The 55902-nt window shown below is 63.1% G+C and carries 55 protein-coding genes and 1 riboswitch; of the genes, 38 read left to right on the plus strand and 17 right to left on the minus strand.

What is annotated here, in order from left to right; genetic code table 11:
* Nucleotides 1-6 precede the first annotated feature (6 nt).
* Nucleotides 7-756 (plus strand): GNAT family N-acetyltransferase, encoded by a 750-nt coding sequence (locus ACH6CV_RS02995; protein WP_456356791.1) that lies wholly within the window; start codon nt 7-9, stop codon nt 754-756.
* 498 nt (nt 757-1254) lie between these two features.
* Here ACH6CV_RS02995 and ACH6CV_RS03000 read toward each other — a convergent pair whose 3' ends face one another.
* Nucleotides 1255-1782, minus strand: a complete 528-nt coding sequence (locus tag ACH6CV_RS03000) for a hypothetical protein (protein WP_456356681.1) — start codon at nt 1780-1782, stop codon at nt 1255-1257.
* Nucleotides 1783-2304: 522 nt separating this feature from the next.
* On the opposite strand from ACH6CV_RS03000, the gene ACH6CV_RS03005 reads away from it, so the two are divergent.
* Nucleotides 2305-2676 (plus strand): DUF488 domain-containing protein, encoded by a 372-nt coding sequence (locus tag ACH6CV_RS03005; protein WP_456356682.1) that lies wholly within the window; start codon nt 2305-2307, stop codon nt 2674-2676.
* Here the strand turns inward: ACH6CV_RS03005 and ACH6CV_RS03010 are convergent.
* A complete protein-coding gene (locus ACH6CV_RS03010; RefSeq protein ID WP_456356683.1) occupies nt 2660-3562 on the minus strand; it encodes a ComEC/Rec2 family competence protein in 903 nt (300 codons plus the stop codon). The two genes, ACH6CV_RS03005 and ACH6CV_RS03010, sit on opposite strands and share 17 nt — an antisense overlap.
* 141 nt (nt 3563-3703) lie before the next feature.
* On the opposite strand from ACH6CV_RS03010, the gene ACH6CV_RS03015 reads away from it, so the two are divergent.
* The 3 genes from ACH6CV_RS03015 (at nt 3704) to ACH6CV_RS03025 (ending at nt 6756) form a co-directional block, all read left to right on the plus strand.
* Complete coding sequence (locus ACH6CV_RS03015; protein WP_456356684.1) at nt 3704-4699, plus strand: protease inhibitor I42 family protein; 996 nt, start codon at nt 3704-3706, stop codon at nt 4697-4699.
* 57 nt (nt 4700-4756) lie between these two features.
* Entirely contained in the window at nt 4757-5182 is a 426-nt protein-coding gene (locus tag ACH6CV_RS03020) for a protease inhibitor I42 family protein (RefSeq protein WP_456356685.1), read from the plus strand.
* A 377-nt stretch (nt 5183-5559) separates the two neighbouring features.
* Nucleotides 5560-6756 carry a GGDEF domain-containing protein gene (locus ACH6CV_RS03025; RefSeq protein WP_456356686.1) on the plus strand — a complete coding sequence of 399 codons (1197 nt, stop codon included), beginning with the start codon at nt 5560-5562 and terminating at the stop codon, nt 6754-6756.
* Nucleotides 6757-6877: 121 nt separating this feature from the next.
* On the opposite strand, the gene ACH6CV_RS03030 is transcribed toward ACH6CV_RS03025, so the two are convergent.
* Both ACH6CV_RS03030 and ACH6CV_RS03035 read right to left on the minus strand, forming a co-directional pair.
* Nucleotides 6878-7216, minus strand: coding sequence for a hypothetical protein (locus tag ACH6CV_RS03030; RefSeq protein WP_456356687.1), 339 nt, complete (start codon nt 7214-7216; stop codon nt 6878-6880).
* A 390-nt stretch (nt 7217-7606) separates the two neighbouring features.
* On the minus strand, nt 7607-8086 hold the full coding sequence (locus tag ACH6CV_RS03035; RefSeq protein ID WP_456356688.1) for an SLOG family protein: 480 nt from the start codon (nt 8084-8086) through the stop codon (nt 7607-7609).
* Between the two features lie 107 nt (nt 8087-8193).
* Between ACH6CV_RS03035 and ACH6CV_RS03040 the strand changes: the two genes are divergently transcribed.
* On the plus strand, nt 8194-8439 hold the full coding sequence (locus tag ACH6CV_RS03040; RefSeq protein WP_456356689.1) for a helix-turn-helix domain-containing protein: 246 nt from the start codon (nt 8194-8196) through the stop codon (nt 8437-8439).
* Nucleotides 8440-8586: 147 nt separating this feature from the next.
* Here the strand turns inward: ACH6CV_RS03040 and guaA are convergent, their stop codons facing one another.
* Nucleotides 8587-9882, minus strand: coding sequence for a glutamine-hydrolyzing GMP synthase (gene guaA, locus ACH6CV_RS03045; RefSeq protein ID WP_456356690.1), 1296 nt, complete (start codon nt 9880-9882; stop codon nt 8587-8589).
* A gap of 188 nt (nt 9883-10070) precedes the next feature.
* Between guaA and ACH6CV_RS03050 the strand changes: the two genes are divergently transcribed.
* The 14 genes from ACH6CV_RS03050 (at nt 10071) to ACH6CV_RS03115 (ending at nt 24054) form a co-directional block, all read left to right on the plus strand.
* Nucleotides 10071-10625 carry a stage V sporulation T C-terminal domain-containing protein gene (locus ACH6CV_RS03050; protein WP_456356691.1) on the plus strand — a complete coding sequence of 185 codons (555 nt, stop codon included), beginning with the start codon at nt 10071-10073 and terminating at the stop codon, nt 10623-10625.
* Nucleotides 10626-10678: 53 nt separating this feature from the next.
* Entirely contained in the window at nt 10679-11965 is a 1287-nt protein-coding gene (locus ACH6CV_RS03055) for a MazG nucleotide pyrophosphohydrolase domain-containing protein (protein ID WP_456356692.1), read from the plus strand.
* Between the two features lie 99 nt (nt 11966-12064).
* Nucleotides 12065-12334, plus strand: coding sequence for an HU family DNA-binding protein (locus tag ACH6CV_RS03060; protein WP_456356792.1), 270 nt, complete (start codon nt 12065-12067; stop codon nt 12332-12334).
* Between the two features lie 92 nt (nt 12335-12426).
* Nucleotides 12427-12735, plus strand: coding sequence for an RNA-binding S4 domain-containing protein (locus tag ACH6CV_RS03065; protein ID WP_456356693.1), 309 nt, complete (start codon nt 12427-12429; stop codon nt 12733-12735).
* A complete protein-coding gene (gene ispD, locus ACH6CV_RS03070) occupies nt 12732-13898 on the plus strand; it encodes a 2-C-methyl-D-erythritol 4-phosphate cytidylyltransferase (protein ID WP_456356694.1) in 1167 nt (388 codons plus the stop codon). Before ACH6CV_RS03065 ends, ispD begins: the two co-directional genes overlap by 4 nt.
* 14 nt (nt 13899-13912) lie before the next feature.
* On the plus strand, nt 13913-15160 hold the full coding sequence (locus ACH6CV_RS03075; RefSeq protein ID WP_456356695.1) for an adenosylhomocysteinase: 1248 nt from the start codon (nt 13913-13915) through the stop codon (nt 15158-15160).
* Between the two features lie 14 nt (nt 15161-15174).
* A complete protein-coding gene (locus tag ACH6CV_RS03080; RefSeq protein WP_456356696.1) occupies nt 15175-16440 on the plus strand; it encodes an amidohydrolase in 1266 nt (421 codons plus the stop codon).
* 61 nt (nt 16441-16501) lie between these two features.
* Entirely contained in the window at nt 16502-17596 is a 1095-nt protein-coding gene (locus ACH6CV_RS03085; RefSeq protein WP_456356697.1) for a YARHG domain-containing protein, read from the plus strand.
* Nucleotides 17597-17981: 385 nt separating this feature from the next.
* On the plus strand, nt 17982-18950 hold the full coding sequence (locus ACH6CV_RS03090) for an ABC transporter substrate-binding protein (protein WP_456356698.1): 969 nt from the start codon (nt 17982-17984) through the stop codon (nt 18948-18950).
* Between the two features lie 126 nt (nt 18951-19076).
* The gene (locus ACH6CV_RS03095; protein ID WP_456356699.1) at nt 19077-19976 is read left to right on the plus strand and encodes an ABC transporter permease; all 900 of its coding nucleotides are present in this window, start codon (nt 19077-19079) and stop codon (nt 19974-19976) included.
* 10 nt (nt 19977-19986) lie between these two features.
* Nucleotides 19987-20760, plus strand: coding sequence for an ABC transporter ATP-binding protein (locus ACH6CV_RS03100; protein WP_456356793.1), 774 nt, complete (start codon nt 19987-19989; stop codon nt 20758-20760).
* A gap of 121 nt (nt 20761-20881) precedes the next feature.
* Nucleotides 20882-21037: riboswitch (adenosylcobalamin (AdoCbl) riboswitch) on the plus strand.
* A gap of 129 nt (nt 21038-21166) precedes the next feature.
* Nucleotides 21167-22096 (plus strand): ABC transporter substrate-binding protein, encoded by a 930-nt coding sequence (locus ACH6CV_RS03105; RefSeq protein WP_456356700.1) that lies wholly within the window; start codon nt 21167-21169, stop codon nt 22094-22096.
* The gene (locus tag ACH6CV_RS03110; protein WP_456356701.1) at nt 22080-23081 is read left to right on the plus strand and encodes a FecCD family ABC transporter permease; all 1002 of its coding nucleotides are present in this window, start codon (nt 22080-22082) and stop codon (nt 23079-23081) included. The genes ACH6CV_RS03105 and ACH6CV_RS03110 overlap by 17 nt, the downstream gene beginning before the upstream one ends.
* Nucleotides 23082-23301: 220 nt before the next feature.
* The gene (locus ACH6CV_RS03115; RefSeq protein WP_456356702.1) at nt 23302-24054 is read left to right on the plus strand and encodes an ABC transporter ATP-binding protein; all 753 of its coding nucleotides are present in this window, start codon (nt 23302-23304) and stop codon (nt 24052-24054) included.
* Here ACH6CV_RS03115 and ACH6CV_RS03120 read toward each other — a convergent pair.
* The gene (locus ACH6CV_RS03120; protein WP_456356703.1) at nt 24051-25118 is read right to left on the minus strand and encodes an undecaprenyldiphospho-muramoylpentapeptide beta-N-acetylglucosaminyltransferase; all 1068 of its coding nucleotides are present in this window, start codon (nt 25116-25118) and stop codon (nt 24051-24053) included. The genes ACH6CV_RS03115 and ACH6CV_RS03120 overlap by 4 nt on opposite strands.
* A 257-nt stretch (nt 25119-25375) precedes the next feature.
* On the opposite strand from ACH6CV_RS03120, the gene ACH6CV_RS03125 reads away from it, so the two are divergent.
* The 3 genes from ACH6CV_RS03125 to ACH6CV_RS03135 are packed head-to-tail and all read left to right on the plus strand — an operon-like array spanning nt 25376 to nt 29091.
* Nucleotides 25376-26284, plus strand: coding sequence for a sugar ABC transporter substrate-binding protein (locus ACH6CV_RS03125; protein ID WP_456356704.1), 909 nt, complete (start codon nt 25376-25378; stop codon nt 26282-26284).
* An 11-nt stretch (nt 26285-26295) separates the two neighbouring features.
* Nucleotides 26296-27807 (plus strand): sugar ABC transporter ATP-binding protein, encoded by a 1512-nt coding sequence (locus ACH6CV_RS03130; RefSeq protein WP_456356705.1) that lies wholly within the window; start codon nt 26296-26298, stop codon nt 27805-27807.
* A 3-nt stretch (nt 27808-27810) separates the two neighbouring features.
* Nucleotides 27811-29091, plus strand: a complete 1281-nt coding sequence (locus ACH6CV_RS03135; RefSeq protein WP_456356706.1) for an ABC transporter permease — start codon at nt 27811-27813, stop codon at nt 29089-29091.
* A 297-nt stretch (nt 29092-29388) separates the two neighbouring features.
* Here the strand turns inward: ACH6CV_RS03135 and ACH6CV_RS03140 are convergent, their stop codons facing one another.
* From ACH6CV_RS03140 to ACH6CV_RS03155, 4 genes are all read right to left on the minus strand, one after another.
* Nucleotides 29389-29553: a hypothetical protein gene (locus ACH6CV_RS03140; protein WP_456356707.1), complete on the minus strand. Its 165-nt coding sequence runs from the start codon at nt 29551-29553 to the stop codon at nt 29389-29391.
* Nucleotides 29550-30539 carry a dTDP-glucose 4,6-dehydratase gene (gene rfbB / locus ACH6CV_RS03145; RefSeq protein WP_456356708.1) on the minus strand — a complete coding sequence of 330 codons (990 nt, stop codon included), beginning with the start codon at nt 30537-30539 and terminating at the stop codon, nt 29550-29552. The genes ACH6CV_RS03140 and rfbB overlap by 4 nt, the downstream gene beginning before the upstream one ends.
* Nucleotides 30536-32314 (minus strand): helicase-related protein, encoded by a 1779-nt coding sequence (locus tag ACH6CV_RS03150; protein ID WP_456356709.1) that lies wholly within the window; start codon nt 32312-32314, stop codon nt 30536-30538. Before ACH6CV_RS03150 ends, rfbB begins: the two co-directional genes overlap by 4 nt.
* 562 nt (nt 32315-32876) lie before the next feature.
* A complete protein-coding gene (locus ACH6CV_RS03155) occupies nt 32877-33134 on the minus strand; it encodes a GlsB/YeaQ/YmgE family stress response membrane protein (RefSeq protein ID WP_456356710.1) in 258 nt (85 codons plus the stop codon).
* 124 nt (nt 33135-33258) lie between these two features.
* On the opposite strand from ACH6CV_RS03155, the gene ACH6CV_RS03160 reads away from it, so the two are divergent.
* The 4 genes from ACH6CV_RS03160 (at nt 33259) to ACH6CV_RS03175 (ending at nt 36391) form a co-directional block, all read left to right on the plus strand.
* Nucleotides 33259-34284, plus strand: coding sequence for an anion permease (locus ACH6CV_RS03160; protein WP_456356794.1), 1026 nt, complete (start codon nt 33259-33261; stop codon nt 34282-34284).
* A gap of 90 nt (nt 34285-34374) precedes the next feature.
* Nucleotides 34375-34986 (plus strand): DUF47 domain-containing protein, encoded by a 612-nt coding sequence (locus tag ACH6CV_RS03165; RefSeq protein WP_456356711.1) that lies wholly within the window; start codon nt 34375-34377, stop codon nt 34984-34986.
* A gap of 24 nt (nt 34987-35010) precedes the next feature.
* On the plus strand, nt 35011-35685 hold the full coding sequence (locus tag ACH6CV_RS03170) for a YczE/YyaS/YitT family protein (RefSeq protein ID WP_456356712.1): 675 nt from the start codon (nt 35011-35013) through the stop codon (nt 35683-35685).
* A gap of 70 nt (nt 35686-35755) precedes the next feature.
* Nucleotides 35756-36391 carry a hypothetical protein gene (locus ACH6CV_RS03175; protein WP_456356713.1) on the plus strand — a complete coding sequence of 212 codons (636 nt, stop codon included), beginning with the start codon at nt 35756-35758 and terminating at the stop codon, nt 36389-36391.
* 86 nt (nt 36392-36477) lie between these two features.
* On the opposite strand, the gene ACH6CV_RS03180 is transcribed toward ACH6CV_RS03175, so the two are convergent.
* The 5 genes from ACH6CV_RS03180 to ACH6CV_RS03200 all read right to left on the minus strand — a co-directional run bounded on the left by ACH6CV_RS03180 (nt 36478) and on the right by ACH6CV_RS03200 (nt 41842).
* Entirely contained in the window at nt 36478-37293 is an 816-nt protein-coding gene (locus ACH6CV_RS03180; protein WP_456356714.1) for a carbohydrate ABC transporter permease, read from the minus strand.
* Entirely contained in the window at nt 37290-38210 is a 921-nt protein-coding gene (locus ACH6CV_RS03185) for a carbohydrate ABC transporter permease (RefSeq protein WP_456356715.1), read from the minus strand. The genes ACH6CV_RS03180 and ACH6CV_RS03185 overlap by 4 nt, the downstream gene beginning before the upstream one ends.
* A gap of 134 nt (nt 38211-38344) precedes the next feature.
* On the minus strand, nt 38345-39613 hold the full coding sequence (locus tag ACH6CV_RS03190) for an ABC transporter substrate-binding protein (RefSeq protein ID WP_456356716.1): 1269 nt from the start codon (nt 39611-39613) through the stop codon (nt 38345-38347).
* A 119-nt stretch (nt 39614-39732) separates the two neighbouring features.
* Entirely contained in the window at nt 39733-40740 is a 1008-nt protein-coding gene (locus ACH6CV_RS03195) for a LacI family DNA-binding transcriptional regulator (RefSeq protein WP_456356717.1), read from the minus strand.
* A 7-nt stretch (nt 40741-40747) separates the two neighbouring features.
* Complete coding sequence (locus tag ACH6CV_RS03200) at nt 40748-41842, minus strand: glycoside hydrolase family 172 protein (RefSeq protein ID WP_456356718.1); 1095 nt, start codon at nt 41840-41842, stop codon at nt 40748-40750.
* Between the two features lie 163 nt (nt 41843-42005).
* On the opposite strand from ACH6CV_RS03200, the gene ACH6CV_RS03205 reads away from it, so the two are divergent.
* The 9 genes from ACH6CV_RS03205 (at nt 42006) to lonB (ending at nt 51544) form a co-directional block, all read left to right on the plus strand.
* Nucleotides 42006-42920, plus strand: coding sequence for a ribonuclease Z (locus tag ACH6CV_RS03205; protein ID WP_456356719.1), 915 nt, complete (start codon nt 42006-42008; stop codon nt 42918-42920).
* A gap of 21 nt (nt 42921-42941) precedes the next feature.
* Complete coding sequence (locus ACH6CV_RS03210; protein WP_456356720.1) at nt 42942-43784, plus strand: 4-(cytidine 5'-diphospho)-2-C-methyl-D-erythritol kinase; 843 nt, start codon at nt 42942-42944, stop codon at nt 43782-43784.
* A gap of 68 nt (nt 43785-43852) precedes the next feature.
* The gene (locus ACH6CV_RS03215; RefSeq protein ID WP_456356721.1) at nt 43853-44341 is read left to right on the plus strand and encodes a stage II sporulation protein R; all 489 of its coding nucleotides are present in this window, start codon (nt 43853-43855) and stop codon (nt 44339-44341) included.
* A complete protein-coding gene (gene sleB, locus ACH6CV_RS03220; protein ID WP_456356722.1) occupies nt 44338-45024 on the plus strand; it encodes a spore cortex-lytic enzyme in 687 nt (228 codons plus the stop codon). Before ACH6CV_RS03215 ends, sleB begins: the two co-directional genes overlap by 4 nt.
* Nucleotides 45025-45036: 12 nt before the next feature.
* Nucleotides 45037-46368, plus strand: coding sequence for a PepSY1/2 domain-containing protein (locus tag ACH6CV_RS03225; RefSeq protein ID WP_456356723.1), 1332 nt, complete (start codon nt 45037-45039; stop codon nt 46366-46368).
* Nucleotides 46369-46499: 131 nt separating this feature from the next.
* Nucleotides 46500-47786 (plus strand): trigger factor, encoded by a 1287-nt coding sequence (tig, locus tag ACH6CV_RS03230; RefSeq protein ID WP_456356724.1) that lies wholly within the window; start codon nt 46500-46502, stop codon nt 47784-47786.
* Nucleotides 47787-47862: 76 nt separating this feature from the next.
* The gene (clpP, locus tag ACH6CV_RS03235) at nt 47863-48447 is read left to right on the plus strand and encodes an ATP-dependent Clp endopeptidase proteolytic subunit ClpP (RefSeq protein ID WP_456356725.1); all 585 of its coding nucleotides are present in this window, start codon (nt 47863-47865) and stop codon (nt 48445-48447) included.
* Nucleotides 48448-48481: 34 nt separating this feature from the next.
* Entirely contained in the window at nt 48482-49783 is a 1302-nt protein-coding gene (gene clpX / locus ACH6CV_RS03240; RefSeq protein ID WP_456356726.1) for an ATP-dependent Clp protease ATP-binding subunit ClpX, read from the plus strand.
* Nucleotides 49784-49825: 42 nt separating this feature from the next.
* A complete protein-coding gene (gene lonB, locus ACH6CV_RS03245) occupies nt 49826-51544 on the plus strand; it encodes an ATP-dependent protease LonB (RefSeq protein WP_456356727.1) in 1719 nt (572 codons plus the stop codon).
* Between the two features lie 10 nt (nt 51545-51554).
* On the opposite strand, the gene ACH6CV_RS03250 is transcribed toward lonB, so the two are convergent.
* The gene (locus tag ACH6CV_RS03250) at nt 51555-52067 is read right to left on the minus strand and encodes a DsbA family protein (RefSeq protein ID WP_456356728.1); all 513 of its coding nucleotides are present in this window, start codon (nt 52065-52067) and stop codon (nt 51555-51557) included.
* Between the two features lie 213 nt (nt 52068-52280).
* Between ACH6CV_RS03250 and ACH6CV_RS03255 the strand changes: the two genes are divergently transcribed.
* Together ACH6CV_RS03255 and ACH6CV_RS03260 are read left to right on the plus strand one after the other, a co-directional pair.
* A complete protein-coding gene (locus ACH6CV_RS03255) occupies nt 52281-53648 on the plus strand; it encodes a GntP family permease (protein ID WP_456356729.1) in 1368 nt (455 codons plus the stop codon).
* A gap of 12 nt (nt 53649-53660) precedes the next feature.
* Nucleotides 53661-54896 carry a glycerate kinase type-2 family protein gene (locus tag ACH6CV_RS03260; RefSeq protein WP_456356730.1) on the plus strand — a complete coding sequence of 412 codons (1236 nt, stop codon included), beginning with the start codon at nt 53661-53663 and terminating at the stop codon, nt 54894-54896.
* 50 nt (nt 54897-54946) lie between these two features.
* Here ACH6CV_RS03260 and ACH6CV_RS03265 read toward each other — a convergent pair whose 3' ends face one another.
* A complete protein-coding gene (locus tag ACH6CV_RS03265; RefSeq protein WP_456356731.1) occupies nt 54947-55774 on the minus strand; it encodes a DUF368 domain-containing protein in 828 nt (275 codons plus the stop codon).
* Nucleotides 55775-55902: the final 128 nt, after the last annotated feature.

Raw genomic sequence — 55902 nt, forward strand, 5'->3', positions numbered from 1 at the left:
GTACACATGAATACTGATTTTGTAAACTTGACAGCGGAGAACCTTGCGGATGAGCATTTATGCTGCATTATCCGCAGTAAAAAGTCCCATCAAGGTATCGATGCAAAGCGACAATGGCTATCAGAACGACTAAAGGAAGGTCATGTCTTTAGAAAGTTAAATGAAAAGGCTACAGTTTTTATTGAATATGCTCCTCTAGAAACAGCTTGGGTTCCCATAACTGGTGACAACTATTATTATGTATATTGCTTATGGGTCTCTGGTAGTCATAAAGGAAAAGGCTATGGGAGATTGCTGATGGAGTATTGTTTGACGGATGCCAAAGAAAGGGGGAAATCCGGCATTTGTATGCTCGGAGCAAAAAAACAAAAGTCTTGGCTTTCTGACCAATCATTTGCAAAGAAGTTCGGCTTTGATGTTGTTGATACTACCGATAATGGATATGAATTGCTTGCACTCTCTTTTGACGGAACAACGCCAAAGTTCGCACAAAGTGTCAAAAACCAGAAAATCGAAAGCAAAGAGCTAACAATTTATTATGATATGCAATGCCCCTATATCTGTCAAAACATTGAGATGATAAAACAGTATTGCGAAATGAATGAAGTTCCTGTATCCATAATTCAAGTGGATACGCTACAAAAGTCCAAGGAATTGCCTTGCGTTTTCAATAACTGGGGTGTGTTTTATAAAGGGAATTTTGAGACGGTGAATTTGTTGGATGTGGCCTACTTAAAAAGAATACTTAAAAAGTGAAATGCAATTTCAATTCGTTTTGTGATGTTATAAAACATATGAGGAGACTTGATTAGAACCGCTTATGGCTTACCGATAAAGAAGACTACTCTGATTATGTATATTGTGACGCCAAGGGGACACCGGCTTCCAAGGGTATCATTAACTGTCTACTCAAGGCACGCCGAGACGATGGTATTGATGTCGAGGGTTTAAGAATGAGGACGAGTAAAGCTTGAAATATAGGCTTTGGGGGGTAGGATAGTAAAAATCTGATGTGTTAGTATCATGAAGGTATCGCTTCGCGGCAACAGCTATTTTGAGTGTGACAGAGCGATTTAGATGTCGATACTCGGATTGAGGTCAGGTTGGATGATCGCTGCGGTAGTGATTTATCGGGGACAAGCGAAGAATTTTAGAATAGCGGATCCGTCGACTGGACGGATCCGCTCAACCCTGATGCTTGAGATATGACGATCTCTCGGAAGCGCTTGTTGCCCCATTGTTTCAAGACATCTCTTATTTGCCGCTTACGCCGGAAACACCTGCCACTCCAGTCAGAATGATATATACGGATATTTTCTCGGAGTGGAGGGGGTTGGACTTCATGGCGTCTTTACTAAGCATGATGGAGTAACCCACATCATTCAGTTTCGCGGTAATCATATAGCCGTCCTGAGTTTCCATTGTGCTTAGATTTCCTGCGTCCTTTAGGGCGCCTTCATAAAAGTCGCACAAAGTGTCGATGTTATTGCTACTTACATAGGACACTTCCAGGCCTTTGTTTGAGGGATTCTCCCTTACGTCGAGTATCTCGGCATCCGCCGCCAGAGGCAGAATATCTTTGGGATAGGAATCAGGGAGAGTCTTGGAATTAGCGGGAGGGGTGATTTGCCGTGTGCTTGATTCACCAATCACTTCACTTTGCTTGGCAGGTTCCGCGACCGATCCACCGCCCGCTTCGTTTGCAGCCGGTTTTTTTCCACCGCATCCAGTAAGGGCCAATACCGATGCAATCATGATAATCCCCAATAACACCTTGTTCATATGATCTCTCCTTACGGCTTATGATACGAAATCCAATTTCCAGCGGCTTTTCATCTATCTGCGTATAACAAAACCCGGCTGTAGGGTAGGCTATTCGCGATATTTTTTCACAACGAAAAGGGTTTGACGAAATGTTGTGCAGTCAGGTTTACTGTATAAAGCCAACCGCACCCGTCTCGAAAATTTAATTATATCTATTATATAATAAATAGAGACATATTGCAAGTGCAAATTGGAATTTGTGCATTTCGGGCGTGTTCCCCCGTACGGATATTCCTTTAGACTTGTTTCATTATTAATTTGCCGGTTTATAATACTTGAAAAGACATCAATTTGGAACGACTCGTTCCATGCGGAGGCGGTCGTGCTGATTTCCCGAGAAGTGCCTGGGGATCGAAAGTATCTCGTGTTATAACCACAAAACCGCATACGGGGCCGCGTTGGAGTTTCTGTTGAGCGAAGCGTGCTGATGGTCAAGCGTCGGTTCCATCGGTGACTGGCCTAAGTGAGGTGAGCATTGATATGGCGCTGCAAATCAAACGGATTTATGACGATTTTCAGGAAGGCGACGGGACGCGTTTGCTGGTGGACCGCCTGTGGCCGCGGGGTATTTCCAGGGACAAGGCGCACCTGGACGGATGGGTGAAGGAACTCGCCCCCAGCCCCCGGCTTCGGATATGGTTTGGGCATCGGGCGGAAAACTTCGAGCAATTCGCCATGCTGTATCGGGCTGAACTGGATGCGAATGCCGAGGCACAAGCGGCCGCCCGGCGCATCATGCGACGAAGCAATGAAAACATGGTTACCTTGCTGTATGGGGCAAAAGACCCCCAAGTTAACCATGCGATCATCTTAAAAGAGTATCTGGAATCTAAAGTCACTTCCGGGCCGTGATACTCTCCGCCGACACCCACTTCTTGCCCGTATCCGACAGCACGAAATCGCCGCTGCCGTCGTTGCTGGCGGCGTAGAATTTTGCTCCAATTTTTTGGAGGCGCGCCTGGTAGGTGGCCGACGGCAATGTGCTGTGGCAGAAGGCGACGATCTTCGGGGCGATCTTTTTAAGCAGGGATTCCGGCTGTGCGCCGTTGTGGTGGGGATTCTTGAGCACCTCGGCGCGGATCGATCCCTTCTTCTTTTTTTCAATCGCGCAGAGGATCCCCGCGCTCGTATCGCCCGTGAGCAAGGCCAGGCGGCGCTTCTTGCGGTTGATCCGCAGGACCAGCGAGTTGTAGTTCTCGGCCACCGCGCCCGGCTCGCACTTTCTGATTTTGAGCGGGCCGAGGCAGGAAACCGTAAGGTCGCTCAGGCGGAACGACTGGCCGGGACGCAGCACGGTATATTGGGCGCTTTCGACCGCCAGGCGCTCCTCACCCTCGGCGGCGTACTTGACGATCGCCTCCCTGACGCCGTCGTGGGGGATGAACACCTCGTCCGGGCGCATCTGATAAATGATCGGCGCGGCGCCGCCGATGTGGTTCATATGGGCATGGGTGCCGATGTAGTACTTGAGTTTCGCGATGCCCATGCGCTTCATGTACTTGATGCTGTCGAGGCCGTTCTTGCGCCAGCCGGCGTCGACGAACATCGCCTCGCCGTTTGCCACGATTAGTATGGCGTCCACGCGGCCCTGGTTCAGAAAGTGCATCTGAAACGCCGGTGCCGCCTTGGGGATGGACATACCGGGTTGATCGATGCCCTCGCCGTAGGTCGTAAGGCCCATCGCAAGGGCCAGGATCAACCAGGCCGCCGCGAACCGCACCCATCGCCGCACGCGCATTGCCATTTCCTCCTTTGTGGATGTCATCTATATTACATAATATCGTAATCAAACTGAAAAATCAAGCCATATTTTACCGGAACACAGCTGCTTGTTGCCGCGTCCAATGTGTGGATCAGGGAAAGAATGGGAGGATTCATCATGAGGAGACTGCTGTCGCTGACCCTTACGCTGCTGATCGTCCTGACATCCTGCGCGGTTGCGTATGCGGAGCAGGAGCAAACAAACACCCCTTGGTACGAGCTCGACGAAAACGAAGAAGTGCTCACCGTTCGCCTGCCGGCCAATCCTTCGACCGGTTATACCTGGAAGGTTACGCTTTCGCCCCGAAACACCTTGAAAATGAAGGATAATTTCGTGCCGGGCAAGCCGGCTGAGCCGGGCAAGGGCGGCACCTGGGTGGCCACCTTCGAGGGCATGTGGAAGGCCGGCGATGTGCTGCTGACCCTGAACTCCACGCGCAACGGGACCATTCCCGCCGAGACGCGCAAACTGCACGTGTTCGTCTCCGAGAACAACGCGCTGTTTGTCCGCGAGCAGAAGGTGCGGCTGTCGCTCAAGCCGAGCGGCAGGATCGACCCGATGCGCCCGGAAAGCACGCTGACCCTGAAGCCGACGATGCAGGTGCTGGACCACAAGCTGACCGTTTCGGCGACTGAGAAGAACAACAAGAAGGGCGATCAGACGGCGAATTTCGCCATCGAGGTGACCGACAGCGGCGCGTTCAAGCTGCGCCGCGCGCCGTCCGGGGTGCTGAACCCCAACTACGTCTACACCGCCAGGGTGACGGGGACGGTCAATGGAAAGCCGATGACCGCGCGGCATACGTTTAAGGTGAAACCGGGCAAGGTGGGCGTTGCGCTGACCCCGAAATCCGTGACGCTGTCCGCCGACGATCCGCTGAGCCAGGGCGTATTCGCCATCAAGCTCAAGGACAGCGACAAGTTGGGCGCGATCGACAATGTGACCACGGCTTCAAAGAAGTTTGCGCTCAAGCCGCTGAACGACGGCAACTGGGCCATCGGATTCAAGGACGGCGCCGTCGCCACGAAGGGCGAAAACGTCAAGCTGGACATCTACCTCAAGGGCTACGACAGGCCCGCCGCCACGGTCAAGCTCAAGGTAAGGGTCAAGTAGAGCGGCCGGCCGCCCGATCCGGTTGGCTTGACTGAAATATTGCGGAGGGTGAATTCCATGAAAAAGCCATTGTCGATGATCCTCGCGCTGCTGCTCGTCCTGGCGTTTGGCGCTGCCGCGTACGCGGAGGAAGCGGCCCCCTGGTACGAGCTCGACGAAGCCGATGAGGTGCTCACCGTTCGTCTGCCCGCCAACCCCACGACCGGCTACGAATGGACGTTTGAGATTTCCGACTCTGAAGCGCTCGAGCTCGTGACACAGGAGTACGTGCAGGACGAAGCCGGGCAAGAGATGGTGGGCGTGGGCGGCACCTGGGTGGCCAGCTTTCACGGCACGTTCGCGAAGGCCGGTCATGTGGACCTGACCCTTAAGTACAAGCGCAGCTTTGAACAGGAAGCCGCCGAAACGCGCCTCGTTAAGCTGTGGGTTATGGAGAACAACCAGTTGGAGGTCGTGTCCGCCGAAGTCGTCGATCCCTCGTAACGCGTCACCTATATGCCGTGCTGAGTGATCTGAAAAGTGAACCCTGCCGTCACGGCGGGGTTTGCTGTTTTATGAATGGGCAAACGATGGCGGGATGCGAACGACGTTTCGTGAGAAGGGGCCTGACGGAGCGTGGAGGAGGATGGACATAGCGGCGAAGGCGCGGCATGGAATGAGCGCGGGGCGGCGCTGCCGACGGTGTTGTCGGCTTGGCTGGCGCATCGCTTCAACGCGCCGACCCGGCCATCATCCGCCTGACCGGCGAGGCGCCGTACAGCGCCAAGCGGGGGGACAACCGCGTGGGAATTGCTTCATGGCGCGTGCTGTGGGTATATACACAGCGGATAGCGTTTCGCGCGGAAGGGGGCCGGCCACCGATGGATTTTTGCGTGGATATCGGCACGGCAATCTTGGGCCTGGTCCTGGGGCATCTGTTTTCGGGCATCTTGGGCGTCGTCTACATGACGAGACGCCGCCGGGACGTGCCGGTCGGCGCGTTTCTGCTTTCGCGGCTGTTCGAGATGCTGGCGTGGGTGCTGATCGGCCTGCGCGGCAGCATCCCCGACATTCTCTCCATATCGGTGGGCAATTCTTGTCTGATCGTCGGCTCGGCGCTGAAGATCGTGGGCTTCCTCAAGCTCGGGCACGGGTACAAACCGTGGATGCAGTGGTCGTATCTCGCGGCCACCCCGGTGCTGATCGGCGCGTTCAATCTGACGGCTGCCTGGTGGCCGTTCGAAAATATCCGGATCGCGGCGATGTCGGTGCTGCTGACGCTCGCTTGGCTGCCGCCACTGTACCGCATGCTCGGCGACAGGCAGGCCTCGGCGCTGCAAAGGGTGGTCGCGATCACCTACGCAGCCGCGCTGATGCTGCTGATTGTGCGCGGCTATGCCGGGTTGACGTTCGGCGACGAGATGACTTTGCTGTCGCGCAATCCCTATAACGCGCTGCTCTTCGGCGGGCTGTACATGATTATGCTGGTGGGCAACCTGGGCTTCATCCTGATGTCAAAGGAGGCGTCGGACGACCGGTTGATGTACGCGGCCACCTACGATGAGCTTACCGGCATCCTCAATCGTCGGACCTTCGCGGCGCGCGCCAAGGAGGCCATTGCGCTGTGCGCCCGAAAGCGCGAGCCGCTCGCCTTCATCATCATGGACATCGACCGTTTCAAACGGATCAACGACGCGCATGGCCACCTCACGGGCGACCGGGTGCTCAGGTCGTTCGCCGACGCCATGGCGGCGCAGCTGCGCCCGTACGATTTGTTTGGCCGGATCGGCGGCGAGGAGTTCGCCGTGCTGCTGCCGGACGTAGACGAGGCCCGCGCGCTCGAGGTCGCGCAGCGGATGCGCGCGGCGGCGGCCGCCGACCTGGTCGACGAAACGGTGAGCTACACGGTCAGCATCGGGCTGACCGCGCAGATACCGGACGAGCATACCTCGCTCGACGCGCTGTACAAGCAAGGCGACGCCGCGCTCTACCGCGCGAAGGAGGCCGGCCGCAATCGCGTCGAGGCAGCCAAGGCGGGGGCGGAGGCGGCGATTGGCGGATTGCAGGGGCGACCTTGATTTTTCGTTCCGGTGTGCCTGCAAAAACCGCGGGACTAGCAGCGCTAATTCAAGTGTTTTTGCAGGCGCACCGGGGCGGAAAAGCATCCGTCTCCGCCCGTGTGCTTTAATCGGCGCTTACCTAGATGCTGACGACCTGATACCCATCCGCGAGATAGCGCTTCATGCCCGCGTGGCCCGACATGTCGTCGAGCATCGGAAGCCCCGCGGCCGCGTTCTGCTCGTAGACGCCCATCACCTTGGAGCAGGCGAGGCAGACGCCCGCGATCAGGTTGGCGGCCTTGGCCCGCAAATACAGCGGATGCTGTTCCGCCTCGAACGCGCCGACCAGCTTGACGGACGCGCCCTCGAAGATGATCTTCACTTCGTCGCCAGCGGCGGACAGGTCGAGCGCGTTGAGCAGAATGTGCGTAAAGCACATCTTTTCGCCGGTCATGCCGTAGAACAGGACTTTACGCATATCGATCACTCCTTCTTTCTTTCGATGCAAGCGCGGTTTGGGCAATTTTGTACAGGGGATTCCAGATGCCCGAATTTCTATATTTGTACTATACCTTATTCCGTCACGTCAAGCAAGCACATCTTTTCAAGGTCGACTGCGTCTGACCTTACCGCTGGGTCTTGGGTTTAGATGTGGGTAAACCTGATAATATGCACTTAGAAAATCAATTGTCTGAGTATCCTATTCTAGGTAAGCGCTGATCAAATCCCACGCGCGGTGGCGGTTGCATTTTCGCCAGCTCGGGCCCGCAGAATCCTCGACGTAGCGCTGCTACGCCTTCGGATTTTGCAAGCCCAATCCGGCAAAAATTCCCCTCGCCACCGCACGCGTGCTTTAATCAGCGCTTACCTAGTCAGCCACACTGATAATGCTTAACCCACTTTGTTTCGCATACCCTACCGTTTGATCTGTACCTCCCGAAGAATGAGGCAGCGCGCAAATGCAATACACAGACCGATCAACCATATACCGTTTTTGCTTTTTTATGCAGTCATCGGTGTACTCATTCGAAACATATACAATCTCATCGGCTTCGGCCAGAAGATTGCGATATAATTGCCGTTGCGCGCCTGTCCAAAACGCATCCTGATCTTTATAGGGCAGGGCAAATATTAGCCGTACTTTATGTCCCATTTCCTTCTTGACAATGATTAGCGAGGCACTCATTTGGTCAAAACCCAACGCCCCACCAGAGATAAAATCTGTCACCCCTTGGGCAATCAGATGATCGACTTCCGTGTTTAGATTCGTCACGATTCTTTCGACTCTGTCCTGTGGCAGGCCTCGATGCCCGGTGAAGCAACAGGTATGTTCTTTCATCATGCCCATCTTCATCATCTTTATATTTGGTTTCCCCAAATAAATCTATTATATTTGGTATTGCCAAATATATCAAGCCCTCTGCCCCTTATAATTTTGGCCAGGGGTGATGAATATTGAAACAGAGAAAGCTGCCACTTGGCGATAGAAATATGGTTGGTGCGCGCGTTACGCAAGCTCGGCACAATCTGGGTATGAAGCAGGTCGAGCTGCTTACAAAGCTACAAACTGCGGGCATTGATATGAGCATTCCGGCCCTTTCTCTTTTGGAAGGTCAGAAGCGTCCCGTATCGGATTTAGAGCTCAACGCATTGGCGGATATCCTGAAGGTTTCAATCGATTGGCTTATGGGCAGGGAGTAGAGGAGGCTTTTCTGCTATATAACCGTTATAGGAACATAAAGAACCCGAAAACCGTCAAATGTAAGGCCACTGAAAAGCCCCCGATTTTTATGATCGGGGGTTTTTCAGTGGCCTTGATCCCACTGGCTTTCGGGCTTTTATACTATATCATTCCCACTCGATCGTCGCCGGCGGTTTGGGCGAGAGGTCGTAGAGCACGCGGCCCGCGCCGGGGACTTCCTGCAGGATGCGGTCGGCGATGTGCGCGAGCACGGCAAAAGGCAGCGGTTCGACGGCGGCGGTCATCGCGTCCACGGTGTTGACGGCGCGCAGGATGACCGGGTATTCCTCGGCGCGCGCGTGGCCGCGTACGCCAACGGCCTTGAAGTCGGGCACCGCGGTGAAGTACTGCCACACATGGCCGGCAAGGCCCTGTTTATCAAATTCCTCGCGCAGGATGGCGTCGCTTTCGCGGACGATCTCGAGCCGCTCGCGCGTGATCGCCCCCAGGCACCTGACGCCCAGCCCGGGGCCGGGGAACGGCTGGCGGTAGACCATGTCGTGCGGCAGGCCCAGCGCCTCGCCGCAGGCGCGCACCTCGTCCTTGAACAGCATTTTGAGCGGCTCCACCAGCTCGAACTGAAGATCGTCGGGCAGGCCGCCCACGTTGTGGTGCGCCTTGACGCCCTTGACCGTCTTGGTGCCGCTCTCGATGATGTCGGGGTAGATCGTGCCCTGCGCCAGCAGCTCGATGCCCTCGAGCTTGCGCGCCTCCTCCTCGAACACGCGGATGAACTCCTCGCCGATGATCTTGCGCTTGCGCTCGGGGTCAGAAACGCCGCAGAGCCTGTCGAGGAAGCGATCCGACGCGTCCACATAGACGAGGTTCGCGCCCAGCTGCTCCCTGAATACGCGGATCACCTGCTCGGGCTCACCCTTGCGCAGCAGGCCGTGGTTGACGTGCACACAGGTGAGGTTTTGCCCGATCGCGCGCAGCAGCAGCGCCGCCACCACCGACGAGTCCACCCCGCCCGAGAGCGCCAGCAGCACCTTGCGGCCGCCCGCCTGCGCGCGAATCTGCGCGACCTGGTCGTCGATGAAGTGCTGCGCGTTCCAGTTGCGCACTGCCCCGCAGCGGTCGATAAAGGTATTCAGCGCCTCCTTGAGGTCGGTCGGCCAGGCGTTCAGATCGCTCGCGCGATTTGGACTTTCGTGACCCACGACCAGCACCGGAAGGCCCCGTTCGTAGAGCGCCGGATCGACGTCGATTTCCTCCATGCCCTCAATCCGGTTGGGGCCGCCGTTTACGATGACGCCCCTGAGCCCCGGCAGCGCGCGCAGCTGCTCGATCGGGATGTCGTGCGGATGGATTTCCGTATAGACGCCCAGTTCCCGGACCAGCCGCGCGATGCGCGCGTTCTCGCCGCTGCCGAGGTCCAAGATCGCGATCATATCCTGTTTCAACGCAGGCCACCTCACTTGCATGTACTATGGAAATCATGATACGCTTAGGCTCGAAGACTGTCAAGAAAGTGCGGATTAAAGTTCGGCAGGCGCGTACTCCACAGGACACCGAACGCATAAAACGCTTGCTCCATCAAATACTAGTGCTGCATGATTTTGATGCAAACGACGATGGAAGGGTGTTGGACATGAGAGCTACCGGCATTGTGCGCAGGATCGACGAATTGGGCCGTGTGGTCATCCCGAAGGAGATTCGGCGTACGCTTCGAATAAGGGAGGGCGACCCGCTCGAGATCTTCACAGACCACGACGGCGAAGTGGTGCTCAAAAAGTATTCCCCGATCGGCGAGATCGCGACGATCGCCAAGGACTACACCGACTCGCTTTACCGGTCGCTTGGGCTCATCAGCTGCATCTGCGACCGCGACATGGTGGTGTCGGCCTCGGGCTCGCCCAAGCGCGAGTTGTGGGAGAAGCCGCTGAGCATCGAGATGGAAAGCGCGATGCAAAACCGCCAGCAGCTCAAGCTCAGCGTGGCCCAGGGCGCGAAGATCATCCCGGTGACCACCGAAGAAGGCGCTGACCAGTATACCGCCCAGGTGATCGTGCCGATCCTGTCCGACGGCGAGGTGATCGGGGCGCTGGTGCTGCTCAGCCGCGAGCAGGGCTACGTCATGGACGAGGCGTCGGTCAAGGTGGCCGAGACGACGGCCAATATTGTAGGCCGGCAGATGGAGCAATAACTTGCCAGGCCCCGCCCGGCATGGTATAATATACCGGTTGGGAGGGGCGTTTGATGTCGATTACGGTGGTGGGGCTGGGCCTTGAGCGCGGGCAACTGACGGCGGAAGCACAGGATTTGCTGCGCTCGGGTACGCGCGTTATGCTGCGCACCGCACACTGCGACGCAGCCCGCTGGATGCGGGAGCAGGGCCTCGCGTTCGAGGCGCTCGACGCGCTCTATGACGAGGCCGAGGATTTCGACCGGCTGAACGATAGACTGGCCGCGCGCGTGACGGAGCTGGCCGGGGATGGGGAGCTGATCTACGGCGTGCTCGATCTGCGCGACGAGAGCGTAAAGCGGCTGGCCGCGCGGGCTGTGCGCTATGTGCCCGGCGTGCCGGTGGACGCGACGCTTGCCGATTCGGCGCTCGGTCCGACGCTTCAGCTCGCGGCCTGCGACTGCGAGGACGTCCAATTCGAAGCGGGGCTTAATGTGTTGGCGCGCGAGATCGCTTCGCGCGAGCTGGCGTCTCAGCTCAAGCTCCGGCTGATGGAGCGATTCCCCGAGCGGCATCCGGTACTGCTGGCGCTTGGCGGCGGCGAAATTCTGACCACGACGCTCGACGAGCTGGACAGGCTCCCGGATTACGACCATCGGACCTGCGCCTTCCTTTCCGCCGAGCGCGACCTGAAAAAACTCACGCGATACGGCTTCAACGAGCTCAATCGGGTGGTGCGCATTCTGCGCGGCCCGGACGGCTGCCCGTGGGACAGGGCGCAGACCCACGCGACCATCCGCATGAATGCGGTGGAGGAGGCATGGGAGGTGGTGGACGCCATTGAGGCGGACGATACCGACGCGCTGTACGACGAGCTGGGCGACCTGGTGTTGCAGGCGGCGCTGCACGCCGAGATCGCGCGCCAGCACGGCGAGTTCGCGATCGACGACGTGACGAGCGCCATCACGGGCAAGCTGATCCACCGCCACCGCCACGTGTTCGGAGAAGCCGATGCCGCAACCCCCGAGGCCGGCCTCAGGCTGTGGGATCAGATCAAGCGCGAGGACCGCAAGCTCAAAGGCAAGGCCGAGGCCATGCGCGCGGTGACGCGCGCGCTGCCCCAGCTGATGCGCGCCGAGAAGCTGCTCAGGCACATGGACGAGCCGCCCGCGGACGAGCAGGCGGCGCTCCGGGCGCGGGTGGACGGGTTGGGTGGTGCGGATGATGCGGAGCTTGCAATCGGCGAACTGCTGCTCTCGGCGGTGCGGCTGGCGCGGTCGCGGGGCGTCAAGGCGGAGCTGGCGCTGGGCCGCGCGCTCGAGGCGCTGATCGCACGCGCGGCGCGCGAGGATTCTTTGTAAAATGTGAAGGACATGCAGGAATTGTCAATATCTGGCTAGAATATAATTTCGGTTACGCTCAAGCGGTAAACAATCACATTATGGAGGTGTCTGATAATGATGAACAAAGCGACCTTTGTGGCTACCGTGGCGGAGAAGGCAGGACTCACCCAGAAGCAGGCGGATGCGGCGCTGACTGCGGTGCTCGATCTGATCGTCGAGGAACTCGCGAAGGGTGAGAAGGTCCAGCTGACCGGCTTCGGTACCTTTGAGGTGCGCGAGCGCGCCGCCCGCGAGGGCCGCAATCCCGCCACGGGCGCGACCATCGAGATCGCCGCGACCAAGACCCCGGCCTTCAAGGCGGGCAAAAAGTTCAAGGACGCGCTGTAAGGCCCTCATCGCCTGGCGGAGGTGGGGGTTGGGGTTGTGGCGTCCGCGTTTGGCGCTGCAGCCCTTATTTTCGTTGTATCCGAGGAGGAAGCATGGCGAAGAAGTCAGACACACCGAAGACAGCAACGGCCGCACCGGCCGCGCAGGGCGCGGGCTCGATGCGGCTGGATAAGTACCTCAAGGTGTCGCGCATCATCAAGCGCCGGAGCCTTGCCAACGAGGCGTGCGACACCGGGCATGTGATGTTGGGCGGCAAGCCGGCCAAGGCGGGCGCCGAGGTCAAGGTGGGCGACATCGTGTCGGTGCGCTACGGCGACCGGCTGACCCAGTACCAGGTGGTGACGCTTTCCGAGCATGTGCTCAAGGCCGACGCCGCGGGCATGTACCGCGTGATCCCATGACCCGCTGCTGGGCGGTGGTGGTGGCCGCCGGCCGCGGCGAACGATCGGGCCTCGAAGGGAACAAGGTGTTTTTTCCGGTCGCCGGGCGGTCGGTGCTCAGCCGCAGCCTTGACGCGCTCGCGGCCTGCGGCCGGATCGAGGGCATCGTGCTGGTGCTGGCCGGGCGCGATTTTGCGGCCTACGAGGCGCTGGTTCGGCGCGAGGGCGCGCACCCGCTCGTTGTGCGCGCAGTCGAGGGTGGGGACACCCGCCAGCAGTCGGCGTACAACGGGCTGCTGGCCGTGCCTGAAGACGTTAAGCTCGTCGCCATCCACGACGCGGCGCGCGCGATGACGCCGCCGGACGTGGTGCTTCAGGCGATCGGATCGGCCGAGCGTTACGGCAGCGGCGTGGCCGCGACGGCCGTGACCGACACCGTGAAGCGGGTGGACGGGGCGGGCCGGGCGGTCGAGACGCTGAACCGCGAGTCGCTGCGCACGGTGCAGACGCCGCAGGTCTTTTGGCGTTCACTGGTCCTGTCCGCGCACGAGCGCGCGCGCGCCGAGGGCTTCGAGGCCACCGACGACGCGGCGCTCGTCGAGCGTTACCATGGAGCCGTGCACCTGGCGGTCTCCGACGAGGGGCGCAAGAATGTGAAATTGACCACGCCCGCGGACTTCGAGGAGGTTGAGCACTTGATTTTGCCCAATCTACGCGTGGGCCAGGGCTTCGACGCGCATCGGCTTGTGCCCGGGCGGGCGCTGGTGCTGGGCGGCGTGACGATCGAACACGAGGCGGGCCTTGACGGCCACTCGGATGCCGACGCGGCCGCGCACGCGCTGATGGACGCGCTGCTGGGCGCGGCGGGACTCGGCGATATCGGCCGGCATTTTCCCGACGGCGACGAGGCATACCTGGGCATTTCCTCGATGGCGCTGCTTGCGGAAGTGGCGGGTAAGCTGGATCGCGCGGGCTTCCGCGCGGTCAACTGCGACGTGACCATCGTCGCCCAGCGGCCCAAACTCGCGCCGTACATGGATCAAATGAAGCGCAACTTCGCGCGCGCGCTCGGCATGGCGGAAGGCGCGGTCAACGTCAAGGCCACCTCCACCGAGCGCATGGGCTACGAGGGCAGGGAAGAGGGCATATCGGCCAGCGCGATAGCGCTGATCGCCGCGACTTAACGGAGGTGCTTGAGATGAAATCGGTCGTACGGGATGCTTCGCTCGCGCCGGAAGGGGCGCGCAAGATCGAATGGGCGCGCGAGCACATGCCGATCCTCTCCGAGATCGAGCGGCAGTTTGAACGCGAGCGGCCCTTTGAGGGGCTGGATCTCGCGATGTCGATCCACCTCGAGGCCAAGACCGCGCGCGCGGCGCTGCTGTTCAAGGCGGGCGGCGCGCGGGTGTTCGCCACCGGCTGCAATCCGCTGTCCACGCAGGACGACGTGGCCGCGGCGCTGTCGACGATGGGCGTGACGGTCAACGCCTGGCACGGCGCGACGGCCGAGGAATACCACCGCCACCTGATCGACACGCTGCGCTGCGCGCCGCATGTGATCGTGGACGACGGCGGCGACCTGACGCAAATCCTGTGCGACGAGCGTCCCGAATTGGCGCGCAACCTGATCGGCGGCGGCGAGGAGACCACCACGGGCGTGATGCGCCTCAGGGCGCGCGCGGCCGCGGGGGCGCTGCCCTTTCCGATGATTTCGGTCAACGACGCGCAGATGAAATACCTGTTTGACAACCGCTACGGTACCGGGCAGTCGGTCACCGACGGCATCCTGCGCACCACCAACCTGGTGGTGGCCGGCAAGCGCGTGGTGGTGGCCGGCTACGGCTGGTGCGGCAAGGGCGTGGCGCTGCGCATGAAGGGCATGGGCGCGCGGGTGGCCGTGTGCGAGATCGATCCGGTGCGCGCGGTCGAGGCCGCGATGGACGGGCACGACGTGATGACCATGGACGAGGCGGCGGCGGTCGGCGATGTGTTCATCACGGTGACCGGCTGCAAGGACGTAATCACACTCGAGCACATGCTTCGGATGAAGCCGGGCGCGGTGATGTGCAACGCGGGCCATTTCGACGTGGAGGTCGATGTCAAGGGCCTGCGTCAGATGGCCAGGCGTACGTGGACGGCGCGGCACAACATCGAGGGCTTCGAGCTTACGGACGGGCGCGCGCTGTACCTGCTGGCCGAGGGGCGGCTGGTCAACCTGGCGGCCGGCGACGGGCATCCGGCCGAAATCATGGACATCAGCTTCGCGCTGCAGGCGCTGTCGGCGGAATACCTGGTCAAGAGCCGCGGGACGCTTGAACCCGGCGTGCATGAGGTGCCCTCGACGGTCGATCTTAAGGTGGCGCGCATGAAGCTTTCGGCCCTGGGTCTTACGATCGATCGGCTGAGCGAGGAACAGGCGGCCTACATCCGAGCCGCGAACGGTTGAAGGGAGGCCACGAGATGATCCGGATCGACAATGTGGCGCTCTATACCGGCGAGCGCGTTTTCCCGGACGGCTGCGTGCTGGTGGACGGCGATAAAATCGCCTACGCGGGCGAGCGTGCGCTCTGCCCGGACGCCGCGACGGAGCGGCGCATCGACGGCAAGGGCGGCATCCTGATGCCGGGCTTCTACAACGCGCACTGCCACGCGGCGATGGTGCTGATGCGGGGCGTGGGCAGCGATCGCGTGCTCATGGACTGGCTGCATCAAATCTTCCCGATCGAGGACAAGCTGACCGGCGACCTGGTCTATCACGGCGCGATGCTCGCGATCGCCGAGATGATCCGGCGGGGCGTGGTGGCGTTTGCCGACATGTACTTCTTCATGGATCGGGTGGCCGAGGCGGCGCTTGGGGTCGGTATGCGCGCCAACATCGTGCGCGGCTGCACCGATCGCGCGGGCGTCGAGGATAACGCGAACAACCTGTACCGCCGGTTCAATGACGCGGGCGGCGGGCTGATAAAGGTGTTCGTCGGGCTGCACGCCGAGTACACCACGAGCCCCGATACCGCCCGATTCGCGATCGAGACCGCGCGCAAGCTGGGAACCGGCTTCCACGTGCACCTGAGCGAGACCAGGGGCGAGGTCGAGGGCTGCATCGAGCGGCACGGTATGACGCCGCCCGAATACTTCGATTCGCTGGGCGCGTTCGACGCTCATGCGATCGCGGCGCACTGCGTGCACCTGAGGGACTTGGATGTTGAACTGCTCGCGCGCAAAAATGTGTACGCGGTGCACAACCCGGCGAGCAACCTGAAGCTCGCCAGCGGCATCGCGCCGATCGCCCGGTACCTGCAATCGGGCATGACCGTGGCGCTCGGCACCGACGGCGCGTCGAGCAACAACTGCCTGGACATGCTCTCCGACATGCGGCTGGCGTCCATTTTGCAGAAGGGTGCGTTCGGCGACCCGACGCTGCTGCCGGCGGGCCAGGCGCTGACCATGGCGACCCGCACGGGCGCGCGGGCGCTGGGCTTTGACGACTGCGGACTGCTCCGCGAGGGGTATCAGGCCGACATGGTGCTGGTAAGCGCCGAGGACGCCAACATGCTGCCCTGCCCGGACGTGCCGGCCGCGCTGGTCTACGGCGCGCAGGGGATGAACGTCCGCATGACCATGGTCAAGGGGCGCGTGCTCTATCAGGACGGCGCATACACGACACTCGACATCGGTCGGGTGCGCGCGCAGGCGCTCGAAGCGGCGCGCGCGCTGGGGGTCATTTAAGGGAACCAAATATGCCCAATGCCCGTCATATAGGAAAGCAAGTTGGAGGGGGATGTCGTCTATGAAGCGTGCCGCAGCCGCACTGGCGGCCCTGATTTGCGCCCTGGCCCTGTGCGTGCCCGCGCTGGCCGAGGTCAGCGCCAGCACCCGGATCTACGATTCCTCAAGCGGATACCTGAACAACATCGACCTGGCCATCGCCATGCTCGACGGCACCGAGGTGTGGCCGGACGACACCTTTTCTTTCAACGACGCGGTGGGGCCGCGCGCGGCGGCCGATGGCTATCAGAAGGCCGGGGACGGGCGCGGCGCGAAGGTCTACGGCGGCGGCGTCGATCAGGTGGCGGCCACGCTGTACCTGGCGATCGAGGAGCGCGGCGACGTGGACTACATTGAGCGCAAGGTGTACGGCTCGAAGTTCACGGGCGAGTACGTGGATTCGGGCAACGAGGCGATTGTGACCGACTACGACCACGACGTGGACTTTTCCTTCCTGAACATCGGCGACTCGTTCACGATCCGGCTCTCCCGCAGCGGCAAGACGATCACTTGCACGCTGGGCGACGACGACGGCAGCCATGACTGGGACGACGATGACGACGAGGACTGGGACGAGGACTACATCTTCCCGGATTCGGACCAGGTGAAGCTGACGCGCGATGACATCTACTCGATCCCGCGCTCGCTGTGGCCCTACGCGCGCAACGAAATCTACGCGCGCCACGGCTACGAGTTCAAGACCAGGAAGTACCGCGACTACTTTTCGCAGAAGGACTGGTATGCGCCGGGCGGCTTCTCGACCCGGAACCTCAATGACACCGAGTGGTACAACATGGACCTAATCAAGTCGATGGAGAAGGGCAGCGGCAGTTCGTCCTCGTCCTCCTCGTTCGACGAATACATCTTCCCGCACTCGAGCACCCGCAAGCTGACCCGGCGCGAGATCGAGGCGATCCCGGAGAGCGAGTGGGGCTACGCCCGTAACGAAATCTGGGCGCGCCACGGCTATGAGTTCAAGACCAAGAAGTACCGCGATTACTTTAACGCAAAGAGCTGGTACGAGCCCGGCGGCTACAGTGAGAAGGATGTCAACAAGACCGAGTGGTACAACATGGAGCTAATCAAGTCTTTGGAAGACGAATACGGCGTCAATTGATTTAACAAACTTACCCATTGACAGGCGCAGGCCTATGCGCTATAGTATGCGCAACAACATAATAAACCGACGACGGAGACGAGTAAGCGCGAGAGGTTCCTCAAGAGAGTCGCAGGCGGTGGGATTGCGGCAGGGTACGGCGCGGTGAATGGACTTCGGAGGGCGGCGCGAACCACTTAGGTCTAGTAGTTGCCGACGGATTCCACCCGTTACCATGTGGAACGCGCATGATCGTGCGCGGTTGAGGCGGCCGGTTTGCCGGCAAGATGGGTGGTACCGCAGGAATGAAAGAATCCTGTCCCGTGTGATACACGGGACAGGTTTTTTGTTCCCCCCGGCGGGGGCCGTGGGGCGGGGTGGTCAACAGACTTAGGAGGATACAAACATGAAGCGGATTGCGATTATGGTTCTGGCGCTGGCACTGGTTCTTTCGGGCGTGGCGGCCTCGGCGCAGGCGGTCACTGTGGGCATCATCCAGTACGCGACGCACCCGTCGCTCGACAACTGCACCAAGGGCTTTATCGAGGGGCTGGCCGAGGGCGGCTACAAGGAGGGCGACAACCTGACGATCGATTTTCAAAACGCGATGGCCGACATGGCGACCGGCGACATGCAGGCCAAGCTGATGGTCTCGCAGGGCCGGGATATGCTGGTGGGCGTGGCGACGCCGGCGGCGATGAGCGCCTATGCGGCGACCGCCGACAGCGGTACGCCCGTGATCTTTGTGGCGGTGTCGGACGCGGTGTCGGCCGGGATCGTGGAGTCGAACGAAGCGCCGAATACCAACTGCACCGGGGTGTCGGACATCCTGAACCTGCCCGAGCAGGTGAAGATGATCCGCGCGTTCCTGCCGGAGGCCAAGAAGATCGGCGTGGTGTACACGGTGTCGGAGCCGAACTCGATCTCGCACCTGAAGAAGCTCCATGAGGTCGCGGCCGAGCAGGGCTTCGAGGTCGTGGCGATCGGCATCACCGCGGGCTCGGAGGTGGCCACGGCGGCCGGCTCGCTGATCGCGGACGGGGTGGACTGCTTCAACAACTTCACCGACAACCTGGTCGTGGAGAACCTGCCGGCGCTGCTGCTGGCCGCCGAAGAGGCGCGCATCCCGGTGTTCGGCTCGGAGGTCGAGCAGGTGGTGAACGGTTGCCTGGCGACGCAGGGCATCGACTACGTGGCGCTGGGCCGCGAGGCCGGCAAAATCGCGGCAGAGGTCTTGAATGGCAAGGCCGATCCCGCCACCACGCCGGTCGGCCTGATCGACGAGGTGACCCCGGCCTACAACGCGGACGTGCTCGCGGCGCTGGGGCTGCAATTGCCGGCGGGGTATGAAGCGGCGCAAGACGTGGCGAAGTAATTCCCCATTTCCCTCTTTGGAGGGGCGGGGTGGATGATCTGAACGCAGGGCCCATGGGGCCGGGGCGTATGACCCGGATCCACCGGTCGAAACGCCCGAAAAGGTAAACCGAAAAGGGGCCATGTTATGTACCTGTCGATCCTGATAAACATCCTCGAAGAGGGCTTCATTTACGGCATCATGGCGATGGGGGTCTACATCAGCTACAAGGTGTTGGATTTCCCCGACCTGTCGGTGGACGGCACGCTGCCGCTGGGCGCGTGTGTGACCGCGCTGATGATCGTAAACGGCATGTCGCCCGTGGCGGCGCTGCTCGTGTCCTTTGCCGCGGGCTGCCTGGCCGGCGCGGTGACCGGCCTGCTGCACGTGAAGCTCAAGATTACCGATCTGCTCAGCGGCATTCTCACGATGACGGCGCTGCTCACGGTCAACCTGTTGGTCACCGGCAAGCAGTCGGTGCTCTACATCAACAAGCTGCCCACGATTTTCACGGACGGGCCGGTGACCTGGCTGCCCGAGGCGTTCGCGCCCTATCGGCGGGTGATCGTGCTGGCCGTCGTGGTCGCGGCCGTCAAGCTGATTATGGATTGGTTCTTCAAGACGCGCATCGGACTGATGCTGCGCGCGGCGGGCAGCAACTTGCAGTACGTGACGGCGCAGGCGGTCAACCCGGGGCTGGTGAAGATCCTGGGGCTGACGCTTGCCAATGGGCTGACGGCACTGTCGGGCAGCGTGCTGGCCCAGCAGGCGCGCTCGGCCTCGGTCACCAGCGGCGCGGGCATGGTGGTCATGGGGCTGGCGTCGGTCATCATCGGCACCACGCTCTTGGGCAAGGTGCGCGGCGTTATGCCCACCACGCAGGTGATCGCGGGCGCGGTCGTGTACAAGGCCTGCCTCGCGGTGGCGACGCTGCTTCGGATCGACACGGTCTACTTGAAGCTGCTGATGAGCGCGCTGTTTGTGGTGGCGCTGGTCGCCGGCCGCGCGCTCGATCGGAAGGGAGGCAAGCGCCATGCCCATGGATAGCAACGCGTGCCTGGTCGAGATGAGAAACATCATCCAAATCTATAATGAAGGTACGCCCGACGAGGCCACGCTGTTCGACGGCTTCAACCTGTCGATCGCGCGGGGCGACTTTGTGTCGGTGGTGGGCTCGAACGGCTCGGGCAAGACCACGATGCTGAACATCCTGTGCGGTTCGCTGCCGCTTACGGGCGGGCGCGTGCGCGTGAACGGGCGCGACGTGACCGACCTTGCCGAGCACAGGCGTGCGCGGATGCTGGGCCGGGTGTTTCAGGACCCGTCGAAGGGCACCTGCGCGCAACTGACCGTGCTCGAGAACATGGCGCTGGCCGACAACAAGAATCAGCCCTACAACCTGCGCCGGGGCGTCAACCGCCGGCGGATCGACGCCTATCGCGCGATGCTCGAGCCGCTGGGGCTGGGCCTCGAGAACCGCCTGGGTCAGCAGGTGGGCAGCATGTCGGGCGGTCAGCGCCAGGCGCTGGCGCTGCTGCTGTCCACGATGACGCCGATCGAGCTGCTGGTGCTCGACGAGCACACCGCCGCGCTCGACCCGCGCGCGGCCGACACCGTGATGGAGCTGACGCAGAAGCTGATCGTGGGAAAGGGGTTGACGGCGCTCATGGTCACCCACAACCTGCGCTATGCGGTGGGCTACGGCAACCGCCTCCTGATGATGCATCAGGGCCGCGCCGTGATCGACGCCGCGGGCGGGGAGCGCGCGCGCTACACGATGGACGACCTGCTCAGGACCTTCAACGAAATCAGCGTCGAGTGCGGTAATTGATGCCGACACGCACATCCGTTGTGAAGAATGGGATCACAAAACGGCTGTTCGGGGCCCATTGCTCTGCGCGCGCGGCCTTCAAACTTGACAGCGCCCGCCGCGCGTGGTATGATAAACCCGTAGACAGATAGATGCGCGCATGATCCGGGGAACGGGGTGAAAATCCCCGGCAGACCCGCTACTGTGAGGAGCTTGGGCAGACGCCCGGCTTTAAGTCAGATCACCGGCCCACGCGCGGGCGCACAGCAACGCCTTCGATGCTAAGGCGGCGCCGCCCACCCATTCGCGTGCAAGGGCCGGTGATTTGCCGTTCCCCTGCGCCGAAACCGGCATGGCGTCGCCGCATGGTCGTTTGACCGTGCGGCGTTTGTGTGTAAAGAACACCGCTGGAAAGGAAGGAAAACCCATGAAGAAGCTGTTCTGCCTGATGTTCACGCTGCTGCTGGCCACGGCAAATGCGCTGGCCATGCCCGCCGAAGACCGGGCGGGCAATCCGCTCGACCTTAAGGCCGCGCCCGCGCGCGTGATCTCGCTCGCGCCCGCGACCACGCAGGTGATCGTCGAGCTGGGCCTGAAAGACCGCCTGGTGGCCGTCGATACGTACAGCCCGTCGCAGGCGGAGGGCGTTTCCGAGCTGCCCCAGTTCGATATGATGCACCCCGACTGCGAGGCCATGGCCGAGCTTGCGCCCGACCTGGTGCTGGTCAGCGCCATGAGCTACGAGGGCGGCGGCGATCCGTTCACGGCGCTGCGGACGCTCGGCATCACGGTGGCGGTGATCCCGTCGAGCGACAGCGTGGCCGGCGTGGCCGAGGACGTGCGCTTCATCGCACGGATCATGGGTGCGGAAGAGTCCGGCGAGGCGTTGACCCGCGGCATGCTGGACACCGTCGAGGCCGTCCGCGCGATCGGAGAAGCCATCCCCGAAGCCGAGCGCAAGTCGGTGATGTTTGAGATCGGCGCGCTGCCCTACCTGTACAGCTTCGGCAGCGGCACCTTCCTGAACGAGTTGATCGAGCTCATGGGCGCGCGCAATGTGTTTGCCGATCAGCAGGACTGGATTTCTGTGAGCGAGGAATCAGCGGTTGAGGCCAACCCCGACGTAATCCTGACCTCGGTCAGCTACATCGACGACGCGGTCGGCGAGATTCTGGGCCGCGCGGGCTGGGGCGAAGTGAGCGCGATCAAGGGAGGGCAGGTGTTCTACATCGACAACACCGCGAGTTCCTTGCCCAACCACCACATCGCCGACGCGCTGGTCGAGATGGCGAGGCGGGTGTACCCCGACCGGTACGCGGCGTTCGACGCGCCCTTGCTGAATGAAGACGCCGCATAAGGTACTGCTGGCGCTGGCGGTGGCGCTTGTTGCGCTGGCGTTCGGCGTCGCCGTGGGCAGCGCGTCCATCCACCCGATGGACGCGCTGCGGGTGCTTGTCGGGCGGGGCGAGGCGGTCAGCGGGGTGGCGCGCTCGATCCTTATAAAGATACGCCTGCCGCGCGTGCTGATGGCCTTTTGCGTGGGCGCGGCGCTGTCGATGAGCGGCACGGTGATGCAGTCGGTGCTGCGCAATGCCCTGGCCTCGTCCTATACGCTGGGCGTGTCGTCGGGCGCGTCGCTGGGCGCGGCGCTGAGCATCCTTCTGGGGCTGTCGGGGCTGTTTGTCCGGCCGCTGATGGGCTTTGCGTTCGGCATGGCGACGGTGCTGCTGGCGATGGGTCTGACCGCCGCGCTCGACCACAGTATGGAGGGCAACACCATCGTGCTGGTGGGCATGGTGTTCTCGCTGTTCGTCAACGCCGTGCTGACGCTGATTACCGCGCTGTCAAGCGAGCACCTCAAGGAATTGGTGTTCTGGCAGATGGGTTCGTTCGCCGGACGCGGCTACGCGCAGGTCGCGGTGATGGCGGCGGTGAGCGCCGTGACGATGCTGGCGCTCATGGGCTACGCCTGGGAGATGGATTTGATGACCTTCGGCGACGAGCAGGCCGAGAGCACGGGCGTGGCGATCCGGCGGATCAAGTGGACGCTGATCGCGCTGGGCGCGCTGCAGACCGGCGTCGCGGTCGCCTTCACCGGCACGGTCGGCTTCATCGACCTGATCGCGCCCCACCTGGTGCGTCGGGTGTTCGGCGCGCGGCACCGGATCGTGCTGCCGATGGCGGCGCTGCTGGGCGGCGCGTTCATGGTGCTGTGCGACCTGGCGGCGCGCACCGTACTGGCCCCGATCGAGCTGCCGGTGGGCGCGGTGACCGCGCTCGTGGGCGCGCCGTTCTTCACCCATGTATACTTTTCGCGCCGAAGGCGCGTCACGCACATCTGACTGCGTCCATATGCGCGTGAGTTGGGGAACGGGGAAACCGGATTGCTGAAAACCCTGCGAGGTATTCTAGGCGCAATCCGGCAGCATGAATCGATTCCGAGCCGGGCGGGCAGGCTCGCCCTACGCCGGGATCCATTTGCACCGGCGCAAATGATTGAACATGAAGGGCTGCGGCACTCCAAACCTCCCGGAGAGGGGGTTGGTCGGAGGAGGGGATAGCTTGCTCGAGATACAACACCTGAGCGCCGGGTACGCGGGCGTGCCGGTGGTCAAGGATGTGTCGTTTGGCGTCAGGATGGGGGAGAGCGCGTGCGTATTGGGCCCCAACGGCTGCGGAAAGACCACGCTGTTGCGCGCGATCGCGCGGCTGATTCCCTTTACCGGCGAGGTCAGGATCGGCGGGCAGGACATCAAGACGCTTACGCGGCGGGAACTTGCGCGCGAGGTGGCGGTGATGAGCCAGGTGAGCACATTGCACTTCGCCTACTCGGTCTACGATACCGTGATGATGGGCCGCTATCTTAACGCGCGGGCGCTGGGCGGCGCGGGCCGGGCCGACCGGGCGGTGGTCGAAGGGTGCCTCAAGGCGATCGGGCTGTGGGACATCCGCGAGCAGCCGATCGACGCTTTGTCGGGCGGTCAGTTGCAGCGGGTGTTCCTCGCCAAGGCGCTGGCGCAGCAGCCGCGCGTGATCCTGCTCGACGAGCCGACCAACCACCTGGACATAAAGTGCCAGATGGAGCTGATCGAGTATTTGAAGGATTGGATGACAAGCGGCGAGCACGCGGTGATCGGGGTGTTCCACGACGTCAACCTGGCGCTGACGCTGGCCGAGCGGCTGATCTTCATGAAGGAGGGCCGGGTGGCGGGCCAAGGCGCGTTCCCCGACGTGGCCGAGCCCGCCTTCCTCGAAGGCGTGTACGGCATGGACGTGGCCGGATATATGCGTAGGTCGCTTAAGCGGTGGGGTTAGACTTTCGCGTACTCCTCAATGTATTTCAACACCCCCGCCATGCCGTCGCCCGAGGGCTCGCGCTCCATGGCGTCGATCAGGCTGCCGCGCTCCTTGTAGACCTCGATCACGCGCGAGGCCAGCACGTCGGGCGTCATGTCCTCCTGCATCAGCACGCGCGCCAGGCCCCGCTGCTCGAACGAGCGGGCGTTCATGACCTGGTCGCCCCGGCTGGCCGACAGCGGGTAGGGAATCAGCAGCGAGGGCTTGTTGAGCGCCAAAATCTCGCTTAAGGTATTGGAGCCCGCGCGGGAAATCAGCACGTCGGCCACCGCGTAGGCATGGGATATTTCATGGTTTAGATATTCTTTCTGGCAGTAGCCGGGCGTGCCCTCGAGCGAGGCGTCCAGGTTGCCCGCGCCGCACAGGTGCAGCACCTGGAAGCAGTCGAGGAGTTTTGGCAGCGCCAGGCGCAGCGCGCGGTTGACCGACTGCGCGCCGGTCGAGCCGCCCACCACCATCAGCACCGGGCGGCCGCTTTGAAAGCCGAACAGCTTGCGCCCGGCCTCGCGGTTGCCCTTGAATAGCTCGGGCCTAAGCGGCGTGCCCACGGCCACGCCCTTCTTGCCCGCCAGCCGCGCGGCTTCGGGGAAGGTGCACAGCAGCTTTTTGGCAAACGGCGCCGACAGGCGGTTGGCGAGCCCCGGCGTCATGTCGGATTCGTGGATCAGCACCGGCACCTTGCGCATACGCGCGCCGTAGACCACTGGCACCGACACGAATCCGCCCTTGGCAAACACGATCGCGGGCGCAATGCGCTTCATGAGCGCGGCGGCCTGAAACACGCCCTGGATCACGCGAAACGGATCGGTCAGGTTGCGGATGTCGGCGTAGCGGCGCAGCTTACCCACCTTGATGGCGTGATAGGTCACGCCCGGCAGTTGAGAGACCAGCTTGCGCTCGATCCCGTCCTCCGAGCCGATGTAATGCACTTCCCAGCCGTCCCGTTGAAGCGGCGGGATCAGGGCCAGGTTGGGCGTGACATGCCCCGCCGTGCCTCCGCCGGTCAACACGATGCGCTTCATCCAATTTCCTCCATACGACCTGCTCTCCCGCAAGATTATACCACGCTGCGCGCAAAAATGCTTTATGAAGAAGTAAAATGCGGGGGCAATCGCGCCCTGCCGCAGCGGATCACAATTGCTTCGGAATCTGCCGATCGATATCGTAAAATATTGGGCATACCGTCGTAAAAATGTACCAACTCAAGCGGTTGACAGGCGGGCGACCGGTCGATATACTGGAAAAAGGTGGAAACCAATCATTGAGGAGGTATTGCCCTATGAAGAAGCTGACCTGTCTCTTCCTCGTGTTTCTGATGATGCCGGCCGCGGCGTTGGCCGCCGAGATCGGGTTTTTGCCGCCGGCCATGACCAGCCCCTTCTATGCCAGTTGCATCGAGGGCGCGAAGCCGGTGGCCGAGGCCTTCGGCTACGAGCTGTTAATCATGGCGCCGCCCTCGGAGGACGACTACGCCACCCAGATGTCGATGATGGAGGACATGATTACACGCGGCGTCAAGGGCATCGCGGTGTGCGGCATCAACCTGGACGCGCTGATCCCCGGTATCAAGAAGGCCAACGAGGCCGGTATCCCGGTGGTCATGTTCAACACGATCACCGAGCTCTCCGGCGTCGAGGTGTACGCCTACTCGGGCTACAATCAGTACAATGGCGGCGGCAAGATCGCCGACTGGGTCAACGAAAAGACGGGCGGCAAGGCCGTGGTCGCGATCATCGAGGGCCTGCCGAGCGACTACACCACCCAGCGCATGGGCGGATTCATCGACCGCTGCAAGGAGGCCTATCCAGGCATCGAGGTCGTGGCGACGCAGCCGGGCGACTGGGTGCGCGAGAAGGGCATGAACGCCGCGATGGACATGCTGCAGGCGCATCCCGACATCAGCGTGATCTACGGGCTGTCGGACGAGATGGCGCTGGGCGCGGTGCAGGCCGTAAAGCAACTGGGGCGCGAGGACATCATCTGCGTGGGCCTCGACGGCAACCCCAACGCGTTTGAGTCGGTCAAGGCGGGCGAGCTGACTGCCACGCTCGACTGTGGCCCGGTCGCCATCGGCGCGAACGCGATCAAGGCGATTGTGGACGCGATCGACGGCATGGACCGCGAAGACAAGATCATCGAGGCCGAGACCGCGGTGGTGGACGCTTCGCTGGTGGACAATTACATGTAGGGAGCGATTCTATGGCCTTTCTCACGATGCGCGGCATCGTCAAGCGGTTTCCGGGCGTGCTGGCGCTGGGTGGGGTCGACCTGTCGGTCGAAGCCGGCGAGGTGCACGCGCTGCTGGGCGAGAACGGCGCGGGCAAGTCCACGCTGATGAAGGTGCTGTCGGGTGCGTACATGCGCGACGCGGGCGACATCTTCATCGAGGGCAAGAGCGTCTGTATCCGATCCGCACACGACGCGCAGGCGCTGGGCATATCGATCATCCATCAGGAGTTGAACCTGGTCGAGCAGCTCAGTGTGGCCGAAAACATCTTCATGGGCCGCCAACCGATGAGAAGGGCCTTTGCGCTCGACTGGCGCGCGATGAACCGGGATGCCCAGCAACTGCTCGATTCGCTGGGCATCCCGGTGCCTGCGAAGGCGCGGGTTTCCGGGCTCGGCGTGGCGCACAAGCAGATGGTCGAGGTGGCCAAGGCGCTGTCCACGCAGGCGCGGATTTTAATCATGGACGAGCCCACCGCGCCGCTCACCGCCCGCGAGATCGACGCGCTGTTTGACACGATCCGCAGCCTCAAGCGCCGCGGCGTGGCCGTGATCTACATCTCGCATCGGCTCGAAGAGGTAATGGACATCTGCGACCGCGCGACCATCATGCGCGACGGCGAGAACGTCGCCGTGCTGCGCGTCCAGGAAACCTCGCTCGACGAGATCATCCGCCACATGGTCGGGCGCGAGCTCAAAGAGAAATTCCCGAAGGAGGCGACACGGCCGGGCGAGGAACTGCTGCGCGTCGAAGGCCTGCGCGCCGGGCGGCAGGTCAGGGGGACATCGCTCTCGGTGCGCGCGGGCGAGGTGCTGGGCGTGGCCGGACTCGTGGGCGCGGGCCGGACCGAGACGGCGCGCGCGCTGTTCGGCATGGACGCGCGGCGCTCGGGCGAGGTGTACGTGGCGGGGCGGCGCGTCGATATCAAGGGCCCGCGGGGCGCGATCGACGCGGGGCTGGGCTTCGCGACCGAGGATCGAAAGCTCGAGGGGCTGGTGCTGACGATGAGCGTCGCGCACAACATCACGCTGGCCGCACTCAAGGGCTTCGCGCGGCGCGGCAAGCTCGATCTCAAGCGGGAACGGCGCGCGGCGGAGGACTACATCGGGCGGCTGAGGATCAAGACGCCGTCGCCCGCGCAGCTTACGCGCAATCTGTCGGGCGGCAACCAGCAAAAGGTGGTGCTGGCCAAATGGCTGATGTCCAAGTCGCGGGTGCTGATCCTCGACGAACCCACGCGCGGCATCGATGTGGGCGCGAAGATCGAAGTCTACCACATCATGAACGAATTGAAGCGCCAGGGCGTGGCGGTGGTGATGATCTCATCCGAGCTGCCGGAGATCCTCGGCATGTCCGATCGCGTGGCCGTGATGTGCCAGGGCGAGGTCACCGGCGTGTTCGACAACGACGGCACGCTGAGCCAAGAGAAAATTCTATATTACGCCACCGGCGGGGATAGGCACGGCGCGCGGGAGGGGGCATAAGGGATGAAGCGATCGACGGCCGTGCTGCTGTCCATCTGCCTGGTGTTGGGGATTGCGATGACGGTGCTCGCGCTCTACGCGACGGACGAGGGGCTCGCGGCGATCCATGAGAAGCTGGCGCTTCAAAAGCGGCAGGCGGCCGCGGCCAAGGCGGCGGAACTGCTGGGGACCGACATCGCGGTCGATCTCGGCGAGATGGTCGAGCTCACGCGCGCAGAGCAATTGGCGCTGCTGCTCGGGCAGGCCGCGAAACCGCTGCTGGTGCTGGGCATCGACCTGATGATCGCGGGTGTGATGGGCCTTGTGCGCGCGCGGATCAAGCGGCGCAGGCAATCGACGCGCGCGTCGACGCCCAATAACATCCTCGGGATTTTGCTGGCGTTCGGCGTGCTGTGCCTGAACCTGGCGCTCTCGACCGACAAGTTCCTGACGGCGCAAAACCTGCTCAACGTGATGCAGCAGATATCGATCAATTTCGTGATCGCGGTGGGCATGACGTTCGTGATTATATCGGGCGGCATCGACCTGTCGGTGGGCTCGAACATCGCGCTGACGGGGCTGTTGATGGCGATCCTGATGAAGAACTACTCAGTGGCGACGGCCCCGGCGATCGCGGTCAGCCTCGTGTTTTCTGCGGTAGTGGGGCTGATTAACGGCGTGATGGTCGCGCGATTGGATCTGCCGCCGTTCATCGCGACCCTGGGGATGATGTCGATCGCGCGCGGCGCGGCTTACACGGTCACGGGTGGGCAGCCGCTGTACACGATGCCGGAGGCGTTCACGGCGATCTCGGGCCGGGTTCGCGGCGTGCCGCTATACGCGGGGCTGATTATGGCCGCGGTGTTTACGCTCGGGTGGTACATGCTGCGCTATACGCGGCAGGGCCGGTTCACCTACGCGATCGGGGGCAACGAGAACTGCGCGCGGCTGTCGGGCATCGACATCGGGCGGGTCAAGATGCTGGTGTACACGCTGAGCGGGCTGTGCTGCGGGGTGGCGGCGCTGTTGCTGACCTCGCGGCTGGACTCGGCGCTGCCGACCAACGCGGATGGGCAGGAGATGGACGCGATCGCCGCGGTGGTGATCGGCGGCACGAGCATGAAGGGCGGCGAGGGTGGCATGATCGGCACGCTGATCGGGATATTGATCATCGGGATCATCTCGAACGGCTTGAATTTGCTGGGCGTGGCCCAGGGCCCGCAGAAGATGGTCAAGGGGTTAATCATCGTGGTGGCCGTGATTATAGACGTGCTGCGGAGGAAGGCGGCGGAGGCGGGGAAGTAGCGGGGATCAACGAGGGGTTTCCCCGCGTGAGCGGTTCAGTAAGTCCGGAGGGCGCCGACCCAATGAGCACGCGATGCCGAAGGGCATCGCGCGAGCGCCGGTCCCAAAGGGCCGGGACGACGGTTATGCATGCCGTAGAGCGTGCGGCTGTTTTTTACGCAAACGGACTGTGCCATGCCGCGAGGGCTGCCCATAGGGCGACACCGGTACCGACCGCCATCGGGACTGACGCCGCGCCGCTTTGCCGCCGGATCGAGGCGGTGGCTGATGCCGTTCGGCGGGTCGGCGGCCATTCTCTTACCAGGGCAGGCCGCCGTCGGGGCCGATCAGTCCGACACCCGCGTCGTTTGCGCCGCAACCGATGCCGGGCAGGGCGTCGGTCGCCGTCAAATCCTCGCAGCCGCTGCTCATGAGCACCTGGGTGCACTTGACGGATTCGGCCCGGTAGTCCCGGATTGTCAAGCGCGAATTTGGGGCCGCCCCGGTTCCTCCCACCAATCCCGGTGCTCGAGGTACCAGCGCACGGTATCGTTTAGCCCCTGCTCGAACGGGATTTGCGGCTGCCAGCCCATACGGCGCAGCTTTTCGCTATCTACGGCGTAGCGCAGGTCGTGGCCGGGGCGGTCGGCGACGAAGGTGATCGACCGTTCGCTCTGCCCGAGCGCGCGCAGGATGTCGCGCACCACTTGGATGTTCTCGCGCTCGCAGCCGCCGCCCACATTGTACACCTCGCCCGGTCGGCCCGCGCGCAGCACGCGGTCAATCGCGCGGCAATGGTCCGCGACGTGCAGCCAGTCGCGCACCTGTTCCCCGCGACCGTAGACCGGCAGCGGTTCGCCCGCCAGCGCCCCGGTAATCATCCGCGGGATCAGCTTTTCGGGGCACTGAAAGGGGCCGTAGTTGTTCGAGCTGCGGGTGATGACGACGTCGAGGCCGTAGGTGCGGTGGTACGCCAGCGTGAGCAGGTCGGCCGACGCCTTCGAGGCCGCGTAGGGCGACGAGGGGCGCGGCGGCGCGTCTTCCGCGAACTTCAAGTCCGGCCTGCCGAGCGGCAGGTCTCCATACACCTCGTCGGTGGACACCTGATGAAATCGCGCGGCGCCGAACGCGCGGCAGGCGTCCATCAGCACCTGCGCGCCCAGCACATTGGTTTGAAGAAAAGGCGTCGGATCGTCGATCGAGCGGTCGACGTGGCTCTCGGCCGCGAAGTTGACCACCGCGTCCGGGCGCTCCTGCTCAAACAGCGCGAAGACCGCGGCGGCGTCGCGGATGTCGCCGCGCACGAACCGGAAATTGGGCCGCGCGAAAGCCCCGTCCAGCGTGCCCGGCCGCGCGGCGTAGGTCAGCGCGTCCAGGCACACCAGCCAATCGTCCGGATGCGCGTTAAGCTGATGGTCGATGAAGTTCGCGCCGATGAACCCGGCCCCGCCGGTAATCAGGATCTTCACTTGAGCCCCTCCTTCTGCCGCCGGTTCAGCTGTCGGTCGATCGACGCGCTGACATACCGGCGGGCCTCGTTGACCCAGGCTTCGTCGAGCGGCAGGCTGAACGCGCGCGAGAAGCTGTAGTACAGGTTAACGGCCTGATAGTAGCCCTCGAGCGCGCTCAGATCGCGCTTTTCGAGCTCGGGCACAGGGATTCTGGACTCGTGCCGGACGAAAACGGTCTCGACGTAGGACAGCAGCTGCGCCATGCGGTTCTCGCTCTGCGCGTCGAACGGCAGCATCATCAACTGCCACTGGATCGGCTCCGGCAGATGGTAGGCCGCGACGCGGTCGAGCGTCACCAGCAGGTCGCGCACGTCCATCTTGCGGTAGTAGGGCAGATTTTCCTCGCGCGTGCTCCACAGAGCCAGCTTCTCGCGCAGCGGCAGGATCTCAATCGGCAGCATCGCCTCGCTCGGCCCGACGATCGCCTGCTCGATGGGCTCGTCTTCGGCTGCCAGGCAGGCTTCGAGCAATTCGTGCTCGCCCATCAGCGAGCCGACGTAGCCCACGTCGTAGATGCCCAGCCGCCCGGCGCGGCCGGCGATCTGCTTGACCTCCTGCGCGGTCAGCGGCCTTATGTGCTCGCCGTCGTACTTGCTGAGCTCGGCGAACAGAATGCGGCGGATGGGCAGGTTGACGCCCATGCCGATCGCGTCGGTCGCGACCAGCACCGGCCGCTCGCCCCGGATGAACGCGCCGCACTGCATGCGGCGCACCTCGGGCGGCAGGTCGCCGTAGATCACCGCGGTTTGGATGCCGCGCTCCTTTAACGCCTCGGACAGCGCGATCACGCGCTTCTTTGAAAAGGCGACCAGCGCGTCGCCCGGCCGCACCGCGTTCAGCGTCACCGGCCTGCGCATGATCTTGAGCGGCACCTTGCGCTCGTAGCGCGTGAACGTCCACGTATCGCCGCAGCCTTCGATCATGCGCGTGAGCTGTTCAAGCGCGTTCAGCGCGCCGCACACGTGGATCTCCGGGCACCTCAGTCCCAGAATCGCGCGCGTCCAGGCCGCGCCGCGCTGGGGATCGGCCATCAACTGCGCCTCGTCGATCACCGCCACCTTGTATTCGCGGCCCAGGTTCAGCTTTTCGGTCGTGCAGCTGGTCAATTGCGCCCCCTGCACCCAGATTTCCTCCTCGCCGGTCAGCAGGTTGCAGGGCGCGCCCGAAATGTTCATGAATTCGCAGTTTTCAAGCGCCAGGATGCGCAGCGGCGCGAGATACACGCCCTGTCCGGCGGCCATCAGCCGCCGTACGGCGTCGTAGGTCTTGCCCGTGTTGGTGTCGCCCAAGTGCAAGTGGAACGACCGGCGCATCGCGCGCGCCTCGGGGTATTCGTCCCGGGGGTTATCGGGCAGCAGCCGGCCGAACGCCTCGCTGAACAGGCGCGGGATGTGATGGGTCATCAAGACCGCCAGCACCCCGGCGTCCCGATAGGCCTTGAATCGGCCCTCCACCACTTCCTCAAACTGAAAGGATGTGCCCCGCCGATGGTTGTAGTCGTCGAGCATGCGCCGCGACAGATCCTCGAGCAGCGCGATGTAGCGGTTGTACACCGCGTCGAAGTCTCCGGGCGCGCGTCCGCGCAGGCGGTTGAGCGTCTTGATCTTCTCGCGGACCGCCGCCTCGTGCTGCCACAGATGCTTGGCCTTCGTGTGCGCCGACAGCGCCCGCAGGTTCCTGTATTGCCGCCGGATCACGTCAAACTCCCGATATTCTTTGCTCGGCTTCTTCATCGCAAAGCTCACATCCTTATCCCTAGTATACCACAATTCGGCGCACGGCTCGAAAAAAAGGGCGCGCGGCGTCGTTGGCCACCGTGGCCGTCATGACCCGCCCGAACCGCTGGAACGAGTTCACGATGGCGTCCGCCCGCCTGCGCGCCGCCGCACGCAAACGAGGCCATCGCGATTGCGAACGGCGAGGGGGGGCGGGTTCATGCCGTCGGCATGTAAACGCGTCCGCGCGTACAAGCGTAAGATGGCGAGCCGAGGCCGCCGATCAAATGAAAAGGGGAAGGGCTATGAGGCTTCGGATGCACACGGCTGCTTGGGAAGGGAAGATGCGCGCGTTTTCGCAGACGCAGGACGGCTTCGCGCTCGACGGGGGCCGAAAACGAGGTCACTCCCTCCCCAGAGGAGTGTCCACAGGCGGGTGGCGCCCTGTTGCTTTCCCCGATGAAGCTTGGATGGCGCGATCCACCGGTTGAATCCATCGCCCAAGCTTCGAGTCCTGCAATCGGGTCGCCACCCAGCCTCTGCGGAGGTACTCCTCAGAGTGGGGAATGGGGAGGATAAGTCAGCGCGCCGCCTTCGAAATCGCGCCCACAATAAACAGCAGCACACACGCGCCGAGGATGGCAATGAGCAGGCTGTAGAGGTTGAAGCCCGACACGGTGCCCAGGCCGAACAGCGACGCGATCCAGCCGCCGATGCCCGCACCCACCACGCCCACCAGGATGTTGGCCAGCGCGCCCATGCGCGCGTCCTTGCCCATGATTAGGCTGGCGATCCAGCCGGCCAGCGCACCGAGGATGATCCATGCGAACAAGCCCATAGAAGTCCCTCCTTTTTGTGCATAGTATACGCTTGCCGCGTGAAGAAAATGCGCGGACGAATCTTGCCAAATTTACAGCGTCCGGGGTATGATAAGTAGGTTGAGAATGTGCTTGATTGGAGCGATGTGCTTGAGCGTTTCCTTCGTCGTCACCGTCATCTTGGTGTTGGGCGTGGTGTTTGTCAACGGCTGGACCGACGCGCCCAACGCGATCGCGACCGCGGTGTCGACGCGCGTGCTGCGCCCGCGCCCGGCGATTGTGCTGTCGGCCGTGTTCAACTGCCTGGGCGCGCTATTCATGACCGCCGTCAACGCGCGGGTGGCGTTCACGATTTCCAACTTGGTAGACTTTGGCGAGGCCGCGGGCGGTCGGGCCAGCGTGGCGCTGGCCGCGGCGCTGGTCGCGATCGTGGTGTGGGCGGTGGGCGCGTGGTACTTCGGCATCCCCACCAGCGAGAGCCACGCGCTGATTGCGGGCGTCACCGGCTCGGCGATGGCGCTGGGCGGGTTCTCCTCGGTCAACGGCGGCGAGTGGATCAAGGTGGTTCAAGGGCTCGTGCTGTCCTCGGTGATCGGGTTCGCCTTTGGCTTCTTGATGACCAAGCTAATCATGATCGTCTGCCGTCATCTGGACCGTCGGCGCGCCAATCGCTTCTTCTCGCGCGGGCAGGTGGCTGGCGCGGCCGCGATGAGCTTTTTGCACGGCGCGCAGGACGGCCAGAAGTTCATGGGCGTGTTCATGCTGGCGCTGTTCCTGAACGGACACGCCATGCGCGCCCCCGACGGCGGGTTTGCGATGCCGCTGTGGGTGATCCTGCTGTGCTCGCTGGTGATGGGGCTGGGCACTTCGATCGGCGGCTACCGCATCATCAAGGCGGTGGGCATGGACATGGTCAAGCTCGAAAAGTACCAGGGCTTTGCCGCCGACCTGTCGGCCGCCATCTGCCTGCTGTTTGCCTCGCTGACCGGCATTCCGGTCAGCACCACCCACACCAAGACCACCGCGATCATGGGCGTGGGCATCGCCAACCGCCGCCGTTCGGTGGACTTCTCGGTGGTGCGCGATATGTTCGTCGCCTGGGTCTTGACCTTTCCCGGTTGCGGCCTGATCGGCTACCTGACCAGCCTGCTGTTCATCAAGGTTTTTTAGGGAAGCGCTGAGCGCGGGAAAGCACCCGCCGGCCGGCGCCGGAATAGATCAGCGGCTCCCTGGAGCCTGACATGAAAGGAACGATGTGCCATGAAGAAGGAACTGGACTATTTTGAGCGCTTTGCCGAGATGTCGGACGCCGGCGTGCGCGCCGCGAAGCTGCTGGTCGATCTGATCGCCGACTACCGCGACGTGTCGGCCAAGGCCGACGCGATCCACGCGATCGAGCACGAGGCGGACGAGCTGTTTCACGAGATGGCGGTGGCGCTCAACCGCGCGTTCATCACGCCGATCGACCGCGAGGACATCCTGATGGTGGCCGAGAAGATCGACAGCATCATCGACGGCATCGAGGATGTGGCCAACCTGTTCGACATGCTGTCGGTGACCGAAGTCAGGCCCGAAGCGCGCTCGCTCGCCGAGGTGGTGCTCAAGTGCTGCGAGCGGCTGCACGAGCAGGTGCAGGCGTTTCGGGGCTTCAAGAACGCCAAGACGCTCAACGAGTTGGGCATTGAGGTCAATTGCCTCGAGGAGGAGGGCGACCGGCTGCACCGCGGCATCATCAAGGATCTCTACCGCTCGGGCGAGGACGTACTGCTGATCCTCAAGTGGCGCGACATCTACGACACGATGGAGACCGTGCTCGACATGTGCGAGGACGTGGCCGACCTGATGTCGGGGCTGGCGATCAAGAACGGATAATCAAAGTGGAGGAGGCGAACGGACATGGGCGAGCCGGGCTTTGCGCGCAACACGTCGGAGCGCACGAAAACCGAGTGGGCGCAGGGGTTGCTTACCTTGGTAACCGGTCTCACCATCGCGCACCTGGGCGTCACGCTGTTCCTGGTCTCGGGGCTGGGCTCCGACCCGTTCACCATCTTCATCGAGGGTCTGGCGCGCAGCGTGGGGCTGAGCATCGGCACGGTGCACGTGATCGTGCTGATCTCGTTGATGGCGCTGATGCTGCTGACCACCAAGGGCTACGTCAAGCCGGGCACCGCCGTGTGCGCGTTCCTCGGCGGGTGGATCATCGACTTCTTTTTATGGGTGCTGGGCGGGCGGATCGGCCCGGCCTCGCCGATGCCTGTGCGCCTTGCCGTGATGGTGCTGGGCGTGATCGTGCTGAGCCTCGGCATGTCGGTCGTCATCAAGAGCAACTCGGGCACGGGGCCGAACGACCTGATCGCCATGATCTTGACGGATAAAATCAGCGCGCGCCGGCCGGTCGGCTTTCGCTGGGTGCGCATCGGCTGCGACGTGTTCTTCGCGCTGGTCGGGCTCGCGCTGGGCGGCACGATCGGCATCGGCACCGCGGCCGCGATTGTGCTGACCGGCCCGGCGGTGCAGTTTTTCCTGCCGCACAGTGAAAAGGCCATTCATCTGTTTTTTCCCTCGATTTAACAAATTGGCTTTATCTTTTGACAAGACCAGTCGATATATGGGTTAGGATGGATAAGGGGGAGAAATCAACATGATTAACGAAGTCAAGCTCGGTCAGGCGGCGCAGGTACAGGCGCAGCAAGCCGAGAAGGCCCCGAGGCAGATAAGCAGGGCCGAGGTGGTGGCCACCCAAGCGCAGAAAAACGCTCAGGAGGCCAAGCGGGTTCAGATTGACGGCGACAAGGTTGAGTTTGGCGCGAAGAGCTTTGCGCCGCCGCCCACCTACGGTCGCAAGTTGACGCCCGAGCAGGTGCAAGCGCTCAAGTCGCGCTCGGAGCGGGCGTACAGCCACCTGAGCGGCCTGGTCGATCAGATGCTCGGCGAGCAGGTCAAGCGCACCGGCAGGAAGCGCCGGCCGGCCGATTTGACCAGCGAGGTGCTCGGTGCGGCCCGGACCGAGCAGACCGACTTCTTCAACGACAAGGAGTGGGGGGTCGAGGCGGTCAGCGACCGGATCGTGGACTTTGCCAAGAACCTCGCCGACGGCGACATGTCGAAGTTTGAGAAGCTCAAGGGCGCGATCGAGAAGGGCTTCGGCATGGCAAGGAAGTCGCTGGGCGGCAAGTTGCCCGACATCAGCCAGGCCACCTACGCGGCGACCATGAAGAAGCTGGACGCCTGGAAAAACGGCACGGGGGCGAAGACCGGCACGGAGAAGACGGAATGACCGTTAAGGTTGCACCCCAAACCGCACAGACATAACGAGGCCGCGGCGCGCAAACGCGCCGCGGCCTCGTCCGTACCATGGAAATGTCAGGACTTGAGCCCGCTCATCTTGACGCCCTCGACCAGATACCTTTGCAGCACGAAGAACAGTGCGATCGTGGGCAGTACGGCAATCACGCCGGCCGCCATGATGGCGTTCCAAGGCGAGTCGTTGCGCCCGATGAAGTCGGCGATGGCCACCTGCAGCACCCATTTACTCTGGTCCTGATTGACGACCAGCGGCCAGATGTAGCTGTTCCAGTTGGCGATGAAGAACGCCACGGCCAGCGTGATGGAGATGGACTTCGACAGCGGCAGGAAGATGCGCAGGTAGGTGGCAAACGGCGAGCAGCCGTCGATCTCGGCGGCCTCCTCGAGCTCCTTTGGGATCGTCAGGAAAAATTGCCGGAACAAAAAGATGCCGTAAGCATGCGGGATGGCGGGCACGATCATGCCCGCGTAGGAGTTGAGCATGCCCATCCGCTTGACCAGGATGAACAGCGGGATCATGATGACCGAGAACGGAATCATCAGCGTGCTTAAAATCCACAGAAACACCGCGCGCCTGCCGGGGAATTCGAGCCGCGCCAGCGCGTAACCCGCCATCGAGTGAAACAGAAGCGCCACGACGGTCACGCTGACGGACACCAGCAGCGAGTTGAAAAAATAGATGTGGAAGTTGTGCTTGGCCACCAGGTCATAGCCGTCCGTCGAAAACCTGAGCGGAATCAGCCGCCCGTCGAACACGTCGGCCACCGGCTTGAAGGAGTTGACGACCATGATGTATACCGGCACCAGCAGGCAAAACGCGAGCGCTAAGGCAAACACGATCTTGACCGTCAGCAGCACCTTGTTGGTCTTCATTGCTCGCCCTCGCCTTTCTGCAGAAATTTCAGTTGGAATGCGCTGACGGCAAAGATCAGCGTGAACAGCACCACCGCCATCGCCGCGGCATAGCCCAGCTGCGAGTACTGGAACGCGTTTGTGTAGATATGGAAAACCGTCACATTGGTCGCGTTGGCGGGGCCGCCGTTGGTCATGATCTTAATCAGATCAAACACCTGAAACGAGGCAATCGTAGTGACCAACAGCACGAAGGTGTTCACTTCGCGCAGCAGCGGAAAGGTGATGCTGCGAAAGAGCACGAACGCATTCGCGCCGTCCAGGCGCGCTGATTCGTAGTAACTCCTGGGCACATCCTTGAGCGCGGCCAGGAAGATGATCGAGTAGTAGCCCACCAGGCTCCATACCGAGATGAAGGCGATGCAGAACAGCGCTTGCTTGGGGTTGCCGAGAAAGCTCTGCGGCGGCAGCCCCAGGGCCCGGAGCACGTCGTTGATGATGCCGCGCTGCGGGTCGAACATGAACAGCCACATCAGCGACGCCACCACGGTTGAAATCGCGAAGGGCACAAAGTAGACCGTGCGGAAAAAGCCCTCGGCGCGCTTGGGCAGCGAATCGACAAAGAGCGCCAGCAGCAACGAGGCGCAGAAGATCATCGGCACGAACATCAGGGTGTAGAGAAGCGTCTTGACGAGCGAATCCCAGAACACCTTGTCGCGTAGCAGGTTCAGGTAGTTTTGAAAAGCGACAAAGGTCATCTTCGGGTTCAGGGCGTTCCAGCTGTGAAAGCTGGTGTACACCGAGAGCACGACCGGCAAGAACAGGAACACCAACAGGCCGATCACGTCCGGCGCGAGCATCAGGTACGCAAACAGCGCGCGCTGGGCTTTCTGGCTGCGCAATTTGCGCGTCTTTGGGGCTACCGGGTGTATGTCCAAACGCGTCAACCTCCCTTTGCGGGCGTCGGGCGGGGCTGCCGCAAGCGCCGTTCGATGCGGGGCATCAAAGGCGCGTCTTGCGGCAGCCCGGCGGCCGGATTCGCCGCGATCACGACGGGGAATCCGGGATCGGATTACATGGAGCCTTGGAAGCTCTGCAGGAACAGGTCGATCTGCTCGTTGGCGGTCTTCGCCTCGGCGGCGGGGTCGGCGTCCGCAAACATCACGTTTTGCAGCGCGTTGCCGATCGCGTCGACGACCTCGGCCGGATAGCGCGGCTCGCCGATGGCGGTCTCGTAGATCTCATCGGTAAACACCTGGCGCAGGCCCTTCGAGTAGATGTCCTTGCCCGCTTCGACAACCGACTTGCGCGGGGAATAGGCGAACTTGACGTCGGTGCACCACTTGAGCGGGTTGTCCACGCCCCCCGCGAAGCACCACATCGCGAACTTGGCGGCTTCGTCGGCATGCGCGCTGTTGGCGTTGACCATGACCTTCCAACCGCCGGCGCAGGTGGCGGGCTTGCCGCCCGGCGCGACCGGCAGCGGCACGACGCCGATATTCTGGTCGGCGTACTTCTTTTCGAGGTCGGCGATGGCCCAGGTGCCGCTGACCTGCATCGCGGCCTGACCGGTACCCAAGAGGCTGATGTCAAAAGTGCCGGGGATCGAGATCTTGGAGGGTGCGCCCGCCTTGATTAGATCGCCCCACAGCTTCAGCGCGTCGACGGCGGCCTGGTTGTCAAAGCTGGCCTGTTTCTTTTCGACGTCCACGGCGTTCGCGCCGCCCTGCCAGAGGAAGGGGTACCAGGTAAAGTTCTGGTAGTATCCCTTGTTGGGCTCGATCAAAAGGCCGGCGATCTTGTCCTTGGTCAGCGCCGAGGTGGCGGCGATCAGTTCATCCCAGGTGGCGGGCGGCGCAATGCCCGCGGCGGACAGCATGTCCTTGTTGTAGTACAGCCCCAACAGCTCCACTTCAAACGGGATCGCGCAGATCTTGCCGTCCACGGTGACGGCTTCGATCGAGCTGGGCAGGAAGTCGTCCAGCAGCTCGGGCGTGAAGTAGGGCGTCAGATCCATCGCCAGAGAGCTGTTCGCATACTTCAGGAAGTCGCCCGGGCTCATGAAGAACACGTCCGGGCCCGCGCCCGCCGCGAAGGCGGTGGTCAGCTTGGAACTCATGTACTCGTCTTGCGGGATGACCACGAACTCGATCTCGACGCCCGGGTGCTCCTTCATGTACTGCTCGGGCAGCGAGGCCATGAAGTCCTTCTCGGCACTCGAATGGAACGTCCAAAAGGTCAGCTTCACGGGGGCTTCGGCGAGAGCGACAGGGGATGCGGCGGTCGTCATCAGGATGGAGAGCACCAACGCGATGAGCAGGGCACGAAAAGCTTTCTTCATACCTATACCTCCTACGGTCGATTATTTCGACAGCGCCCGTCCATCGCGGACGCTGCAAGACCCTAAAGATGCAATCGATTGCAGTTTGCCGGCAAGCGCCTCGGGGAATGCGTCCGGCGTTACGATTGGGCGCGGGCCGTGGATTCCCGGACGATCAATTCGGGCGCGAGGCGAATTTGCCTGCGCGGGACGCTTGCGTCGGCGATGCGCTCCATCAGGATCGTCGCGGCCAGCCGGCCGATCTCGCCCTCCTGCATGGCGACGGTGGTCAACCGGGGCGTGACCCGGTTGGAAAGTTCGGTATCGTCCATGCCGGTAATCGCGATGTCGCCGGGAATTGCGATGTTTTCTTCGGTACAGGCGGTCATCGCGCCCAGCGCGACCAGGTCGTTGGAGGTGACCACGGCGGTCACGTCGCGGTGCCGCTCAAGCAGCGCCTTCATCGAGGCATGTCCCTCGCGCTCGGAATAGTTGGCCTCATAGACCAGGGAATTATCCAGCGGGAAACTCGCCTCGCGCAGTGCGTCGCTGTAGCCGAGGTAGCGCTCAAGCCCGGTCTGCTCCCGTATGCTGCCGCCAAAGTAGGCGATTTTGCGGTGCCCGAGCTCGATCAGGTGCCGCGTGGCCAGTTTGATGCCCAGGTGCGTGTCCACGTATACGTAGTCGAAGCCGTCCTGTCCGTCCGGCGAGTCGTAGCGGTTGGTCAGCACGACCGGATAGTTCGACTGATTGATAGCGCCGATGTTCTCCTTTGAAAAGTGAAAGGAGACCATGATCATGCCGTCGACCACCTTCTGGTTGAGCAGTTGGAGGGCCTTGAGTTCTTCTTCCAGGCTGTGCTTGGTGTAGTACAGCATGAACAGATAGCCGCTCTGCTCGAACACGCCGTTGGCGCCCTCGATCATCTTGAAATAGAAGGGGTTGCAGATGTCGGGCACCGCGAGCATCACGCGGTTGGTCTTCTTGGTTTTGAGGATCTTCGCGGAATCGTTGATCGCGAAGTTCATCTGCTTTGCCACCCGGAACACCAGCTCCTGGTTCTGCTTCGAGCCTTGCCCGGAGAACACGCGGGAGACGGTGGAGGCCGATACGCCGGCCGCCCGGGCGATGTCGTAAATCGTGCTCATACGCGGGTCAGGGGTTTTGGTGGCCGAAGACCACCTTCATAGCCTCGGGCGCTTGCGGCCGGATGTCGGGCAGCGGCAGGCGCTGATCCGCCTTGGGCATGGGCCGGTAGCACCGGTTTTCACCCTGCTGATACCAGTAGGCGGTGGAAGAGATGTCGTCGGAGCGGTGATTGTTGTGCCCGTGCTCGATGGTGACCCGGATGCTCCGGTTGAACATGACGGGGTCCATGATGTGGTAGCGGTACAGGGTGATCTTGCCGCTCCAGTTGGGGCCGCCGCCGAGGATGATGCCGTGGTAGGGCGTCGTGACCTCCTGCTGCGGGCACCAGGCGGTGTTGAAGTAGTCCTCGGTGCCGGTGCCGTGCAGGCGGGGCGGCCAAGCCTCCCCGTCGATGAAGATCATGTCGTCGCCTTCGCCGTACCAGTTCCACTCCGGGGTGTGGCGCAGGTTGTGGATGTTCATGTTGCAGCCCACGTAGTGCCCCCGGCCGCTGGCCTCCAGAATGACATAGTTGCCCTCGCCCGTGGTGTTCTTGCCGCCGAACTCGAATTCCTCATTGGTCATGCCTTCGTCCGCGACCCCGTCCGTGGGGCATTCGCGATGCCAGGCGGCGTGAAAAAACAGCTCGTCCTCCGGCAGGGCGTCATGCTGCTCGTAATCGATGTAAAAATAGAATTTGAGTTCGGCGTCCGACTCGTTTTCGACTTCGATGCGCGCGCCTTCCCGAAAGGGCATCGGGAAGAAGCAGTTGAACGACTTGCCGTCCTCGGGGCTCATCATCAGGAAGGCCGAGCTGTAGTTCTTGGTCAGACCGTGCCCCATACCGAAAAAGTCGCCGATCGGCGCTTCGACGCTGGGCGTTGCCTGTCCGTTCCAGAACATGCGAATCGCCACCTTGCGCGGCAGGTAGGGCTCCTCGGCATTGCCGTCCGCGACGGCCATCGTCGTCCAGATGTGGGTGATGTAACCCGCGCCGGCGATGGTTGCGATGTTCATTGTGCTGTGGGGAAGCAAGGTGAAATAGTCCTTGTTGCCGCCCGAACGGTCGTAGCTGGAAACGCGCCTGCGCGCGCCATTTCTCAGTTTGCTGATGCTTCTCACGAGGCGCACCTCCATACTGCAATCGATTGCAGTTTGATTATAGAGCATCGGACGAAAAAAAGCAATACCCATATCGCCAGATCGCAAAATTATGATTAAATGGCTCATTTCGGATGCATCGTATTGTATGATGTGTGTAAAACCAGCTTGAGGAGGATGCGCGATGCTGGAAATCTGCGTGCTGGGCACGGGGGCGATGATGCCGCTGCCAGAGCGGCGGTTGGCGGCGCTGGCGGTGCGGCTTGATGGGCGGCTCATGCTGATCGACTGCGGCGAGGGCACGCAGCTGGCCGTGCGTGCGTCGGGCTGGAGCTTTAAACGCATCGACGCGATTTGCCTCACGCACTTCCACGCCGACCACGTCGCGGGGTTGCCGGGGCTGCTGCTCACGATGGGCGCGTCGGGCCGGACCGATCCGGTGCGCGTCATCGGGCCGCGCGGCTTAAACCAGGTGGTCGCCGGCCTCCGGGTGATCGCGCCGGAGTTGCCGTTTGCGCTGGAGCTTGAAGAGATGGACGCCCCGGTGTTTGAGGCTGCGTTCGGCACCGCGCGTCTGACCGGTTTCGCGCTCGAGCACGTCATCCCCTGCTACGGCTACGCGCTCGAGCTGGGCCGGCCGGGGCGGTTCGACCCGGCGCGCGCCCGGGCGCTGGGCGTCCCGGTTACGAGCTGGAAGCAGTTGCAGGCCGGTCACAGCGTCGAGGTCGCGGGGCGGGCGTATGCGCCCGACATGGTGCTCGGCCCCGCGCGCCGGGGGCTTAAGCTTGCCTATTGCACCGACACCCGACCGACGCCGTCGATCATCGAATACGCGCGGGACGCCGACCTGCTGATCTGCGAAGGCACCTATGCCGACCCGGACAAGGCGGACAAGGCCGCGCAGTACGGGCACATGACCTTCGCGGACGCCGCCAATCTCGCGGCGCGTGCGCGGGCGAAGGGGCTGCTGCTGACCCACTTCAGCCCCGCGATTGCCGATCCGCACTCCGACCTGCCCGCCGCGCGCGCCATATTCGAGCGCACGGAAGCGGCGCGGGACGGGCGGCATCTGGTCTTGCGCTTTGAAGATGTGGTATAATCGCCCGGAGGTGCGGATGATATGATGACGACCGAGCGGGCGCATGCCAAGATCAACTGGGCGCTGGACGTATTGGAGAAGCGGGCGGACGGGTTTCACGAGCTGGACATGCTGATTACCAGCATCGCGCTGCACGATGAGCTCGTATTCGAAGAAGCGGACGGGTTGACGCTGACCGTCAACGGGCGTCCGCTGCCGGTGGGCAGGCGCAACCTGGTGATCCGGGCGGCGGAGGCGCTGACCCGCCGCGCCGGGCGGAAATTGGGCGCGCGCATCCGGCTGACCAAGCGCATCCCGGTGCGCGCGGGATTAGGCGGCGGCAGCGCCGACTGCGCGGCGACGCTGCGGGCGCTCAACCGGCTATGGCGGTTGGGGCTCACGGCGCACGAGCTGATGGAGATCGGGGCAACACTTGGCAGCGACGTACCGGTCTGCCTGGGGCTGGGTCTTGCGCGTGTGCGCGGGGCGGGGGAGCAGCTGATGCGCCTGGAGACCAGGCTAAGGGTGCCGCTTTTGATCCTGCATCCCGGCATGGGGCTATCGACGCCGCAGGTGTTCCGGCAGTGGGACGAAGAGGGGCGCTCGCCGCTGGGGCTGGACCTTCCCGGCGCGCAGGCCGCGCTGGTGCGCGGCGATCTCGAGGCGTTTGAACGATTGACCGGCAACGCGCTCGAGGCCAGCGCCATTTCGTTGATGCCCGAGGTGCAAGCCGCGAAGGAGCAGCTGCTCGCCGCCGGCGCGCGCTTTGCGCAGATGTCGGGCAGCGGCTCGGCCGTGTACGGCGTCTTTGACGACCGGCAAAGCGCCAGGGCCGCGAAGGCGCAACTGGGCCGGCGGGCGATTCTGACTGAAACATATCCATAAATCCCGCGTATATTTTGGCGCAAATCAGCCGAGCCTAATGCCATCTCGCAATATGTGGAGGAAGTGGCATGGAGGGTCGGTTTTTTGAGGATGTGGTGCGCCTGCACGTGATCGCCGACAGCGACGAGGACGAGGCGCAGCGCGTCAAGATGTGCGTGGTAAACGCCATTCGCCGCAAGGCCGCGCGCATAGCGGGGCGGGCGGTGAATGCGCGCGAGGCGTTTGCGCGGCTGACCCGCGCGAGTGGTACGCTGACGCGCGCCGCCCGGAACGAGGCGCGCAGGCAGCGCTTTCCGGGTCCGGTCAAGGTGGAGACGGGCGTGTTCCCATTTCCCGATCGTCGCTACGGCGAGGCGCTGATGCCCGCGGGCGACTACCGCGCGGTGCGCGTGGTGATGGGGGCGGGCGCGGGGCACAACTGGTGGTGCGTGGTCTACCCCAACCTGTGCGCGGTGGAGGAGGCATGCGCGCAGGCGCTCGCCAGTTCCGAGGCGGTCACCTTCTACTCGAGCGTCGGGCGCTTCCTGCAGGACCTCATTAAGGGGGTGGGCCTGTGAAGCGCGCCATCGCCTTCCTGTTCGCGCTGATGCTCGCCTTCTCTTACCCAACGCCCGTGCAGGCCGCGGTGGTGCTCGACATCGGATCGCGCGGCGCGAATGTGCGCGCGGTGCAGAACAAGCTGATCCAGTGGGACTACATGGGCGGCACGGCCGACGGCGTGTACGGCGCGAAGACCAAGGAGGCCGTCAAGAAATTCCAGCGCAACAACAAGCTGACTGCCGACGGGCGCGTGGGGCCGGGCACGGCGGCCAAAATGGGCGTGACGCTGACCTCGTCGGGCTCCTCGTCGGGCGCGACGGCCGCGAGCGCCTCTTCCGCGTCGATCACATCCAGCGACCACCGGCTGCTGAGCAAGCTCGTGTACGCCGAGGCGCGCGGCGAACCCTACAAGGGCAAGGTGGCGGTGGCCGCGGTGGTGCTCAACCGCGTGCGCAGCTCGAAATTCCCCAACACCGTATCGGGCGTCATCTACCAGAGGGCCGCGTTTTCCTGCGTTTCAAACGGCTCGATCAACAACACGCCCAATTCCGATTCCATCCGCGCCGCGCGCGACGCCATGAACGGCTGGGATCCGACAGGCGGCTGCCTGTACTTTTTTAATCCCAGCGGCACAAACGACAAGTGGATCCGAACGCGCACCATAAAAACGATCATCGGCAACCACAGTTTCGGGGTATAGGGAGGGTTGCGCATGGCATTTCTCAGCGGACACAGAGGCCGCCGCCAGACGGTGACCGCCATCTTGACGGTCGTCATCCTGCTATTGGCGATGCTGGGCTACGCGCAGTTCCGGCGTGTGCGCGCGTTGACGCTCACGGTCAGCGCAAACTACCAAAAGGCGCTGTACGAGGCGGGCGAGCTGATGAGTGGCGTACAGCTGAACCTCGAAAAACTGCTGGTGTCGGGCAGCGGCGCCTACATGCAGACGCTGCTCACCGAGATCGGCCGTCAGGCCGACGGCGTGCAGGACAACCTGTCCGGCTTGCCGCCCGGCGACGCGGCGCTCGAAGGCGCGGTGAAATTCGTCAATCAGGTGGGCGACTACGCGCGCGTACTGAACGACCGGCTGGCCGACGGCGGCGCTCTGACCGAGGCCGACCGCACGCAGATTGCCGAGCTGCACAAAAGCGCGGTGTCGCTCAATCAACAGCTCGCCGACATGATTGGGCGGCTCGAACGGGGCGAATACGCGTTTACGGTCGATGAGGCCGCGATACAGAGCCTGCCCGAGAGCGGCGACGAACAGGTTCAGCCGCCGGTCAACTACCCGGTGCTGCTCTACGACGGGCCGTTCTCCGACGCGCGCGACACCGGCACGATCAAGGTGGGCGGGGCGGAGGTCAGCGCAGATCAGGCCGCGGAAAAGCTCAAACTGTTCATCGGGCCCGAGCGCGTCACGAGCCTTCAGATGACCGGCGAGTCGCACATCCTGTCCGACTGCTACGAGTTCGACGCGGTGACCGAGTCGGGCACGCTGTCGGCCAGCGTGACCAAGGCGGGCGGGCATGTGCTGTACATGCTGCCGGACGCCGACATCACGGAGCCCAAGCTGTCGGTGGGCGAATGCACCGACCTCGGGGCCGAGTTCCTGCGCGCGCGCGGCTACGGCGAGACGCAAATCAGCTACTGGCAGCAGCAGGACGCCATCCTCACGGTCAACTACGCGGCGATCCAGGACGGGGTGATCCTGTACCCAGACCTAATCAAGCTGCAAATCAATATGAACAACGGGCTGGTCGTGGGCGTCGAAGCGGTTAACTACCTGCGCAACCACACGTGGAGGCCGCTGCCCGCGCCTGCCGTCACCGAAGAAGCGGCCATGGGGTCGCTCAACGAGGCGATGGTCATCGACCGCATCCGGCGCTGCGTGATCCCGATCGATGCGGGCGAGGCCCAGTGCTGGGAGGTTGCCGCGCGTTTTCAGGGAGGCAACCGCTACCTGATCTACATCGACACCCAGACCGGGAAGGAACAGAGCATCTTGCAATTGGTGGAAGAGAATGGGGGTTTGGCGGTGCAATAATCAAATCCTAACGCTTCGTTCGTCGATTCGAACATTGTTTACCGTTCTGGCTGTTGAAAAATCGTCCGGACTGTGCTATTATCAGTCGATACGCAGAATGGACGATTTTCGTTTTGGGAGGACATACGTTGATGAGCAGCACCTTCGAAAAGTTGTCAAGCAATCAGGTCAAGATTCAGTTCGCCGTAGAGCCCGAGGTCTTTGAAAAGGGCGTCGCGGTGGCTTATCATAAGATCAAGGGCCGGATGAACATCCCCGGCTTCCGTCGCGGGCATGCGCCGCGCAAGGTGATCGAGCAGCGTTTCGGCGAGTCGGTCTTCTACGACGAGGCGTTTGACGCAATCTTTCCGGATCTCTACAAGCAGGCCGTAGACGCCCATAAACTCGACCCGGTCGACCGCCCCTCGGTCGAGATCGACGAGATCGGCGTCGGCAAGGAACTCAGATTCAGCGCCACCGTGTACGTGCGCCCCGACGTGGAGCTGGGCGAGTACAAGGGCCTCGCGGTCGACCGGCAGGTGGTCGATGTGACCGACGACGACGTCGAGGCCGAGTTGACCCGCGCGCGCGAGCGCGTGGCGCGCTACATCGACGTGACCGATCGTCCGATCGCGCTCGACGACCAGGCGGACATCGACTACGAAGGCTTCGTGGACGGCGAGCAGTTTGAGGGCGGCACGGCGCAAGGACACAAGCTGGTGATCGGCTCGGGCCAGTTCATCCCCGGCTTCGAGGAAGGCCTGATCGGAGCGAGCGTCGGCGAGGAGCGCGACGTGCACGTGACCTTCCCGGAGGAATACCATGCAGAAGCGCTGGCCGGCAAGCCCGCCGTATTCAAGGTCAAGGTCAATGCGATTCAGGTCAAGGAGTTGCCCGCGCTCGACGACGAGTTTGCCAAGGACGTGTCCGACTGCGACACGCTGGAAGCCTATCGCGCCGAGATCCGCGGCCGCCTGACCAAGGAGGCCGAGGACAAGGCCGACGCCGCGTTTGAAAACGAGATCATCGAGGAAGCGGTCGAGAACGCCAAGGTGGACATCCCCGAGGCGATGATCGAGGATCAGCTGACGAACATGATGCGCGATATGAATATGCGCATGGCGATGCAGGGCCTGAACATGAAAGATTACCTCAAGTACGTCGGCCGCACCGAGGACGAGTTGCGCGACGAGCGCCGCGAGGAGGCCGAGGAGCGCGTGAAGACGCAGCTGGTGCTCGAGGCCATCCGCAAGGCCGAGGGCATCGAGGCCACCGACGAGGAAACCGAACAGGAGATGCAGCGCTACGCCGACCGCGGCAAGCGCTCGCTCGAGGAGTTCAAGCAGACGCTCGCCGAGGGCGACGCGGAGTACTTTAAGAACATCGCGTCCACGCGCAAGACCATCGAGTTGCTCAAAAATTCCGCGAAGGCGGAGTAAACGAGTGCTCTGGCGACCGATACGCCGATTGAGGCGGGAAAAACAACGCATACTGAATTGGGGAGGTGCCACGCACGTGAGCTTGATACCATATGTCATTGAACAAACCAACCGGGGAGAGCGTTCCTACGACATTTACTCGAGACTTTTGAAGGATCGGATCATCTTCCTGGGCGGCGAGGTGAGCGACGACACCGCCAATGTGATCGTGGCGCAGATGCTGTTTCTTGAGATGGAAGACCCCGAGGCCGACATCATGCTCTACATCAACAGCCCCGGCGGCTCGGTGTCGGCGGGCCTGGCGATCTACGACACGATAAAGTACTTAAAGTGCGACGTCTCCACGATCTGCGTGGGTCTCGCGGCCTCGATGGGCGCGTTCCTGCTGGCCGCAGGGGCCAAGGGCAAGCGCAAGGCGCTGCCCAACGCCGAGATCCTGATCCACCAGGTGTCCAGCGGTACACGCGGTCAGGCGACCGACATCCAGATCCACGCCGAGCAGATCCTCAAGCTCAAGCGCCGCTTGAACGAGGAACTGGCCAAGAACACCGGGCAGAGCATCGAGCGGGTCAACCAGGACGTCGAGCGCGACCACTACCTATCCGCCGAGGAAGCCAAGGCGTATGGGATCATCGACGAAATCATCCCCGCGAGGCGCTGAGGCGGCGCCCACATCTAGGATTTAAGGAGTCATCATGGCAAAGCAAGACGATTACAACAAGCCGGTAATCACCTGCTCGTTCTGCGGCAAGGGCCAGGACCAGGTGCGCCGGATCGTGGCCGGACCGGGCGTGTACATCTGCGACGAGTGCGTGCTGCTGTGCGAGGAGATCGTCGGCGACGACGTGGATCAGCAGGTGCACGCCGCGCCGGGCGGTCGGCTGATGCGGCCGCAGGAGATCAAGGAGGTGCTCGACCAGTACGTCGTCGGCCAGGATCTGGCCAAGAAGACGCTGGCCGTCGCCGTGTACAACCACTACAAGCGCATCGGCCAGAAGCAGCGCAAGGGCGACGTGGAGCTATCGAAGTCCAACGTCGTGATGCTGGGGCCGACCGGCTGCGGCAAGACTTATCTCGCGCAGATGCTGGCGAAGATCCTCAACGTGCCCTTTGCGATCGGCGACGCCACCAGCCTGACCGAAGCCGGTTACGTGGGCGAGGACGTGGAGAACATCCTGCTCAGGCTCATCCAGAACGCCGATTATGATATTGAACTCGCGCAGCGCGGCATCATCTACATCGACGAGATCGACAAGATCGCGCGCAAGAGCGAGAACGTTTCGATCACGCGCGACGTCAGCGGCGAGGGCGTGCAGCAGGCGCTGCTCAAGATCCTCGAGGGCACGGTGGCCTCGGTGCCGCCGCAGGGCGGGCGCAAGCACCCCCACCAGGACTTCCTGCAGATCGACACCACCAACATCCTGTTCATCTGCGGCGGCGCGTTCGACGGCATCGAGAAGATCGTCGCGGGGCGCATCGGCAAGAAGGTCATGGGCTTCGGCGCCGACGTTCAGTCGGGCAAGCGCGAGTACGACGACGCGCTCATGAGCCAGGTGCGGCCCGAGGATCTGCTCAAGTTCGGGCTGATCCCCGAGTTCGTGGGCCGGCTGCCGGTCATGGTGGCACTCAGCCAGCTCGACGAGGTCGCGCTTACGCGCATCCTGACCGAGCCGCGCAACGCGCTGGTCAAGCAGTACCGGCGGTTGCTCGAGATGGACGGTGTGGAACTTGAATTCACCGAAGGCGCGCTGCACGCGATTGCGGAGCTGGCGCTCAAACGCAAATCGGGCGCTCGCGGCCTTCGCGCGATCATCGAGGGCGTGCTGCTGGACGTGATGTACGAGATGCCCAGCCAGGAATCGGTCGCCAAGTGCGTAATCACCGAGGAGTCGGTGCGCGCGGGCGCGAAGCCCACGCTGATTGCCGGCGAGCCGATCACCCACCGCCGCGCTGCGGGCAAGAGCCAGGCGCAACTGAACCCGCCGTCGGTGTCGTAAAGCCGGATTAAAACCCCGCAATCCCTCCCATACTAGCGACGTATGGGAGGGATTGTCTTGTTCACCGCCGTCGTCATGGTCATTCAGCTCGCGGTTACCGTCATCGTGGGCGTATACTTCTATCGCCAGATCAAGATCCAGGAACCTAAGGACGGCGAGCGAAGCGCGCGGCCCGCGGCCTCGCGCGAGATGGATAAGCTCAATCGCCTTCGGCGCATCCGGCTGAGCGAGCCGCTTTCCGAGCGCGTGCGCCCGACCGAGCTTTGCCACATCGTCGGCCAGCAGGAGGGCGTCAGGGCGCTCAAGGCCATCCTGTGCGGTCCCAACCCGCAGCACGTGATCGTGTACGGCCCGCCGGGCGTCGGCAAGACTTGCGCCGCGCGGCTGGTGCTCGAGGCGGCCAAGCAGGCGCCCGGCACGCCGTTTGCGCCCGATGCGCCGTTCATCGAGATGGACGCCACCTGCGTGCGGTTTGACGAGCGCGCGATCGCCGACCCGCTGCTGGGCAGCGTACACGATCCGATCTACCAGGGCGCGGGCCCGCTGGGCGTCAACGGCGTGCCCCAGCCCAAGGAGGGCGCGGTCACGCGCGCGCACGGAGGCGTGCTGTTCTTGGACGAGATCGGCGAGCTGCACCCAATCCAGATGAACAAGCTGCTCAAGGTGCTCGAGGACCGGAAGGTGCGCTTCGAGTCGGCCTACTACGACCCGGACGATACGCGCACGCCGCGCCACATCCACGAAATCTTCCAGCATGGGCTGCCCGCCGACTTCCGGCTGGTGGGCGCGACCACGCGTTCGCCCGAGGACCTGCCCCCGGCGCTGCGCTCGCGCTGCATGGAGGTGTTTTTCCGGTCGCTTGAACCCGACGAGCTCAAGGCGATCGCGCTGGGCGCGGCACACCGGACCGGGCAGCCGCTGAGCGAGGCGGAGGCGATGCTGATCGGGCGGCACAGCGCGAGCGGGCGCGACGCGGTCAACATGGTGCAGATGGCCGCGGGCGTGGCGCGCGGCGAGGGCCGATCCGCCATCGCCCGCGCCGACGTCGAGTGGGTGATCGAGAGCGGTCACTACGCGGCGCGCCCGGAGATAGGCCGCGCGCACTCGCCCGAGCCCGGCCGGGTCAACGCGCTGGCGGTGCACGGCGCACATCAGGGTGTGGTGATGGAGCTCGAAGCGGTGGCGCGGCCCGGACGGGGCCGGTTTACGGTGACCGGCATCGTAGACAGCGAGCAGCTTGGCGGGCGCGGCGCGCAAAAGATCACGCGCACCTCGACGGCGCGCGCGGCGTTTCTGAACGTACTGACGACGTTGCGCGCCATGGGCGAGCCGGTGGACGACTACGACATCCACCTGAACTTCCCGGGCGGCACGCCGGTCGACGGCCCCTCGGCCGGCGCGGCGATGGCGGTGGCCTGCTACTCGGCCATTCGCGGCGTCGCGGTACGGGGCGACCTGGCGCTGACCGGCGAACTGTCGGTCATGGGCAGGGTGCTGCCGGTGGGCGGCGTGACCGAGAAGATCCAGGCCGCGGTCAAAGCGGGCATGAAGACGGTGCTCATCCCCGAGGACAACGCTCTGGAGCGTTACGGGGCGATGGACATCGAGGTAGTGGCCGTGCGTACGATCGGCGAGGTGTTCGCGCGCGCGATCGGCGACGCCGAGGGCGAGCGCCCGGCCACAGCCGCCGCGCCGGCGCTGGCGGCGGAGGGGTTGGGGGTCTTTTCAACGGCGGTGGAAAAAGCGCCTTCGATTGGGTGAGGGGCGGCGTTCATTGCGTCAGGCTTGCCAGGAAATCTTCCACCTGCGCGGGCGTCAAGCCTACGCCCTCGACCGCGTCGAGGCGCAACGCACCCGCGACAAAGGCGGGCACCGCCCACACGCCGCGGTCTTGAAAGGCGTGCCGGTTGGCCCTAAGCCGGGCGTCTTCGTAGCGGCGCGTGGACAGCGCCTGCTCGAGCGCTTCCGGGTCCGCGCCCGCGGCGGCGGCGCAGAGCTTGAGCACGCCCGGGTCGTTCGCCGAACGGCCCGAATCGGACACGGCGCGCAGCATGTGCTCGATGAACGAGCGCTCGTCGCCGCCATGCTCGCGCACGAACAGCGCAGCCTCGACCGCCCGGTCGGCATGCGTGCCGTAGCCCGGCTCCTCCTCGACGGGGTGCGCCTCGATCGGCCGCCACAGCGTCCGCGCGTCCGGGTATTGCTTAAGCAAGTCCTTCAAATCGTTTAGCACCCTATGGCAAAAGGGGCAGCTGAAGTCAAAAAATACCTCAAAATCGGCCATTATAAGAGCCTCCCTCATGGACGCCGCACGCATTTACGCGCGGCTTGCTTCATATACATTTCATTATAACCACCGGTGGGGCGACGCAAACGCGCCGCGCATACGCGGCCCGGTCGGCCGCCGGCGAAAATGGCAAGCCCCGCATTGACAAATCGCGCATAATGCGCTTATAATAAATATGGCGTTAAGATAATATGTAGGAGGTGCCCGCACATGACAGGTATACCCCTCATCATCGCGTTCGTCATCCTCGTCATCCTCATGATCGTGGCGATTTCGAAGTGGAAGATCCATCCGTTCGTTTCGATCATGAGCGTTTCCCTGCTCTTGGCGCTGATTGCCGGCATCGACATCACGACGATTGCCGATGTGATCGGCGCGGGCTTCAGTTCGACATTCACATCGATCGGCATCGTCATCATCTTGGGCGCGCTGGTCGGCGTCTTGCTCGAGAAGACGGGCGCGGCCATCAAGATGGCGGAGTGCGTCGTCAGGTTGGTCGGCAAGAAGCATCCCGAAGCCGCGATGATCATCATGGGCTGGATCGTATCGGTTCCGGTGTTTTGCGACAGCGGCTTCGTCATCCTGAACCCGATTCGCAAGGCGCTGGTCAGCCGCACCATGAAATCGTCGGTCGCCTCCACGGTGGCGCTGTCGATGGGCCTGTACATTTCGCACTGCTTTATCCCGCCGACGCCCGGCCCGATCGCGGCCGCGAACACGCTGTTCGGCGAAGGTGGCCTGGGCACCGACGTCAACCTGCTGCTGGTCATGGGCATCGGCACGCTCTGCTCGATCCTGCCCATGATCGCCGGCTATTTCTACGCGCTGTTCATCGGCAAAAAGGTCAAGGCCGCCGACGAGCCCACCAACGCCGAGGCCATCGGCAAGAGCTACGAGGAACTGGTGGCCGGCTACGGCAGGCTGCCCGGCGGTTTTGCGGCCTTCTCGCCGATCGTCGTGCCGATCGTGCTGATGGCCCTGGCGAGCGCCCTTGGCATGGCCGGCCTGAACGTGCCGCTGTTCACCTTTTTGGGTAAGCCGATCATCGCGCTGGCGGTGGGCGTGATCCTGGGCGTGATCCTGCTCGCGCAGGCGGGCAAACTCGGCGGGTTCTACGACCTCACCGACGACACGCTCAGGACCGTGGGCCCGATCCTGTTCGTCACCGCGGCGGGCGGCGTGCTTGGCAAGGTGATCGCCTCCACGACCATGGTCGACTACATCAAGGCCAACGCCGCCGCTTTGAGCTCGATGGGTCTCCTGTTCCCGTTCCTGCTCGCGGCCATCCTCAAGACGGCGCAGGGCAGTTCCACCGTGGCCATCACCACCACGGCGGGCATCGTCGCTCCGCTCATGACCAACCTCGGCTTCGTTACGCCGCTGCACGCGGCACTGCTCGTCGTGGCGATCGGCGCGGGTTCCATGACGGTGTCGCACGCCAACGACAGCTACTTCTGGGTCGTCACCAACTTTGGCGGGATGAAGCCGCAGGACGGATACAAGACGCAGACGGCGGGCACGCTGGTCATTGGCATCGCGGCCATCATCAACGTGCTGATCGTCTCGGCGATCTTCTAGAAGGGGCATTGCATGACCATACGAGAGGACGCGCAACGCATCATCGACGACGCCCTGCGCGACGCCATGCCCGGCGCGGCGGTCAGAGGGGCGCTGGCGCAGATTGACTTCAACGCCGCGGGCAGGCTATTGCTGGTCGCGGTGGGCAAGGCAGCCTGGGCGATGGCGCGGGAGGCGTCCGTCCTGCTGGGGGATCAAATCGACGAGGGGATCGTCATTACCAAGTACGCTCACGCCAAGGGAGACTTGCCCCGGCTCCGCATCTTCGAGGCCGGTCATCCGATACCCGACGAAAACGGATTTGCCGCGACGGCGCAGGCGACCCAAATGGTGAAGGGGCTGCGCCCGGAGGACAGCGTGCTGTTCCTGCTGTCGGGCGGCGGTTCGGCGCTGTTTGAGCAGCCGCTGATCCCGGCGCGGGAACTGACCGACATCACGCAGCAGTTGCTGGCCTGCGGCGCGGACATCGTCGAGATGAACACCATCCGCAAGCGGCTGTCGGCGGTGAAGGGCGGGCGATTCGCGCAGATGTGCGCGCCGGCGCATGTGTACGCCGTCGTGCTCAGCGACATCATCGGCGATCCGCTGGACATGATCGCGTCGGGACCCGCCTACCCGGATCTTTCGACCGCCGAGCAGGCTGTGAGCATTCAGGCGAAATACAATCTGCGCATGTCCGATGAAGCGCAGCGTCTGCTGCGCAGCGAGATGCCCAAGGCGCTGCCCAACGTCACGACCAACGTAGCCGGAAGCGTGAAGCAATTGTGTGCCACGGCCGAGCGTACGTGCCGTGAACTTGAGTATGAGCCGATCGTGCTCACCGACTGCCTTACATGCGAAGCGCGCGAAGCGGGACGCTTCCTCGCCGCCATTGCGCGCACGCACCAGAACGAAGCGCGGTCCGTCGCCTACCTGGCGGGCGGAGAGACCGTCGTGCGCCTCACCGGGCGGGGCAAGGGCGGGCGCAATCAGGAAATCGCGCTCGCCGCCGCCGAGGGCATCGCGGGGTGTCGGGACACCTGCGCGTTTTCCTTTGGCTCCGACGGGACGGACGGCCCGACCGACGCCGCGGGCGGCTATGCCGACGGCGAGACGGCGAAGCGGCTTGAGCGCGCGGGCGTGGATATCTGGGCGTCTTTATCGGACAACGACGCCTACCACGCGCTCAAAACATGCGACGGCCTGATCGTCACCGGACCGACCGGCACCAATGTCAACGATCTATCTGTGATCCTAATCAGGCGATGAGCGATCGCGGGGCTGTAGCGCTATGGAAAGTGCTGCAGCCCCGTGAATTGTCAGTCCGCCGGCCTCAGCCGCGCCCCCAGATGCGCCATGAACAGCGCCACCGCGCCGCCCAGCGCGAAGCACAGCAGGTTGACGAGCGGCGCGCTTTGGGCGTTGCCCAGCGGGATGATGCCTACGCTCGAGGCCAACACCAGGCCCAGAATCAGGTGCATGGCGACGCCGTAGGCGCGCGCGAGCAGCCGCTCGAACAGCTTGGCCAGCGCGGCGACGGTGAGCGTAAGTCCCAGCGCCATCGGCAGGATAATGGGCATCGACAGACTGCCGATGCCCGCGGCCATCGGCTGGTACAGCCCGAGGAAGATGAAGATCGAAGAGGGGCTCATGCCGGGCACGATCAGCCCGATCGCCCACAGCGCGCCGCACAGCACCCACCACCAGAAGTTCGGCGTCACGTCAATCGTGCCCGCCATGCGCAGCGCGAACATCAGCACCGTCAGAAAGACGAAGCTCAGCGCAAAGGCGATCCATGCGGCCGGCGGCCGGCCTTCGCGCCCCGCGGTTTTGAACAGCGCCGGCAGCGTGCCCGCGATCAGCCCCAGGAACAGCCAGATCATCGGCTCGGGCGAGGCGCGGAACAGGAAGTCCACGACGCGCGACAGAGCGATCACGCCGAGCGCGAACCCGATCACGATGGGCAGGAAGAAGACGAAGTTCTCCTTGAACGCCCGGAAAGGGTGGGCCAGGAAGGCCATCACCGGCTCATAGATGCCCAGCACCACGGCGAGTACGCCGCCGCTGATGCCCGGCAGGATCGCGCCCGTGCCGATCAGCGCGCCCTTAAGCGCACCTGTCAGCGGGTGAAGCCATGTCTTTTTCATCTTCATAAACATCCCCCATGAATTGTGTTTATCTTTGAGACGGGCAATATCGTCCAAGAAATGCTCGCCCGATCCCGGCGCCGCCCTCTCAATTCGCAATGGCCGCCCCGCGCGGTTGGCGCGGCCGC

The organism is Anaerozeibacter quisquiliarum (genome assembly GCF_051162045.1).
GTDB lineage: Bacteria > Bacillota > Clostridia > Christensenellales > Aristaeellaceae > Anaerozeibacter > Anaerozeibacter quisquiliarum.

Bases quoted from the DNA above. Each gene is read 5' to 3' on its own strand.
- ACH6CV_RS03110 (WP_456356701.1), top strand. From the start codon at position 22,080: ATGAAGACGCCGCATAAGGTACTGCTGGCGCTGGCGGTGGCGCTTGTT.
- ACH6CV_RS03190 (WP_456356716.1), bottom strand. From the start codon at position 39,613: ATGAAGAAAGCTTTTCGTGCCCTGCTCATCGCGTTGGTGCTCTCCATC.
- ACH6CV_RS03050 (WP_456356691.1), top strand. From the start codon at position 10,071: ATGAGAGCTACCGGCATTGTGCGCAGGATCGACGAATTGGGCCGTGTG.
- ACH6CV_RS03030 (WP_456356687.1), bottom strand. From the start codon at position 7,216: ATGCGTAAAGTCCTGTTCTACGGCATGACCGGCGAAAAGATGTGCTTT.
- ACH6CV_RS03225 (WP_456356723.1), top strand. From the start codon at position 45,037: ATGGCATTTCTCAGCGGACACAGAGGCCGCCGCCAGACGGTGACCGCC.
- ACH6CV_RS03015 (WP_456356684.1), top strand. From the start codon at position 3,704: ATGAGGAGACTGCTGTCGCTGACCCTTACGCTGCTGATCGTCCTGACA.
- ACH6CV_RS03205 (WP_456356719.1), top strand. From the start codon at position 42,006: ATGCTGGAAATCTGCGTGCTGGGCACGGGGGCGATGATGCCGCTGCCA.
- ACH6CV_RS03155 (WP_456356710.1), bottom strand. From the start codon at position 33,134: ATGGGCTTGTTCGCATGGATCATCCTCGGTGCGCTGGCCGGCTGGATC.
- ACH6CV_RS03075 (WP_456356695.1), top strand. From the start codon at position 13,913: ATGAAATCGGTCGTACGGGATGCTTCGCTCGCGCCGGAAGGGGCGCGC.
- ACH6CV_RS03000 (WP_456356681.1), bottom strand. From the start codon at position 1,782: ATGAACAAGGTGTTATTGGGGATTATCATGATTGCATCGGTATTGGCC.
- ACH6CV_RS03210 (WP_456356720.1), top strand. From the start codon at position 42,942: ATGATGACGACCGAGCGGGCGCATGCCAAGATCAACTGGGCGCTGGAC.
- ACH6CV_RS03175 (WP_456356713.1), top strand. From the start codon at position 35,756: ATGATTAACGAAGTCAAGCTCGGTCAGGCGGCGCAGGTACAGGCGCAG.
- ACH6CV_RS03120 (WP_456356703.1), bottom strand. From the start codon at position 25,118: ATGAAGCGCATCGTGTTGACCGGCGGAGGCACGGCGGGGCATGTCACG.
- ACH6CV_RS03025 (WP_456356686.1), top strand. From the start codon at position 5,560: ATGGATTTTTGCGTGGATATCGGCACGGCAATCTTGGGCCTGGTCCTG.
- ACH6CV_RS03010 (WP_456356683.1), bottom strand. From the start codon at position 3,562: ATGCGCGTGCGGCGATGGGTGCGGTTCGCGGCGGCCTGGTTGATCCTG.
- ACH6CV_RS03065 (WP_456356693.1), top strand. From the start codon at position 12,427: ATGGCGAAGAAGTCAGACACACCGAAGACAGCAACGGCCGCACCGGCC.
- ACH6CV_RS03150 (WP_456356709.1), bottom strand. From the start codon at position 32,314: ATGAAGAAGCCGAGCAAAGAATATCGGGAGTTTGACGTGATCCGGCGG.
- ACH6CV_RS03165 (WP_456356711.1), top strand. From the start codon at position 34,375: ATGAAGAAGGAACTGGACTATTTTGAGCGCTTTGCCGAGATGTCGGAC.
- ACH6CV_RS03095 (WP_456356699.1), top strand. From the start codon at position 19,077: ATGTACCTGTCGATCCTGATAAACATCCTCGAAGAGGGCTTCATTTAC.
- ACH6CV_RS03125 (WP_456356704.1), top strand. From the start codon at position 25,376: ATGAAGAAGCTGACCTGTCTCTTCCTCGTGTTTCTGATGATGCCGGCC.
- ACH6CV_RS03170 (WP_456356712.1), top strand. From the start codon at position 35,011: ATGGGCGAGCCGGGCTTTGCGCGCAACACGTCGGAGCGCACGAAAACC.
- ACH6CV_RS03135 (WP_456356706.1), top strand. From the start codon at position 27,811: ATGAAGCGATCGACGGCCGTGCTGCTGTCCATCTGCCTGGTGTTGGGG.
- ACH6CV_RS03080 (WP_456356696.1), top strand. From the start codon at position 15,175: ATGATCCGGATCGACAATGTGGCGCTCTATACCGGCGAGCGCGTTTTC.
- ACH6CV_RS03195 (WP_456356717.1), bottom strand. From the start codon at position 40,740: ATGAGCACGATTTACGACATCGCCCGGGCGGCCGGCGTATCGGCCTCC.
- ACH6CV_RS03160 (WP_456356794.1), top strand. From the start codon at position 33,259: ATGTGCTTGAGCGTTTCCTTCGTCGTCACCGTCATCTTGGTGTTGGGC.
- ACH6CV_RS03265 (WP_456356731.1), bottom strand. From the start codon at position 55,774: ATGAAAAAGACATGGCTTCACCCGCTGACAGGTGCGCTTAAGGGCGCG.
- ACH6CV_RS03060 (WP_456356792.1), top strand. From the start codon at position 12,065: ATGAACAAAGCGACCTTTGTGGCTACCGTGGCGGAGAAGGCAGGACTC.
- ACH6CV_RS03090 (WP_456356698.1), top strand. From the start codon at position 17,982: ATGAAGCGGATTGCGATTATGGTTCTGGCGCTGGCACTGGTTCTTTCG.
- ACH6CV_RS03215 (WP_456356721.1), top strand. From the start codon at position 43,853: ATGGAGGGTCGGTTTTTTGAGGATGTGGTGCGCCTGCACGTGATCGCC.
- ACH6CV_RS03020 (WP_456356685.1), top strand. From the start codon at position 4,757: ATGAAAAAGCCATTGTCGATGATCCTCGCGCTGCTGCTCGTCCTGGCG.
- ispD (WP_456356694.1), top strand. From the start codon at position 12,732: ATGACCCGCTGCTGGGCGGTGGTGGTGGCCGCCGGCCGCGGCGAACGA.
- ACH6CV_RS03255 (WP_456356729.1), top strand. From the start codon at position 52,281: ATGACAGGTATACCCCTCATCATCGCGTTCGTCATCCTCGTCATCCTC.
- ACH6CV_RS03085 (WP_456356697.1), top strand. From the start codon at position 16,502: ATGAAGCGTGCCGCAGCCGCACTGGCGGCCCTGATTTGCGCCCTGGCC.
- lonB (WP_456356727.1), top strand. From the start codon at position 49,826: ATGGGAGGGATTGTCTTGTTCACCGCCGTCGTCATGGTCATTCAGCTC.
- ACH6CV_RS03250 (WP_456356728.1), bottom strand. From the start codon at position 52,067: ATGGCCGATTTTGAGGTATTTTTTGACTTCAGCTGCCCCTTTTGCCAT.
- ACH6CV_RS03005 (WP_456356682.1), top strand. From the start codon at position 2,305: ATGGCGCTGCAAATCAAACGGATTTATGACGATTTTCAGGAAGGCGAC.
- ACH6CV_RS03105 (WP_456356700.1), top strand. From the start codon at position 21,167: ATGAAGAAGCTGTTCTGCCTGATGTTCACGCTGCTGCTGGCCACGGCA.
- ACH6CV_RS03055 (WP_456356692.1), top strand. From the start codon at position 10,679: ATGTCGATTACGGTGGTGGGGCTGGGCCTTGAGCGCGGGCAACTGACG.
- ACH6CV_RS03130 (WP_456356705.1), top strand. From the start codon at position 26,296: ATGGCCTTTCTCACGATGCGCGGCATCGTCAAGCGGTTTCCGGGCGTG.
- ACH6CV_RS03260 (WP_456356730.1), top strand. From the start codon at position 53,661: ATGACCATACGAGAGGACGCGCAACGCATCATCGACGACGCCCTGCGC.
- tig (WP_456356724.1), top strand. From the start codon at position 46,500: ATGAGCAGCACCTTCGAAAAGTTGTCAAGCAATCAGGTCAAGATTCAG.
- ACH6CV_RS03035 (WP_456356688.1), bottom strand. From the start codon at position 8,086: ATGGGCATGATGAAAGAACATACCTGTTGCTTCACCGGGCATCGAGGC.
- ACH6CV_RS02995 (WP_456356791.1), top strand. From the start codon at position 7: ATGAATACTGATTTTGTAAACTTGACAGCGGAGAACCTTGCGGATGAG.
- clpX (WP_456356726.1), top strand. From the start codon at position 48,482: ATGGCAAAGCAAGACGATTACAACAAGCCGGTAATCACCTGCTCGTTC.
- ACH6CV_RS03180 (WP_456356714.1), bottom strand. From the start codon at position 37,293: ATGAAGACCAACAAGGTGCTGCTGACGGTCAAGATCGTGTTTGCCTTA.